Annotated in this window: 51 protein-coding genes (2 of these 51 cut by a window edge); 26 read left to right on the top strand and 25 right to left on the bottom strand. The window is 62.4% G+C overall.

From position 1 onward, the window contains the following. From ACNQP3_RS11330 to ACNQP3_RS11320, 3 genes are all read right to left on the bottom strand, one after another. On the bottom strand, positions 1-290 hold the beginning of the coding sequence (locus ACNQP3_RS11330; RefSeq protein ID WP_012271922.1) for an ABC transporter ATP-binding protein. Its footprint begins 532 nt before the window's first position; 290 of the gene's 822 nt are visible here — the first part of the coding sequence; the start codon lies at positions 288-290; its stop codon lies off the left edge, out of view. After that, the gene (locus ACNQP3_RS11325) at positions 287-1,351 is read right to left on the bottom strand and encodes an acyl-CoA dehydrogenase family protein (RefSeq protein ID WP_179026957.1); all 1,065 of its coding nucleotides are present in this window, start codon (positions 1,349-1,351) and stop codon (positions 287-289) included. The genes ACNQP3_RS11330 and ACNQP3_RS11325 overlap by 4 nt, the downstream gene beginning before the upstream one ends. Positions 1,352-1,450: 99 nt before the next feature. After that, positions 1,451-2,011, bottom strand: coding sequence for a carboxymuconolactone decarboxylase family protein (locus ACNQP3_RS11320; RefSeq protein ID WP_041166474.1), 561 nt, complete (start codon positions 2,009-2,011; stop codon positions 1,451-1,453). A 102-nt stretch (positions 2,012-2,113) separates the two neighbouring features. On the opposite strand from ACNQP3_RS11320, the gene ACNQP3_RS11315 reads away from it, so the two are divergent. Further along, a complete protein-coding gene (locus ACNQP3_RS11315) occupies positions 2,114-3,025 on the top strand; it encodes an AraC family transcriptional regulator (RefSeq protein ID WP_060493299.1) in 912 nt (303 codons plus the stop codon). A gap of 25 nt (positions 3,026-3,050) precedes the next feature. On the opposite strand, the gene ACNQP3_RS11310 is transcribed toward ACNQP3_RS11315, so the two are convergent. Further along, positions 3,051-3,590, bottom strand: coding sequence for an RrF2 family transcriptional regulator (locus ACNQP3_RS11310; protein ID WP_060493320.1), 540 nt, complete (start codon positions 3,588-3,590; stop codon positions 3,051-3,053). A gap of 117 nt (positions 3,591-3,707) precedes the next feature. After that, a complete protein-coding gene (locus tag ACNQP3_RS11305) occupies positions 3,708-5,087 on the bottom strand; it encodes an NAD(P)-binding domain-containing protein (RefSeq protein WP_264317035.1) in 1,380 nt (459 codons plus the stop codon). A 512-nt stretch (positions 5,088-5,599) separates the two neighbouring features. Between ACNQP3_RS11305 and ACNQP3_RS11300 the strand changes: the two genes are divergently transcribed. Together ACNQP3_RS11300 and ACNQP3_RS11295 are read left to right on the top strand one after the other, a co-directional pair. Further along, positions 5,600-6,796 carry an NAD(P)/FAD-dependent oxidoreductase gene (locus ACNQP3_RS11300; protein ID WP_264317034.1) on the top strand — a complete coding sequence of 399 codons (1,197 nt, stop codon included), beginning with the start codon at positions 5,600-5,602 and terminating at the stop codon, positions 6,794-6,796. Between the two features lie 232 nt (positions 6,797-7,028). Beyond that, entirely contained in the window at positions 7,029-8,654 is a 1,626-nt protein-coding gene (locus tag ACNQP3_RS11295) for a methyl-accepting chemotaxis protein (RefSeq protein ID WP_264317033.1), read from the top strand. A gap of 52 nt (positions 8,655-8,706) precedes the next feature. On the opposite strand, the gene ACNQP3_RS11290 is transcribed toward ACNQP3_RS11295, so the two are convergent. Then, positions 8,707-10,113, bottom strand: a complete 1,407-nt coding sequence (locus ACNQP3_RS11290; RefSeq protein WP_069943341.1) for a purine-cytosine permease family protein — start codon at positions 10,111-10,113, stop codon at positions 8,707-8,709. A 316-nt stretch (positions 10,114-10,429) separates the two neighbouring features. On the opposite strand from ACNQP3_RS11290, the gene ACNQP3_RS11285 reads away from it, so the two are divergent. From ACNQP3_RS11285 to ACNQP3_RS11235, 11 genes are all read left to right on the top strand, one after another. Beyond that, complete coding sequence (locus ACNQP3_RS11285) at positions 10,430-10,915, top strand: flavin reductase family protein (RefSeq protein WP_264317032.1); 486 nt, start codon at positions 10,430-10,432, stop codon at positions 10,913-10,915. Positions 10,916-10,990: 75 nt separating this feature from the next. Continuing rightward, on the top strand, positions 10,991-12,031 hold the full coding sequence (locus ACNQP3_RS11280; protein WP_264317031.1) for an LLM class flavin-dependent oxidoreductase: 1,041 nt from the start codon (positions 10,991-10,993) through the stop codon (positions 12,029-12,031). A 305-nt stretch (positions 12,032-12,336) separates the two neighbouring features. Then, positions 12,337-12,933, top strand: coding sequence for an amino acid synthesis family protein (locus tag ACNQP3_RS11275; RefSeq protein ID WP_003256068.1), 597 nt, complete (start codon positions 12,337-12,339; stop codon positions 12,931-12,933). Positions 12,934-13,001: 68 nt separating this feature from the next. After that, on the top strand, positions 13,002-13,835 hold the full coding sequence (locus ACNQP3_RS11270; RefSeq protein ID WP_012271911.1) for an alpha/beta fold hydrolase: 834 nt from the start codon (positions 13,002-13,004) through the stop codon (positions 13,833-13,835). Beyond that, positions 13,832-15,313 carry an aldehyde dehydrogenase gene (locus tag ACNQP3_RS11265; protein ID WP_264317030.1) on the top strand — a complete coding sequence of 494 codons (1,482 nt, stop codon included), beginning with the start codon at positions 13,832-13,834 and terminating at the stop codon, positions 15,311-15,313. The genes ACNQP3_RS11270 and ACNQP3_RS11265 overlap by 4 nt, the downstream gene beginning before the upstream one ends. A 13-nt stretch (positions 15,314-15,326) precedes the next feature. Next, positions 15,327-15,812 (top strand): flavin reductase family protein, encoded by a 486-nt coding sequence (locus ACNQP3_RS11260; RefSeq protein ID WP_012271909.1) that lies wholly within the window; start codon positions 15,327-15,329, stop codon positions 15,810-15,812. Between the two features lie 88 nt (positions 15,813-15,900). Further along, positions 15,901-16,290, top strand: a complete 390-nt coding sequence (locus tag ACNQP3_RS11255; protein WP_264317029.1) for a carboxymuconolactone decarboxylase family protein — start codon at positions 15,901-15,903, stop codon at positions 16,288-16,290. Between the two features lie 88 nt (positions 16,291-16,378). Continuing rightward, positions 16,379-17,131: a GntR family transcriptional regulator gene (locus ACNQP3_RS11250; RefSeq protein ID WP_003256074.1), complete on the top strand. Its 753-nt coding sequence runs from the start codon at positions 16,379-16,381 to the stop codon at positions 17,129-17,131. Between the two features lie 2 nt (positions 17,132-17,133). Next, positions 17,134-17,697 carry an NUDIX hydrolase gene (locus tag ACNQP3_RS11245; RefSeq protein ID WP_012271907.1) on the top strand — a complete coding sequence of 188 codons (564 nt, stop codon included), beginning with the start codon at positions 17,134-17,136 and terminating at the stop codon, positions 17,695-17,697. Between the two features lie 83 nt (positions 17,698-17,780). Further along, the gene (locus ACNQP3_RS11240; RefSeq protein ID WP_264317028.1) at positions 17,781-18,953 is read left to right on the top strand and encodes a zinc-dependent metalloprotease family protein; all 1,173 of its coding nucleotides are present in this window, start codon (positions 17,781-17,783) and stop codon (positions 18,951-18,953) included. A 100-nt stretch (positions 18,954-19,053) separates the two neighbouring features. Next, positions 19,054-21,237, top strand: a complete 2,184-nt coding sequence (locus ACNQP3_RS11235) for an ATP-binding protein (protein ID WP_012271905.1) — start codon at positions 19,054-19,056, stop codon at positions 21,235-21,237. A gap of 21 nt (positions 21,238-21,258) precedes the next feature. Here the strand turns inward: ACNQP3_RS11235 and ACNQP3_RS11230 are convergent, their stop codons facing one another. Continuing rightward, positions 21,259-21,891 (bottom strand): LysE family translocator, encoded by a 633-nt coding sequence (locus ACNQP3_RS11230; RefSeq protein WP_012271904.1) that lies wholly within the window; start codon positions 21,889-21,891, stop codon positions 21,259-21,261. Between the two features lie 66 nt (positions 21,892-21,957). Next, the gene (locus ACNQP3_RS11225; RefSeq protein ID WP_071984371.1) at positions 21,958-22,572 is read right to left on the bottom strand and encodes a LysE family translocator; all 615 of its coding nucleotides are present in this window, start codon (positions 22,570-22,572) and stop codon (positions 21,958-21,960) included. A gap of 110 nt (positions 22,573-22,682) precedes the next feature. Between ACNQP3_RS11225 and ACNQP3_RS11220 the strand changes: the two genes are divergently transcribed. Together ACNQP3_RS11220 and ACNQP3_RS11215 are read left to right on the top strand one after the other, a co-directional pair. Beyond that, positions 22,683-23,135 (top strand): Lrp/AsnC family transcriptional regulator, encoded by a 453-nt coding sequence (locus tag ACNQP3_RS11220; protein ID WP_012271902.1) that lies wholly within the window; start codon positions 22,683-22,685, stop codon positions 23,133-23,135. A gap of 351 nt (positions 23,136-23,486) precedes the next feature. After that, positions 23,487-24,899 carry a purine-cytosine permease family protein gene (locus tag ACNQP3_RS11215; protein ID WP_264317027.1) on the top strand — a complete coding sequence of 471 codons (1,413 nt, stop codon included), beginning with the start codon at positions 23,487-23,489 and terminating at the stop codon, positions 24,897-24,899. Between the two features lie 63 nt (positions 24,900-24,962). On the opposite strand, the gene ACNQP3_RS11210 is transcribed toward ACNQP3_RS11215, so the two are convergent. The 5 genes from ACNQP3_RS11210 to glnT all read right to left on the bottom strand — a co-directional run bounded on the left by ACNQP3_RS11210 (position 24,963) and on the right by glnT (position 30,756). Beyond that, complete coding sequence (locus tag ACNQP3_RS11210; RefSeq protein ID WP_264317026.1) at positions 24,963-26,267, bottom strand: ammonium transporter; 1,305 nt, start codon at positions 26,265-26,267, stop codon at positions 24,963-24,965. A 139-nt stretch (positions 26,268-26,406) separates the two neighbouring features. Further along, positions 26,407-27,732: an FMN-binding glutamate synthase family protein gene (locus ACNQP3_RS11205; RefSeq protein ID WP_016715698.1), complete on the bottom strand. Its 1,326-nt coding sequence runs from the start codon at positions 27,730-27,732 to the stop codon at positions 26,407-26,409. A gap of 15 nt (positions 27,733-27,747) precedes the next feature. After that, entirely contained in the window at positions 27,748-28,422 is a 675-nt protein-coding gene (locus ACNQP3_RS11200) for a protein glxC (protein ID WP_012271898.1), read from the bottom strand. A gap of 27 nt (positions 28,423-28,449) precedes the next feature. Beyond that, positions 28,450-29,355, bottom strand: a complete 906-nt coding sequence (locus ACNQP3_RS11195) for a class II glutamine amidotransferase (RefSeq protein ID WP_012271897.1) — start codon at positions 29,353-29,355, stop codon at positions 28,450-28,452. Positions 29,356-29,421: 66 nt separating this feature from the next. Continuing rightward, positions 29,422-30,756: a type III glutamate--ammonia ligase gene (gene glnT, locus ACNQP3_RS11190; protein ID WP_060515664.1), complete on the bottom strand. Its 1,335-nt coding sequence runs from the start codon at positions 30,754-30,756 to the stop codon at positions 29,422-29,424. Positions 30,757-31,034: 278 nt separating this feature from the next. Between glnT and ACNQP3_RS11185 the strand changes: the two genes are divergently transcribed. Beyond that, positions 31,035-31,628: a helix-turn-helix domain-containing protein gene (locus ACNQP3_RS11185; RefSeq protein ID WP_012271895.1), complete on the top strand. Its 594-nt coding sequence runs from the start codon at positions 31,035-31,037 to the stop codon at positions 31,626-31,628. Positions 31,629-31,923: 295 nt separating this feature from the next. Then, positions 31,924-32,853 (top strand): DMT family transporter, encoded by a 930-nt coding sequence (locus tag ACNQP3_RS11180; protein ID WP_264317025.1) that lies wholly within the window; start codon positions 31,924-31,926, stop codon positions 32,851-32,853. Positions 32,854-32,924: 71 nt separating this feature from the next. Here the strand turns inward: ACNQP3_RS11180 and ACNQP3_RS11175 are convergent, their stop codons facing one another. Together ACNQP3_RS11175 and ACNQP3_RS11170 are read right to left on the bottom strand one after the other, a co-directional pair. Beyond that, entirely contained in the window at positions 32,925-33,797 is an 873-nt protein-coding gene (locus ACNQP3_RS11175) for an RHS repeat-associated core domain-containing protein (protein ID WP_264317024.1), read from the bottom strand. Positions 33,798-33,970: 173 nt separating this feature from the next. Further along, on the bottom strand, positions 33,971-34,879 hold the full coding sequence (locus ACNQP3_RS11170) for a LysR family transcriptional regulator (protein ID WP_012271892.1): 909 nt from the start codon (positions 34,877-34,879) through the stop codon (positions 33,971-33,973). A gap of 110 nt (positions 34,880-34,989) precedes the next feature. Here ACNQP3_RS11170 and ACNQP3_RS11165 point away from each other — a divergent pair, with 110 nt between their 5' ends. From ACNQP3_RS11165 to ACNQP3_RS11155, 3 genes are all read left to right on the top strand, one after another. Further along, the gene (locus ACNQP3_RS11165; RefSeq protein WP_069943345.1) at positions 34,990-36,051 is read left to right on the top strand and encodes a YeiH family protein; all 1,062 of its coding nucleotides are present in this window, start codon (positions 34,990-34,992) and stop codon (positions 36,049-36,051) included. Positions 36,052-36,182: 131 nt separating this feature from the next. Beyond that, positions 36,183-37,556, top strand: a complete 1,374-nt coding sequence (gene ppnN / locus ACNQP3_RS11160; RefSeq protein WP_012271890.1) for a nucleotide 5'-monophosphate nucleosidase PpnN — start codon at positions 36,183-36,185, stop codon at positions 37,554-37,556. Positions 37,557-37,652: 96 nt separating this feature from the next. Then, on the top strand, positions 37,653-37,973 hold the full coding sequence (locus tag ACNQP3_RS11155) for a DUF2790 domain-containing protein (RefSeq protein WP_060493311.1): 321 nt from the start codon (positions 37,653-37,655) through the stop codon (positions 37,971-37,973). A 755-nt stretch (positions 37,974-38,728) separates the two neighbouring features. Here ACNQP3_RS11155 and ACNQP3_RS11150 read toward each other — a convergent pair. Further along, on the bottom strand, positions 38,729-39,874 hold the full coding sequence (locus ACNQP3_RS11150; RefSeq protein WP_041166473.1) for a GGDEF domain-containing protein: 1,146 nt from the start codon (positions 39,872-39,874) through the stop codon (positions 38,729-38,731). A gap of 305 nt (positions 39,875-40,179) precedes the next feature. Here ACNQP3_RS11150 and ACNQP3_RS11145 point away from each other — a divergent pair, with 305 nt between their 5' ends. Further along, positions 40,180-40,527, top strand: a complete 348-nt coding sequence (locus ACNQP3_RS11145; RefSeq protein ID WP_264317023.1) for a hypothetical protein — start codon at positions 40,180-40,182, stop codon at positions 40,525-40,527. On the opposite strand, the gene ACNQP3_RS11140 is transcribed toward ACNQP3_RS11145, so the two are convergent. Next, complete coding sequence (locus ACNQP3_RS11140; protein WP_012271886.1) at positions 40,472-41,413, bottom strand: LysR substrate-binding domain-containing protein; 942 nt, start codon at positions 41,411-41,413, stop codon at positions 40,472-40,474. The genes ACNQP3_RS11145 and ACNQP3_RS11140 overlap by 56 nt on opposite strands. Positions 41,414-41,514: 101 nt before the next feature. Between ACNQP3_RS11140 and ACNQP3_RS11135 the strand changes: the two genes are divergently transcribed. Next, on the top strand, positions 41,515-42,474 hold the full coding sequence (locus ACNQP3_RS11135) for a DMT family transporter (protein ID WP_012271885.1): 960 nt from the start codon (positions 41,515-41,517) through the stop codon (positions 42,472-42,474). A 9-nt stretch (positions 42,475-42,483) separates the two neighbouring features. On the opposite strand, the gene pssA is transcribed toward ACNQP3_RS11135, so the two are convergent. Further along, positions 42,484-43,812: a CDP-diacylglycerol--serine O-phosphatidyltransferase gene (gene pssA, locus ACNQP3_RS11130; RefSeq protein WP_012271884.1), complete on the bottom strand. Its 1,329-nt coding sequence runs from the start codon at positions 43,810-43,812 to the stop codon at positions 42,484-42,486. 180 nt (positions 43,813-43,992) lie between these two features. Between pssA and ACNQP3_RS11125 the strand changes: the two genes are divergently transcribed. Continuing rightward, a complete protein-coding gene (locus tag ACNQP3_RS11125; protein WP_060493313.1) occupies positions 43,993-45,000 on the top strand; it encodes a GlxA family transcriptional regulator in 1,008 nt (335 codons plus the stop codon). 68 nt (positions 45,001-45,068) lie between these two features. On the opposite strand, the gene ACNQP3_RS11120 is transcribed toward ACNQP3_RS11125, so the two are convergent. The 3 genes from ACNQP3_RS11120 to katG all read right to left on the bottom strand — a co-directional run bounded on the left by ACNQP3_RS11120 (position 45,069) and on the right by katG (position 50,251). After that, a complete protein-coding gene (locus tag ACNQP3_RS11120) occupies positions 45,069-46,403 on the bottom strand; it encodes an MFS transporter (RefSeq protein ID WP_012271882.1) in 1,335 nt (444 codons plus the stop codon). Between the two features lie 119 nt (positions 46,404-46,522). Continuing rightward, a complete protein-coding gene (locus ACNQP3_RS11115) occupies positions 46,523-47,734 on the bottom strand; it encodes a M24 family metallopeptidase (RefSeq protein WP_012271881.1) in 1,212 nt (403 codons plus the stop codon). Positions 47,735-47,995: 261 nt separating this feature from the next. Continuing rightward, the gene (gene katG / locus ACNQP3_RS11110) at positions 47,996-50,251 is read right to left on the bottom strand and encodes a catalase/peroxidase HPI (protein ID WP_069943409.1); all 2,256 of its coding nucleotides are present in this window, start codon (positions 50,249-50,251) and stop codon (positions 47,996-47,998) included. A 379-nt stretch (positions 50,252-50,630) separates the two neighbouring features. On the opposite strand from katG, the gene ACNQP3_RS11105 reads away from it, so the two are divergent. Then, on the top strand, positions 50,631-51,533 hold the full coding sequence (locus tag ACNQP3_RS11105) for a LysR family transcriptional regulator (protein ID WP_012271879.1): 903 nt from the start codon (positions 50,631-50,633) through the stop codon (positions 51,531-51,533). A gap of 11 nt (positions 51,534-51,544) precedes the next feature. On the opposite strand, the gene ACNQP3_RS11100 is transcribed toward ACNQP3_RS11105, so the two are convergent. Then, positions 51,545-52,423 (bottom strand): DMT family transporter, encoded by an 879-nt coding sequence (locus ACNQP3_RS11100; RefSeq protein WP_012271878.1) that lies wholly within the window; start codon positions 52,421-52,423, stop codon positions 51,545-51,547. A gap of 246 nt (positions 52,424-52,669) precedes the next feature. Here ACNQP3_RS11100 and ACNQP3_RS11095 point away from each other — a divergent pair, with 246 nt between their 5' ends. Further along, on the top strand, positions 52,670-53,494 hold the full coding sequence (locus ACNQP3_RS11095; protein WP_012271877.1) for an aldo/keto reductase: 825 nt from the start codon (positions 52,670-52,672) through the stop codon (positions 53,492-53,494). Positions 53,495-53,536: 42 nt separating this feature from the next. Here ACNQP3_RS11095 and ACNQP3_RS11090 read toward each other — a convergent pair whose 3' ends face one another. From ACNQP3_RS11090 to ACNQP3_RS11080, 3 genes are all read right to left on the bottom strand, one after another. Then, complete coding sequence (locus tag ACNQP3_RS11090; RefSeq protein ID WP_012271876.1) at positions 53,537-55,633, bottom strand: putative bifunctional diguanylate cyclase/phosphodiesterase; 2,097 nt, start codon at positions 55,631-55,633, stop codon at positions 53,537-53,539. Positions 55,634-55,769: 136 nt separating this feature from the next. Further along, positions 55,770-56,264 (bottom strand): GNAT family N-acetyltransferase, encoded by a 495-nt coding sequence (locus ACNQP3_RS11085; RefSeq protein ID WP_012271875.1) that lies wholly within the window; start codon positions 56,262-56,264, stop codon positions 55,770-55,772. A gap of 103 nt (positions 56,265-56,367) precedes the next feature. Beyond that, positions 56,368-56,477 carry the end of an aldehyde dehydrogenase family protein gene (locus ACNQP3_RS11080; protein ID WP_012271874.1) on the bottom strand. It continues 1,378 nt past the right edge of the window, so 110 of the gene's 1,488 nt are visible here — the last part of the coding sequence; its start codon lies beyond the right edge, outside the window; the stop codon is at positions 56,368-56,370.

The following is a 56,477-nucleotide window of genomic DNA, read 5'->3' as shown; positions in this document are numbered from 1 at the left end:
TTCTCCAGGCTAAGCCAAGGCAGCAGGCTCGGGTCCTGAAAAGCCACCGCCAGGCGCGGGTGCGGCCCCTGCAGCGGCTGACCGTGCAGGCTCACGCGACCGCCACGGGGCTGCTGCAAGCCTGCCAGCACCCGCAGCAGGCTCGACTTGCCGACGCCGCTGGGGCCAAGGATGCTCACGACTTCGCCCGGCGCCAGCTGCAGGTCGAACTGCGCCAGCACTTCCTGCCAGCCACCTTCGCGTGGGTAGCCCAGGCTGATGTCACGGGCCTCGAGCAACACTGCGCTCATGCGGCGCCCGCCTGGCGTTGCAGTTCGGCGCGCAGTTGCACCAAGCTGGGGGTGACGATCGGCACGAAGGCCGACTCACGCCAGCGACGGGCAAAGCCTTCGCCATACTCGCTGAGATAAGCCTTGCCACCACTGGCCTGCAACTCCAACTGCACGGCGTCGGCGGCACATTCAGCCAAGGTGATGCGCAGCTTGAACAAGGCCGCTGGGTGTTGCTGGAAGCGGCCTTCGAGCAGGCCCTGCTTGAGCTCGCTGACGGTATTTTCCAGGCGCTCGCTGAGCACCTGACGGGCTTCGTCGAGGAACGAGGTGCGCCCATGCAAGTGCGCCTGAACCTCTTCCAACGCCCGTCGCGCCAGGCCGATGGCCATGCCGCACTGCAGCGCCAGGAACGCCGGGCGTACCCGTGGCAAGAATTCGCGGGCATTTTCATGCAGCAGCCAATCACGCGCCAGCGGCACCTGGTGAAACGCCAGTGCTGCCGTGTTGCTCGACTGCAGCCCCATCAGTTGCAGGTCGTCAGAGCGCTCCAGGCCCTGGGCATTGGAAGGAATCGCCAGTACGAACGGCGCGCCACCGGCTTCATCTTCGATGGCCGCCGCCACCACGAAGCCGCTCTTGCGCAGGTTGGTCACCCAATGCAGGCGCCCTTCCAGCTGCCAGCCATCGGCTGCCGGGCGGCCACGCACCTGCAGCGCTTCGATGCCGGACAGAAACTTCATGGCGTTGGACAGCCCGGTGGCACCGGCCAGTTCGCCCGTCAACAAGCCCGGCAGCAGGCGCTCGCGCAGGGCGTGGTTGGGGCTGTGCAACAGGTATTCGATGAAGGCGCGCTGGCCCCAGCAGACGAACGCCGCCGCCAACGATCGGCTGGCAATAGCGGCGATTGCCTCGACAGCGTCGGTCACCCGCCCGCCTGTGCCACCCTGCGCCGGGTCGACACCTATGCGCAGCAACTGCGACTCGGCAATCTGCGCCAGCACCTGTTGCGGTTCGCACAGGCCCCGGTCGATGGCCTCGGCATTGGCATCCAGCCATTGTCGAAATGCACAATCTTGCATGGTCTTGCTCCTTTTGGAACGCCGGGGCCGCTTGGCGGCCCATTCGCGGCACAAGGCCGCTCCTACAGCGACCGCGTCTGGGTCGCTATCACACGTGGGCTATGCAGTTGGCTGCCAGCGGTACTTGCCAAGCTCGTCGTTGAGCGGGGTCTGGGCGAAAACATTAGCAAAGTTGCACAGGGTTGCGAGACTTACGCCAAGAATCACTTCCAGGGCGTTGCCTTCACTGAAGCCAGCTTCACGGAAGGCCTGGTAGGTGGCTTCGCCGACGTTGCCGCGGGTAGCGATCACTTCACGGGCGAAGGCAGCCAGGGTTTCGTATCGGGCATCGGGCAGTTCACCACGGGCACGCAGGGCATCCACTACCTCCTGCGGCAGCTTGGCCTTGTTCAGCGCCACAGCCGTATGGCCAGCCACGCAGAAATCACAACCATGCACAGTGGCGGCAATCAACTGCACCACTTCGCGCTCGGCCAGGCTCAAGTCGGATTTACCATTGAGTGCCGACACGGTCACGTAGGTTTCCAGCGCCGCCGGGGCGTTGGCCAGCACGCCGAGCAGGTTGGGGATGAAGCCAGAATTCTTCTGGGCGTTTTCGAGAAATGGACGCGCCGCTTCCGGGGCGCTCTGCAGGGTGTGTAAAGTAATGCGCGAGGACATGGAGTGGTCTCCTTTGATGGGGGTCACTACAGTCTGTTGGTTATAAGAATTACCCTCCATATTCATCAGTCGCCTTTCCTTGCTCCTGAGTCTTTGCATTAGATGATTTCGTCCAGCCACCTTGTCGATTGGTTATTAGAAAGCCTGGAGCTCGATGCCAGCCTGTTTCATGTGGGCCGCTACTGTGGCGGCTGGCATGCCAGCACCCAGGGCATGGGCCGCGCCAGCTTCCATCTGGTGGTGCAGGGGCACTGCTGGTTGCACATCGATGGCCAACCGCAACCGGTGCGGCTGGAAAAAGGCGACGCGGTGTTCCTGTTGCGCGACCTGGCCTATCGCTTGTCCAGCGACCAGGACCCGGTAGACGCCTGCGCCCAACCGCGCCAGGCCATGCAGGCGCTGGACAGCGAGGCCAGCGATGGCGTTGGGCTGGTCTGCGGCTTCTTCCATTTTCAGTCGGGCCTGACTTCGTTGATTGTCGAGGGCCTGGCTGACTGGATCTTGCTGCGCGCCGAAGACCCCGCTGGCAGCGCAGCGCGGGCGCTGTTCGGGCTGATTCTGGAAGAATGCCGGCGTGCCGCAGGCCCGTCGCAGGTATTGCTTGAGCGGCTGACGCACCTGTTGTTCCTGTACGTGCTGCGCCAGCAGGTAAATGCCGAGCAGTCACTGGGCGGGCTGATCGCCCTCGCCCGCCAGCCGGCATTTGCCGGGCTGCTGGAACAGTTGGTCGCGCAACCGGGGCAAGCCTGGACGCTGGAGAGCATGGCCGCCTGCACCGGTTTGTCGCGGTCGGCGTTTTTCAAGCGGTTCAGCGAACTGGCCGGGCAGTCGCCGGGGCAAGTACTGTTGGCGCTGCGCATGCGCCATGCCAGCCAGTTGCTGCGGGCAGGAAATACTGTTGAACAAGTGGGTGCGCAGGTGGGGTATCAGTCGGTGGCAGCGTTTACCCGCGCGTTTGCCAAAGCGGTGGGGGTGCAGCCGGGGGCGTACCGGCGCCAGCATGAAGGGCGCTGAAAGCGTTACTGCTGTAGCGGCCCATTCAGACTTGGCTGACCGGTATGTCCCCGCCTCCTTTACCTTCCCGCCGCTCACCCATCCAGCTATTGACCTGTTGACCGAACTCGGCCGGGGCCTTGCGCCCGAACCGTCGCGCCAAGTCCAGTATGGTCTGTTGCGCCAAGGCCTCTTCCATACGCTTCTGTGCCCCCAGCATCACCGCATGAATCGCACAGGTGCCTTCAGTCGCCCACCCCGGTGCAGCACCGTCGAACAGCGTGCAGCGTTCGCGGATTTCGCGACAGTCGAAGATCTTCTTCGGCCCATCGATGGCATTGACGATGTCCAGCACGGTGATTTCGTCCGAAGGCCGGGCCAGGCGGAAGCCGCCGCGCACACCTTCGGTGGCAACCACCAGCTTGGCGCGTGCCAGCTTGGTGAAGACCTTGGCCAGGTACTCCTGGGGCACACCTTGCAACTCCGCCAGATCGCGCACGCTGGACTCGCGCGAATCACCACGCTCGTCCACCAGGAACAACAGGCAATGGATGCCGTATTCGACGCCAGCACTGTAAAGCGACATTTCAATCTCCGACCAACTTTGTCGCAAATAATACGCGGGTAACGCCAGCACCGCAAAGCGGTCCTCTGCCTTGAAGTGCTGGAGCGCCAACCGCATCGCGCTGCAAAAGGCTGGCGTCTACCCGCGCAAAGCCTTCACTTCGCCTTTCTTGCCGTCCGTCTCGCGCAGGTATTCCTGCAGCGAGTCATCCATCGCCTGCATCCAGCGGGTATGGTGGGGCACTGCTTTGGTGCCGGTGAGCACCGAGCGGTACGATTTGTCCCGGTAGCCCATGATGTCGTGCTTCTTGTCCTGCTTCCATTGCAGGAAGATGCGGTTGACCGCATCGATATCGAAGCGTGGGTAATCGGTCTGCTCGATCAGGTGCTTGATGTATCGGCCCTGGAACTCGTACATCGAAGCCGTGGTTTCCAGCCCCTCTTCGTCCTCGCGCCAGCGCAGGCTGTCGGCTTGCATGCCGGCCCTGGACGGTAGCTTGATGCGGCCCATCATGTAGTCACGGGCAAACCATGCCTGTGCGTCGAACAGGTTGAAGCTGTACCAGAGGTCTTGCATGCCCAGGTACAGCAACTGCGGGTTCTGCTCCCATACCACACCCTGGTACAGGCCCGCAGGCCACAGGCGGTTGTTGGTCTTGAGGGTCAGCTCATCCGGCAGGAACGGGAAGTGATGCTGGTAGCCCGTGCACAGGATGATCGCATCCACGCGCTTGCTCGAGCCATCGGCGAAAAACGCCAGGTCGTTTTCGACCCGTACCAGTTGCGGGCGCTCTTCCCACCCCTTGGGCCATTTGTAGCCCATCGGCTGGGTACGGTAGGCCGTGGTGATCGAACGCGCGCCGTACTTGTAGCACTGCGAACCGATGTCTTCGGCGGAGTAGCTGCTGCCGACAATGAGCAGATCCTGCCCCTTGAATTCCACCGCTTCGCGAAAATCGTGGGCGTGCAGGATACGCCCGGTGAAACGCTCGAAGCCTTCGAACTCCGGCACGTGTGGCGTGGAGAAGTGCCCACTGGCCACCACCACGAAATCGAACACCTGCTCGATACCGACCCCTGCGCTGTAGTCATGGGCGCTTACGGTGAACTCGCGCGTGCGCTCATTGAAACTGACGTTCTTCACCACTGTATTGAAGCGAATGTAATCGCGCACCCCGGCCTTCTTCACGCGGCCCTGAATGTAGTCCCACAGCACCTCGCGCGGTGGGTACGAGGAAATCGGCCGCCCGAAGTGTTCATCGAAGCTGTAGTCGGCGAACTCCAGGCACTCCTTGGGGCCGTTGGACCACAAGTAGCGGTACATGCTGCCGTGCACCGGCTCGCCATGCTGGTCGAGACCGGTGCGCCAGGTGTAGTTCCACATACCGCCCCAGTCGGCTTGTTTCTCGAAGCAGACGATTTCCGGCATGGGTGCGCCCTGGGCATGGGCAGACTGGAACGCACGCAGTTGTGCAAGGCCGGACGGGCCGGCACCGATGATTGCTACACGAAGAGTCATAGTGATTCCTGAACAGTTGAACGCTGAAAAAAATGCAAAGGCTCCCCAACCCCGAACGGCAAAAAGCCGGGGGTAACGGAGTTCAGGCGTTACGGTGCAGGCGGAGGGACGGGGCGTTTGCGCATCTGGTGGAGCAGGATGTTGGCGGGAGGAATCGACAACACGTGAAACAGGCTTGAAAGCGGGGAAAGGATCATGGGGGTGGGCCCGTATCCATCAGCGCAGGGCGCAAAATGGGGGCCTGAGGGGCGCAAGATACGTGTGTTCTCGTACATGGGGGCTGCAATGGCCTCTTTTCTTTGTGGTTTCCTTTTTATCTATAACGGATGGGGCTGGGTATATCAAGGTTTGTGGCCCTGCTGTGCCACACCCGCAATCACCCCTGCCGAGCATTCGGCAGGGGCGACTGCGGTTTGGAAACGCTTGCACAAACAAACTACGACCACTATGGTCGGAGTTATTGAAGCAACACGACTCACGGGGCGAATCCCCCTTTTCCAGCGGAGCACAGCATGAAATCGAACATCCTCATCATCGGTGCCGGCTTTGCCGGTGTCTGGAGCGCCCTGAGCGCAGCACGCCTGCTCGACCAGGCGCAACGCGACGACCTGAGCATCAGCGTGCTGGCCCCGCAAGCGGAACTGCGCATTCGCCCGCGCTTTTACGAGGCCAACGCGCACACCTTGAAAGCCCCCGTGGGTGAACTGTTCGAGGCCGTTGGCGTGCGCTTCATTACCGGTAACGCCGAAGCCATCGACGCCGATGCACGCAACGTCAGCTACACCGACAGCCACGGCCAGCGCCAGCAGATCAGCTACGACCGCCTAATCCTTGCCGCTGGCAGCCAGGTTGCACGCCCAGCAGTCCCAGGCCTTGCCGAACATACCTTCGACGTCGACCAGATGGAGTCGGCCGTGCGCCTGGAGCAACACCTGGCGGGCCTGGCCGCCCTGCCCGCTTCGCCTGCACGCAATACCGTGGTGGTCTGCGGTGGTGGCTTCACCGGTATCGAAACGGCCACCGAAATGCCTGCGCGGCTGCGCGCCATCCTCGGTAACGATGTACGGGTGCTGCTGGTAGACCGTGGTGCCAGTGTCGGCGCGGCACTGGGCACGGGCATCAAGCCATCGATCGTTGCGGCCTCGCAGTTGGCCGGCGTCGAATGGCTGACCGGCACCTCGGTGGTGGCCGTGGATGCAGGCGGGGTCACCCTCGACAACGGCGACTACATCGCCAGCAACACCGTGATCTGGACCGTCGGCGTCAAGGCCAGCCCGCTGACCGCACAGGTTGCCGGCGAGCGCGACAACTTCGGCCGGCTCAAGGTCGACGATCACCTCAAGGTGATTGGCCAGCAGCACATCTATGCCACCGGGGATACCGCCTGGGCTGCCGTGGATGAAATCGGTAACCACGCGCTGATGACCTGCCAGCACGCCATCCCCATGGGCCGCCACAGTGGCAACAACGCCATGGCCGACCTGCTTGGGGTGACGCCCGTGGTGTACCGCCAGCCCAAGTACGTTACCTGCCTGGACCTGGGTGAATGGGGCGCGGCATACAGCGAAGGCTGGGAGCGCGAATTGAAACTGCAGGGCCAAGAAGGCAAGGACCTCAAGCGCCAGATCAACTCGGTGTGGATCTACCCGCCGGCAGCTGACCGCGCCCTGGCCCTGGCCGCCGCCGACCCGATGATCGCGATCGTTTGACGGCAAAAACCTGACAAAACCGTCAAAATACGACGGTTTTGTCAATTATTTCGTTACATTGAATGACTGTTCAACAATGATGGCCATATGGCATCATTCAAATCAAAAAGTATGCAAGAGGGTGAGGCACACAACACAATCCGCAGCGCATCAAGAGCCTGGCGCCTTACCGGTGTTCCGGCTTTTCCGTCCAAGCTCCTGAGGCCTGCACGCCACCGTCAAGGAGCATTCCATGCAGTTACGGAATATGAAGATCGGCATTCGCGCTGCCAGCGTATTCGCCCTGTTGGGCATCCTGGTCCTGTTCATGGGCCTTATCGCACTCTACGAAACCCGCCAGATGGACACGGCTACCGACGAGATCCGGGTCACCTGGATGCCCGCCGTGGTGGCGTTGGGTGACATCAGCAGCAACCTCGGGCGCGCTCGCGCCGTCACCCTGCGCGCCGCGCTGGACGACAACCCCGACGAACGCACACGCAACCTGCAGCTGCTCGATGGCATCAATGCCGAGCTCAAGGATGGGTTGAAAGCCTACGCCGATACCATCATCGCGGCCGACGACCGTGCCCTGTTCAACACGTTCAACGACGCCTACCAGCAGTATTTCGACCTGCAAGTGAGGGTGCTGCAGGACATTGCTGCTGGCCGCATGAGCGAGGCCAAGCAGCAGATCGGCGGCCCACTCACGCAGCGCGCCGACGGCATGATGAAGGCCTTGACCGCGTTGATCGCCTACAACAGCAAGGGTGCCGAAGATGCCTCGCAGCGCAGCAGCGATGTGGCCGACGAGGCATTCACTGCCATCATCGTCTCGTTGCTGGTGATCATGCTTGCGCTCGCCGCCATTGCCACCGTGCTTACCCGCAGTATCGTTGTGCCGCTGGCCGATGCCGTGGCTGTCGCCGAGCGTGTGGCCACCGGCGACCTCACCCGGGAAATCCGCGTGATCGGCCAGGACGAGCCAGCCTTGCTGCTGCGCGCCTTGGGCCGTATGCAAGACAGCCTTCGCGACACCTTGCGCAAGATCGCGGCTTCGTCGGACCAACTGGCCTCGGCCTCGGAAGAGCTGCACACGGTCACTGAGGACACCAGCCGTGGCCTGCACCAGCAGAGCGCAGAAATCGACCAGGCGGCGACGGCCGTCAACCAGATGACTGCAGCGGTCGAGGAAGTGGCGAACAATGCGGTCAGCACCGCCGACGCCTCGAAAGGCGCCGACCAGACTACCCGCGACGGCCGCGACCGGGTCAACCAGGCACTGGCGTCCATCCAGCACCTGGTGGCTGACGTGACCGGTACCTCGGCCGAGATCGAACAGCTGGCCACCAATGCCAACGAAATCAGCCGCGTGCTGGATGTGATTGGTGCGATTGCCGGGCAGACCAACTTGCTGGCGTTGAACGCCGCCATCGAAGCGGCTCGCGCTGGCGAGGCAGGCCGTGGCTTTGCCGTGGTGGCCGACGAGGTCCGCGCCCTCGCCCACCGCACCCAGCAGTCGACGGCAGAGATCGAGCAGATGATTGCCGGTATCCAGAACGGTACCGAACGCGCGGTGACGGCGATGCACAGCAGCCAGGGGCGTGCCACCGGCACGTTGGAGGTGGCGCAAGGCGCCGGGGTGGCGTTGGAAGTGATTGCCGAGGCGATTGCGTCGATCAATCAGCGCAACCTGGTGATTGCCAGTGCTTCGGAGGAGCAGGCACAGGTGGCGCGGGAGGTGGACCGTAACCTGGTGAACATTCGCGACCTGGCGATGCAGACGTCGGCAGGGGCGAACCAGACCAGTGCGGCGGCACAGGATTTGTCGCGGTTGGCGGTGGATCTGAACGGCATGGTGGCGCAGTTCAAGGTCTGATCTGAAACTGCCGGGGCCGCGTTGCGGCCCCGGCTACAGCAACGACGCTCCATCAGTCATTGACACTCACAACCCGCCCCGTCTTCTCGCCAGCCTTGCCCCGAGTCGCCAGGCAGTAATACAGCGGCACCGTGACAATCAGCCCGAACAGCCAGGACAAGTCCGCCCCTTCGACGATGTTGGAATACGGCCCCACATACAACGACGTATTGGCAAACGGCAACTGCACCAGGATGCCGCAAGCATAGGCAATGATCGCGTGGTGGTTGAAGCGGCCATAGATGCCACCGTCTGCACTGAAGATCGAGGCGATGTCGTACTGCCCCTTCTTGATCAGGTAGAAGTCGATCAGGTTGATCGAAGCCCACGGCACCAGCACCAGCAGCAGCGCCAGGATCAGGCCGATGAAGTGGCCGATGAAGTCCGCAGAAGCGTTCAGAGCAACCATCGCGCAGCCAACCAGAATCACCGACGCCAGGATCACCCGCACCTTGATGCTCGGCGTCCACTCGGCCATGAAGGTCTGGATCGCCGTGACGATCGACAGCACCGCGCCATACAGGTTAAGGGCGTTGTGGCTGATGATGTTGAGCAGGAACAGCACCATCAGGACCGGGCCCAGCCAGCCGGTGGCCTGCTTCACCGCGTCCATCGCGTCGGTACCTTGCGGCACGCACAGCACTGCCACCGCACCAAAGCTGAAGCACAGGATGGTGCCCAGGGTGGCGCCGAAATAGGTAGCCCAGAACGGCCTGGCAATACCCACTTCACGCGGCAGGTAGCGCGAGTAGTCGGAGGTGTAAGGCGAGAAACTGATCTGCCAGATGGTGCCCAGCGACACGGTGGCGATGAAACCGGACAGGTTGAACGCGCCGCGGCTGAAGAAGTCGGCCGGCAGGTCCTGGATGAACATCATGATGAAACCGGCCAGCAAGGCCGAACCCATCACCCAGGTACCGATACGGTTGAGGATGTGGATGAAGCGGTAACCGATCACACCAATGGCGGTGGCGCTCAGGGCGCCGATCACAATGGCGCCGGGCATCGGCACGCTCGGGGCGATGCCGTGGATGGTCTTGCCTGCCAGGACAATGTTGGAAATAAAGAAGCCGACATAGATCAACGCGGTGAAGAACACGATCAGCAACGCGCCGTAACGGCCAAACTGACCACGGCTCTGCACCATCTGTGGAATGCCCAGCTGCGGTCCCTGCGCAGAGGCCAGGGCGATGACCACGCCCCCAACCAGATGGCCCAGCACGATGGCGATCAACCCCCACAGCAGGTTCAGGTGGAACACCTGGACCACCATGGCGCCGGTGACGATGGGCAGTGGCGCAATGTTGGTGCTGAACCAGAGGGTGAACAGGTCGCGCGCCTTCCCGTGGCGCTCGGCAGGTGGAACGTAATCGACCGTGTGATTCTCGACAAACTGGTGTTGCGATGACGGTTGGGACATGGTTTTCAGCTCGAAAGGTCGTTTTTATCTTTGTAAGGAAACCGCATCTAGGCGGCCTCTCAGCTGCGGACCATATTATGGTATTCCAAACTTTTGACAACACTGATCCGCAGTAAAAAACGCCCGCTGATCCGCTTGCAAAAGCCCTGCGACAAACCACCTCACCGCTCAAGACCACGATATACGTGGCCTTGAGCCGTTCATCGTGAAAAACCAGGGCTGAAAATTCCGCTTGCAAAATAGGTATTACGGTATACCATCAGACACATCAATGATAAAAACCGCGGACCACCGCAGCCTTTTAGAGGTACTTCCGATGATCGACGCAACCGTCTACAAGAACGTCCTGGGCTCCTTCCCATCCGGCGTTACCGTCATCACCACCCTGGACGACGACGGCTCGGTCGTCGGCCTGACCGCCAGCGCCTTCTCTTCCCTGTCGATGGACCCGCCGCTGGTGCTGTTCTGCCCCAACTACACCTCCGACTCCTACCCGGTACTGATCAAGCAGAAGCGCTTCGCCATTCACCTGCTGTCCGGTGAACAGCAAGCCGAAGCCTATGCGTTCGCCAAGAAGGGCAAGGACAAGGCCAGCGGCATCGAGTGGACCCTGAGCGAACTGGGCAACCCGGTCCTGGCCGGCGCCACCGCAGTCATCGAATGTGAACTGTGGCGTGAGTATGAAGGTGGCGACCACGCCATCATGGTCGGCAAGGTGCACAACCTGATTGTCCCTGCGCAAGCGCCACGGCCGATGGTGTACTGCCGCGGCAGGATGGCCAGCCTGCCGGCCTTTGCCTGAAGCCTATTCTGAATCGACACCCCTGGCGCCTCCCCTGCCCGGCGCCAGACCCTTTCAAGCGTTGAGGAAAGCCCCATGAAATTTTCGTTGTTCGTGCACATGGAACGTTGGGATGAACAGGTCAGCCACCGCCAGCTGTTCGAAGACCTGACCGAACTGACCCTGATGGCCGAAAACGGCGGTTTCAGCACCGTGTGGATCGGCGAACACCACGCCATGGAGTACACCATTTCGCCAAGCCCGATGCCGCTGCTGGCCTACCTGGCCGCACGTACCGACAAGATCCGCCTGGGCGCCGGCACCATTATCGCGCCGTTCTGGAACCCGATCCGCGTTGCCGGTGAATGCGCCCTGCTGGACGTGATCAGCAACGGCCGCATGGAAGTGGGCCTGGCCCGTGGCGCCTACCAGTTCGAGTTCGACCGCATGGCCAATGGCATGCCGGCCACCGACGGCGGCAAGGCGCTGCGTGAGATGGTGCCTGTGGTACGCAAGCTGTGGGAAGGCGACTACGCCCATGACGGCGAAGTCTACAAGTTCCCCACCTCCACCAGCGTGCCGAAACCATTCAACGCGACGCCGCCGATGTGGATTGCCGCCCGCGACCCGGACTCGCATAACTTCGCAGTGGCAAACGGCTGCAACGTCATGGTCACCCCACTGATGAAGGGTGACGAAGAAGTCCTGGACCTGAAGAACAAGTTCCAGGCCGCCCTGGACAACAACCCGAACGTACCGCGCCCACAACTGATGGTGCTGCGCCACACCCACGTGCACAGCCCAGCCGAACCGGATGGCTGGAAGGTCGGTGCCCAGGCCATCTCGCGCTTCTACCGGACCTTCGACGCCTGGTTCGGCAACAAGACCACCCCGGTCAACGGCTTCCTCGAGCCAAGCCCGGAATCGAAGTTCGCCGAAGTGCCAGCGTTCCAGCTGGAGAACATCCGCAAGAACACCATGATCGGCACCCCAGAAGAAATCATCGCGCGCATCAAGTACTACCAGGAGCTCGGCGTCGACGAGTTCAGCTTCTGGTGCGACAACAGCCTGCCCCACGCCGAGAAGAAAAAGTCGCTGGAGCTGTTCATCAAGGAAGTGGTGCCCGCCTTCGCCTGAATTCCCATTGCCTGAACCATTGCGGGACGCGCCCGCTCCCGTGGGCCCCTTCGGCCTGCGTGAGCGGGCTTTTTTTTGAAACCTGCACTGGCCTCTTCGCGGGTAAACCCGCTCCCACAAGGGACCGCGTATTCCTGTGGGAGCGGGTTTACCCGCGAAGAGGCCAGTGCAGACACCACAAAAATCAAGGCATCAGGCCACCTTTCGTCCCCCGGCAAGAGAAATTTCCTGACACCTCTTGCACAACAAATATTATGGTATACCATCAGACAACAAGAGCTGATAACCCTCACCAGGAGCCACCCATGAGTTTCGAAATCCGCAAGATCGTCACCTACTCCGAAGAGACCCGCATCGAAGGCGGCAAGGCCACCGACAAACCGGTGACCATGGTCGGCCTGGCCGTCGTGATCAAGAACCCATGGGCCGGTCGCGGTTTCGTTGAAGATCTGAAGCCGGAAATTCGCGCCAACTGCTCGGAACTGGGTGCCCTGATGGTCGAGCGCCTGACCGCCGCCATCGGCGGTGCCGACAAGATCGAAGCCTACGGTAAGGCTGCTGTGGTCGGCGCCGACGGCGAAATCGAGCACGCCTCGGCCGTGATCCACACCCTGCGCTTCGGCAACCACTACCGCGAAGCGGTACAGGCCAAGAGCTACCTGAGCTTCACCAACAAGCGCGGCGGCCCAGGCACCTCGATCCAGATCCCGATGATGCAGAAGGACGACGAAGGCCTGCGCTCGCACTACATCACCCTGGAGATGCAGATCGAAGACGCCCCGCGCGCCGACGAAATCGTCGTGGTCCTGGGCGCAGCCGATGGTGGCCGCCTGCATCCGCGCATCGGCAACCGCTACATCGACCTGGAAGAACTGGCTGCCGAAAAAGCCAACGCTCAATAACAACAACCAAGACGGGCCGGGGCGTGGCGTGCTTACCCGCCGCGCCCGACCTTCAAGGAGCGCCCTCCATGATTCAGCCTGTCGCTGAACGCACACCTGCCGGCACCAGCTACCTGGCCGTCGGCCAGGGCCAACCCGTGGTTCTGATCCACGGCGTGGGCCTGAACAAGGAAATGTGGGGCGGTCAGTTCGTTGGCTTGGCCAACGACTACCGCGTCATCGCCTACGACATGCTCGGCCACGGTCAAAGCCGCGTACCGGCCGCCGACACACCGCTGGAAGGCTATGCCGACCAGCTCGCCGAACTGCTTGACCACCTGCAAATTGCCCAGGCCACCGTGATCGGCTTCTCCATGGGCGGCCTGGTTGCCCGAGCATTTGCCCTTAACCACCCGCAGCGCCTGACTGCCCTGGTGGTGCTCAACAGCGTGTTCAACCGCACCCCGGAGCAAAGCGCTGGCGTGATTGCCCGCGCGGCCCAGGCGGCGGAGCTGGGCCCCGATGCCAACGTCGATGCAGCCCTGGACCGCTGGTTCAGCCGTGAATACAAGGCAGCCAACCCGGCGCAGGTCGCCGCCATTCGCCAGGTACTGGCGAGTAACGACCCGCAGGGCTACCACACCACTTATTCGCTGTTCGCCACCCAGGACATGTATCGCGCCAATGACCTGGGCAGCATCCAGGTGCCGACGCTGATCGCCACCGGCGAACTCGACGCTGGCTCCACCCCGGCCATGACCCGCCAGCTCGCCGCCAGCATTCCAGGCGCACACAGTGTGGTCCTCGCCGAGCAACGGCATATGATGCCGGTGGAAGCACCCCGTGAAGTCAACAAGATGCTGCTGGACTTCCTTGCGCAAGCCCGCACCCTCACCGAATCCGCCAAGGGGATTGTTGCATGACCCTCGTTCGTTTCCAGATGTGCATCGACGGCCAATGGCGCGATGCCCAGAGCGGCAAGACCTTCGACAGCCTCAACCCGGCCACCGCCCAGGCCTGGGCGCAACTGCCCGACGCCGACGAAGCCGATGTGGAGCTGGCCGTACAGGCCGCCCAGCGTGCCTTCGACAGCAAAGAGTGGCGCAGCATCACCGCCACCGCACGCGGCAAGCTGCTGCGTCGCCTGGGCGACCTGATTGCCGAGAACAAGGAACACCTGGCCCAGCTGGAAAGCCGTGACAACGGCAAGCTGATCCGCGAAACCCGCGGCCAGGTTGGCTACCTGCCAGAGTTCTTCCACTACACCGCAGGCCTGGCCGACAAACTCGAAGGCGGCACCTTGCCGCTGGACAAGCCCGACCTGTTCGCCTACACCGTGCACGAGCCTATCGGCGTGGTGGCCGGGATCATCCCCTGGAACAGCCCGCTGTACCTCACCGCGATCAAGCTGGCCCCGGCCCTGGCCGCCGGCAACACCATCGTGCTCAAACCGTCCGAGCACGCCTCGGCGACCATCCTTGAGCTGGCCCGCCTGGCCCTCGAAGCCGGCTTCCCGGCCGGCGTGGTCAATGTGGTCACCGGTTACGGCCCAAGCACCGGCGCAGCGCTCACCCGCCACCCGCTGGTGCGCAAGATCGCCTTCACCGGCGGCGCTGCCACCGCCCGCCACGTGGTGCACAGCAGTGCCGAGAACTTCGCCAAGCTGTCGCTGGAGCTGGGCGGCAAGTCGCCGAACATCATCTTCGCCGACGCCGACCTGGACAGTGCCATCAACGGTGCCGTGGCCGGCATCTATGCAGCCTCCGGGCAAAGCTGCGTGGCCGGTTCGCGCCTGCTGGTGCAGGACGAAATCTTCGACGAATTCGTCGAGCGCCTGATTGCCCGCGCCAAGCGTATCCGCATCGGCAACCCGCAGGACGACGCCAGCGAAATGGGCCCAATGGCCACCGCACAGCAACTGGCCGTGGTCGAAGGCCTGGTGGCTGCGGCCAAGGCCGAGGGCGCCAAGCTGCACCTGGGCGGCAAGCGTGCCGAGGTTGAAGGTGACGGCTGGTTCTACGAACCGACCCTGTTCGAGTGCGACAGCAACTCGATGACCATCATGCAGGAGGAAGTCTTCGGCCCGGTCGCCGCGGTGATCCGCTTCAAGACCGAGGAAGAAGCCCTGGCCATCGCCAACGACTCCCAGTTCGGCCTGGCTGCCGGCATCTGGACCCGCGACCTGGGCCGTGCCCACCGCCTGGCCCGTGACGTGCGCTCGGGGATCATCTGGGTCAACACCTACCGCGCCGTGTCGGCCATGGCGCCGATCGGTGGCTTCAAAAACAGCGGCTACGGCCGCGAGAGCGGCATCGATTCGGTGCTGGCCTATACCGAGCTGAAGACCGTGTGGATCAACCTGTCCACCGCACCGATGCCCGACCCGTTTGTGATGCGTTAGGAGGTAGCACGAGATGATCGAACCCGGCATCTACAAAGACGTGATGGGCTCCTTCCCGTCCGGCGTCACGGTAGTCACCACCCTGGACGCCGACGGCGCCATCGTCGGCATCACCGCCAGCGCCTTCAGCGCGCTGTCGATCGACCCGGCACTGGTGCTGTTCTGCCCTAACTATGCCTCCGACACCTACCCGGTTTTGCGTGACAGCAAGCAGTTCGCGATACACCTGCTGTCCGCCGAGCAAACCGCCGAAGCCTATGCTTTCGCCGGCAAGGGCAAGGACAAGGCCAAGGGTGTCGAGTGGCACCTGAGCGAGCTTGGCAACCCGCTGCTGGCCAAGGCCACGGCGATCATCGAGTGCGAACTGTGGCGCGAGTATGACGGCGGTGACCACGCGATCATCGTCGGGGCGGTGAAGAACCTGGTGCTGCCCGAGCAGCCGGTAACGCCGATGGTTTACCACAAAGGCAAACTCGGCGCCCTGCCGCCCTTGGGTTGACGTACGCCAACAACGATCCCCTGTTTTAGGGGCCGCGCTATCGTCTCACCCTCGGTTGCGGCCCCTGTTTTATTCCGGAGTACTGCACATGAGCAATGAAACGTACGAAAGAGGCCTGAAGATCCGCACCCAGGTGCTGGGCGAGGACTACGTCAACCGCTCGATCCAGAACGCCGACGCGTTCACCCAGCCGTTGCAGCAGCTGGTCACCGAATACTGCTGGGGCCACGTCTGGGGCCGCGAAGGCCTCTCGCTCAAAGAGCGCAGCATGATAAACTTGGCCATGATTTCCGCGCTCAACCGGCCCCACGAGCTCAAGCTGCACATTCGCGGCGCATTGCGCAATGGCCTGAGCCGTGAACAGATTCGCGAGATCCTGCTCCAGGTCGGCATTTATTGCGGCGTACCCGCGGCGGTGGACAGTTTCCGCCTGGCCCGTGAAGCGTTTGCCGAAGCCGATGCGGAGTCAACCCGTTAACAACGGGCTGTTCGAACCACTGCATGGAAAGCCTCGGTTCGGGGCGTTCCGCGATGTTGGCGCAACAGCCTCATAAAGAGCGCACCTGATGAAACGCCAGCCACTCGACGACAGCTTCAAGGTCAACCGCAACCCCGTTACCCTGCGCGAAATCGTGCTCGACAAGCTGCGCGCCGCGATCATGAACTTTCACCTGCTGCCAGGCGACCGCCTGGTCGAGCGCGACCTCTGCGACCGCTTGGGCGTCAGCCGTACTTCGGTGCGTGAAGCCCTGCGCCACCTGGAGTCCGAAGGCCTGGTGGAATTCGCCGACGCCAAAGGCCCGCGCGTGGCCATCATTACCCTGGAAGACGCCCGCGACATCTACGAGCTGCGCTGTGTGCTCGAAGGCCTGATCGTGCAGCTGTTCACCCTCAACGCCAAGGCCAAGGACATCCGTGCTCTGGAGCGCGCGCTGGAGGTCAACCGCGAAGCACTGGAAGAAGGCGAGCTGCAACAGGTGCTGGATTCGGTACAAGGCTTTTACGATGTGCTGCTGGAAGGCTCCGGCAACCAGGTGGCGGCGCAGCAGCTGCGCCAGTTGCAGGCCCGCATCAGCTACCTGCGCGCCACCTCGGTGTCGCAGGAAAACCGCCGTGGTGCCAGCAACCGCGAAATGGAAAAGATCGTCGAGGCGATCAAGGGGGGCGACCCACTGGTGGCCCACCAGGCCTCGGTCGACCACGTCCGCGCCGCCGCCAAGGTGGCCCTGGACTACCTGCGCCAGAAGCAGGATGACAACGCCAAGGTGCGCGACATTGTCGAGCCCCTGGCCCTGAAGGAACCCCGCATAGGCCGCTGATCATGCCCAACGCCCCGCGCTACTGCCCGCACTGCACCACGGAACTGGCCCGGGGCGTTCCCACAGGCGACACCCATGAACGCCTGCACTGCACCGGCTGCGGCTACATCCATTACATCAACCCGAAGATCATCGCCGGCTGCATCATCGAGCGCGATGGCAAGTACCTGCTGTGTCAACGCGCCATCCCGCCGCGGCCGGGCACCTGGACTTTACCCGCCGGGTTCATGGAGGCTGGGGAAACCACCGAGCAGGCGGCATTGCGCGAAGTGTGGGAAGAAACCGGCGTTCGTGCGGACATCGTCTCACCCTATTCGATCTTCAGCGTGCCGAAAATCAGCGAGGTGTACATCATCTTCCGCGCCAGCGTCACCGAAGAGACCGGGCAGTACGGGCCGGAGACCCTGGCTTACAAGTTCTTCGAACCGGATGAAATCCCCTGGGATCAAATCTACTACCCGGCGATCCGGCAGATTCTCGAGCGCTATATCCTTGAACGCCAAGCCGGGGTGTATGGCATATACATGGGCAATGACGACACCGGCAAGGTGCACTTCATTCGCTGAAACCGGCGAACCACCTAGTAAAACTGCCAGGTTCCAGTTCCGCAACGGGTTGCTAGCGTATGCACTCCACTCGGAGTGTGCCCATGAAGATCTGGAATCGCCTCCTGTGCCTGCTGCTAACGACAACGCTAGCTGCCTGTTCGACCATCAACCCGCCAGTGCAGGCTACCAGGGCGGCGTGGATCCCCGAACAGTGGCAGGTGCGCATCAATCCACAGAGCATTGATACGGACACCCAGCGCCTGAGCCTTGTAATTCCCGGCGAGGGGCGTCTCCTGGCAGACCGGATAGCAGTCCATACGCTGCCAGACGGCACGATTGCCTGGCATGGCACTCTCATCGCTGAGAGTGCCGCCCCTGCAGCAAACGGTTCGCTCAAGGCCGCCCTGAACAGCATCATTCTGATCCGCTCCAGCAACCGAGTTAGCGGAATCATCCGCCGCGATGGCCAGGCTTACAGCCTCCTTCCCAGTGGGGATGCAACGGTACTGAGCAAGATCGACGCAGCGAAGCTGCCTCCCGACCACGATCCGTCAATACCAAGTGGGGCAATGCTCGGCCCCCGCCAACATGTCGCAATAGCGCCTTACCAGCCGGGCCATGCCACTATTCGGGTACTGGTTGTCGCTTCGCGTCAGGCTGACGAAGCCAGCGAAGACTTAAGAGCAATGGCTCATCTGGCCATCGAGGAGTCGAACCAGACCTTCGTCGAAAGCGGAATCGATCTTTCGCTGGAACTTGCAGACGTGTTCCCACTGGACTACGAGCAGTCATTCAGTCCGAACTGGGATTTGGACAGGCTCATGAAGATCGATGACGGTTACATGGACGAAGTCCATGATATGAGAGACACCTTGAAGGCCGACGTGGTGGTTTTGCTACGTGACAACGCCAACACGAGCTGTGGATTTGCCGGTGAGATCGGCGCCAGCGCCGAGACTGCATTCACCGTAGTAAACGTGCGCTGCATCGGGGTCGGGAGATTCACCTTTGCCCATGAAATCGGCCACCTTTTAGGGGGGGCACATGATAACGCAAGCGGTCCGTTTGCCTATGGCCATGGCTACGCTCATGAGCCAGCGGACGGACCAAAATTGTATACCGTCATGACCGCCTTCAGACTGGATACGGTCCGGCTACCTTACTGGTCAGACCCGCAGCGCGAGGTGGACGGTATCCGGTTGGGGGACAAGGACACCGCCGATAACCACCGTTTGCTCGAAGAGCGCAAAGGGATCGTGGCGGGTTTTCGCTAACAGCTCACCACTCGCCTGGCTGACCGCTACAAAACACTCGCAAATCACGCCATCTCAGTGCATCTTTTAGCTTCTCAAGCTAAAGGATCGGCATCAGGCCATGGCGAAATGGTTAGACGGCGGCGGCTTGATGGCCGAACGCATCCGCAACCACGACTGGACACGTACCAGCCTCGGCCCGCTCGAGGCCTGGCCGGATGCACTCAAGACCACCGTGGCGCTGTGCCTGGCCTCGCGCTTCCCACAGGCCGTGTTGTGGGGCCCCGACCTGCTTACCCTGCACAACGACGCCTTCTTGCCAATCCTCGGGCAGAAACCCTTGGCCCTGGGCGTCCCCTTCCGCGAGGTCTGGCAAGAAGCTTGGGCCGACATCAGCAGCATGGCCGACCGTGCATTGGCCGGTGAAGCGGTGTACATCGAAGACTTCCCGTTGGCGATCGTGCGTAACGGCTGCCCCGAGCGTGCCTATTTCACCTTCTGCTACAGCCCGATACGCGGCCATGACGGCAAGGTGCTGGGCATGCTCGACACGGTCACCGAAACCACCGCCAGCGTGGTCACCAACCAGCGCCTGAATTTTCTCGACAACCTTGGGCGCGCCGTGACCGAGGCCAACGACCCGGACCAGATCATGGCCATCACCACCCGCATGCTGGTCGAGCACCTTGGCCTGTCCAGCTGTGCCTATGCGGTGATGGAGCCGGACCAGGATGGCTTCACTATCTGCGGCGACGCGGTGGCACCCGGTTCACCACGCCTGGTGGGCCAGTACCACCTGCATGACTTCGGCCACATGGCGGTCAGCCGGCTGCGCAGCGGCCTGGCGTTGGTGATCAACGACAACCTCCGCGAGCTGGCGGCTGACGAGGCGGCAACCTTTCAGGCCATCGGCATTACGGCCACTATCTGCATACCGCTGATCAAGGGTGGCAGGTTGACGGCGCTGATGGCCATTCATGACCGCGTGCCAAGGGTATGGACCGACTACGAGCAAGCGCTGATCGGCGAAGTGACCGAACGTTGCTGGGCGCATATCCAGCGGGTGCAGGCCAATGCCGAAGTGCGCGAGGCCATGGCAGCGCTGGAGGCGCTCAACGCCACCCTGGAGCACCGCGTCGAAGAACGTACTACCCAGTTGCTGCACACCGAAGCCGTACTGCGCCAGGCACAAAAGCTGGAAGCCATCGGCCAGCTGACAGGTGGTGTCGCCCATGACTTCAACAACCTGCTGACCATCATCCGGTCCTCGCTGCACTTTCTGCAGCGCCCCGACCTGGACGAGAAACGCCGCGAACGCTACATCAAGACCATGTCCGACACCGTGGACCGCGGCGCCAAGCTGACCGGCCAACTGCTTGCCTTTGCCCGCCGCCAGGCCCTCAGCCCGCAAGTGTTCGAGGCCGGCCCTCGGTTGGAAGCCATGGCCGAAATGCTCGACACCGCCACCGGCGCACGCATCCAGGTCGCACTGAAGCTGCCGCAGGCGCCCTGCCATATCCGCGCCGACCTCAGCCAGCTGGAAACGGCGGTGATCAACCTGATGCTCAACGGACGCGACGCCATGGCCGGCGAAGGTACGTTGCTGCTGCGTCTGCAGGCCGACCAGAGCCTGCCTGCCCTGCGCGGCCAGGCGCCACAGCCTGGCCCGTTTGCGGCCATCTCGGTGAGCGACAGTGGTGTCGGTATTGCCAGCGAGCTGCTGGAGCGCATTTTCGACCCGTTCTTCACCACCAAGGCGCCGGGTGAAGGCACTGGGCTGGGGTTGTCGCAGGTGTTCGGGTTTGCCAAGCAGTCTGGCGGTGACGTGCAGGTGCACAGCGTTCAGGGCCAGGGCACCACCTTTACCCTGTACCTGCCACAGGAGACACCGCCCGCAGCCTTGCCGGCGGATGCCCCAAGCAGCAGCCAGGCGCAGGCGCAGGGCGAACGACGGCGAATACTGGTGGTGGAGGACAACCCTGATCTTGGCAACTTCACCGCTCAAATCCTAGAAGACCACGGCTATCGGATCAGCTATGCGCGCTCGGCGGAAGAGGCCCTGACGCAGCTGGAGGGACCGGCAGGTGACTTTGATGCGGTGTTTTCCGATGTGGTCATGCCCGGCATGGGCGGCCTGGCGCTGGCCCGTGAGCTGCGCCGCCTGCACCCACGGTTGCCGGTGATCCTCACGTCGGGTTACAGCGAGGCGATTGCCGAAGGCGGGCACCAGGGGTTCACCTTCCTGGCCAAGCCCTATTCGGCAGAACAGGTGTGCCGCCTGCTCGGGAAAGTGCTGGGCAACTGAACCCACGCTTGTGATGGGCGATCAGCGGCGCCCTTCCGCCAGCATGCGCACGGCAAGGCCAGCCAGTACCGTACCCATCAACCAGCGCTGAACCTGCTGCCACAATGGGCGACCGGCAAGGAACACGGCGATGGATCCGGCCATGATCGCGATCATGGCATTGACCGTGACGCTGATGGCGATCTGCGTCGAACCCAGTACCAGCGATTGCAACAGCACACTGCCGTGCCCCGGTTCGATGAACTGCGGCATCAGCGACAGGTACATGACGGCGATCTTCGGGTTCAGCAGGCTGGTGGCAAAGCCCATGGTGAACAACCGCCTCGGGCTGTCGGCAGGCAGGTCACGCACCTGGAACGGCGAACGACCACCGGGGCGCAGCGCCTGCCAGGCCAGGTACAACAGGTACAGCGCACCACCGATGCGCAACGCATCGTAGGCAAAGGGTACGGCCATCACCAGGGCAGTGATGCCCAACGCGGCGCAGAACATATAGATAACGAAGCCCAGGGCCACACCGCCGAGGGAAATCAACCCGGCCTTGCGGCCCTGACAGATCGAGCGGGAGATCAGGTAGATCATGTTCGGCCCTGGGGTAAGGACCATGCCAAGGCAGATCAGGGCGAAGGTGAGCAGTTGGGTGATATCGGGCATGGGGCACATCCTGGTTGTGCATTGGGCTGCAGCGAGTTTATCCGAAGCCATCGCATACAGGTGAGTTCAGTTGATTTGCCCTGCAATCAGTCCCAAGGCTACTGCAATCATTGCCACCCCCGACACCCGCCCGACCAGTTTCGCCGCCCCTGGCCGTGTGCTCAGTACCGCCTTGGCGCCGTAACCCACCAGCGAATAGATCACCAGTGAACTGCACAGGTGCACCAGCCCCAGCAACAAGATCTGCAACGGCACCGGCCAGCTCGACTGCGGGTCGGTGAACTGCGGCAACAAGGCCAGGAACAGCAGGAACACTTTCGGGTTCAGGCCACTGACGCAAAACCCCTTGAACGCCCAGCGCGAACCCGACTCCCCCGCACCGCCCTGCCCGGCCGCCGGCAATGCCGGGCTCAGCAACAGGTTGCCGCCCAGCCATAGCAGGTAGCTGCAACCCGCCAGGGTCAGCAAGGTCAGCGCCAAGGGGTGGCCTGCCAGCAGGCTGCCGACCCCGGCCGCCACCACCAGCGTGGCCAGAAAATGCCCCGACAACATCCCCACCACCGCCGGCATCACCCAGCGCCCGCGCATGCCCGCCGAGATGGCGTAGGCCCAGTCTGCACCCGGGGTTATCACGAACAGCATCGACACGGCCCAAAACGCCGTCAGCACACTGATAGCCACTTGAATCTTCCTTATCTACTGCGTTGGATGTCGAAAGATTACGGATTCCGCCCGGGGATTTTCTTTCGTATATTCCCCCTCTTCATTTATTTACTGGAAGATTCTCCCCCATGGACCGAACAGATCGAAAAATCCTTGCCGAACTGCAAAAGGATGGGCGGCTGTCGGTAACCGAGCTGGCCGACCGCGTAGGGCTCAGCCTGTCGCCCTGCCATCGGCGCTTGAAGGCGCTGGAAGAGTCCGGAGCGATTCTGGGCTATCACGCCCGCTTGGCGCCGAGCGCCCTGGGGCTGAACTTTGCCGCGTTGGTGTTCGTTACCCTGCGCGAGGTAACCCGCCAACCGGTGGCGGACTTTGAAGCGGCACTGGCGGAGATCCCGCAGATCGTCGAGGCGCAGCGGCTGTTCGGCGACCCGGATTATTTGCTGCATGTGGTGGCCAAGGACCTGCCGGCGTTTCAGAAGCTGTATGACGAGAAACTGACCAGCATTCCCAATGTGAAGCGCCTGAGTTCGACCTTGGTGATGAAAGAGGTGATCCAAGACCGGTTGTTGCCGATGTAGCCGTTTGCTCCTGTGCTGGCCCTTTCGCGGACAACCCCGCGAAAGGGCCATTACTGGCAACCATTCAGCTGCCCTGAAAATGGGCATGGTGCACCAGCAAAGCCCACCACTTGCTACGGGCAAAGGGCTCACCCCCTCTATCCCAAGCCTTCCCGCCTGCTGGCACCCTCCTTGCTACCGTCCCCCGCTTAAGCTTTTGTCAGCCTTAGGTTTTTTAAGGTTTATGGGTACATATTTACTAATTTCTCGTTATCCCCGCGCCCCGCATCATCGCTCCAACAAGAACGCGTCGCCCATCGCCGGCACGCCCCCGGGCAGCTCCCGATGCCCTACCTTGCCTTGGAGTCAGTCATGACCAGTGCAGCCAATTCGGCACCCCTGATAGAAAAACACACGATCGGCTATGTGCCCCCGCAAGACCGCCATGGAAAGGTAAGGGATCTGTTCACACTGTGGTTCGGCGGCAACATCGCGCCGCTACCCATCGTCACCGGCGCGCTGGGCGTGCAGTTGTTCCACCTGAACCTGGTATGGGGCATCGTCGCCATCCTGGTCGGCCACCTGGTCGGCGGTGTGCTGATGGCGCTGCACTCGGCCCAGGGCCCGCAAATGGGCATCCCGCAGATGATCCAGAGCCGCGCCCAGTTCGGCACCCTCGGTGCGCTGCTGGTGGTAGTGATCGCCGGCGTCATGTACATCGGCTTCTTCGCGTCCAACATCGTGCTTGCCGGCAAGTCACTGCATGGCGTGGTCGACGCCGTACCGGTACCGGTCGGCATCGTCATCGGTGCATTGGGCTCGGGCGTCATCGGCATCATCGGCTACCGCTTCATTCACGTGCTCAACCGCATCGGCACCTGGGTGCTGGGCATCGGCATCGTGGTCGGCTTCGGCTACATCTTCACCCATGTACAAAGCGACGACTTCCTCACCCGCGGCGGCTTCAACCTGGCTGGCTGGCTGGCCACCGTGTCGCTGGCGGCGCTGTGGCAAATCGCCTTTGCGCCCTATGTGTCGGACTATTCACGCTACCTGCCGGCAGATGTGAAAGTCAGCTCGACGTTCTGGACCACCTACCTGGGCTCAGCCCTGGGTTCGAGCCTGTCGTTCATTTTCGGCGCCGTGGCCGTGCTGGCGATCCCGGCCGGCATGGACACCATGGACGCGGTCAAACTGGCCACTGGCACCCTCGGCCCGATCATGCTGGTGCTGTTTCTGCTCAGCGTCATCAGCCACAATGCCCTCAACCTGTATGGTGCGGTGCTGTCGATCATCACCCTGATCCAGACCTTCGCCTACCGTTGGATCCCTACCGCCAAGAGCCGCGCCGTGCTGTCGTTGATCGTGCTGGCAGCCTGCAGCGTGGTAGCGGTGTTCGCTTCGGCGGACTTCATCGGCCACTTCGTCGACATGGTGCTGGTGCTGCTGGTGGTGCTGGTGCCGTGGACGGCGATCAACCTGATCGACTTTTATGCCATTCACAAGGGCGACTACGACATCCAGTCGATCTTCCAGGTCGATGGCGGTATCTACGGCCGTTACAACCCACAGGCGCTGATCGCCTATACAGTGGGTATCGTGGTGCAGATCCCGTTCATGAACACACCGCTGTATGTCGGGCCGATTTCCGAGCACATCAACGGGGCTGACCTGTCGTGGCTGGTAGGGCTGGCGATTACTTCACCGCTGTACTGGTGGCTGGCCAGCCGTGACAGTGCCTACCGTCGCCGGCAGATGAGTGCCAAGTTGGCCATGGGGCACTGATTCAAACTGCACCGGCCCCTTCGCGGGTAAAACCACGAAGAGGCCGGCAGGCACAACGTGTTGTCAAAGGTTATAAGCGCGCTCATTGTGCTCCGCCAGGTCCAGCCCTTGCTCTTCTTCCTCTCGGCTGGCCCGCAACCCGATGGTCAGCTTGATGGCCGCGAGAATTACCCAGCTCACTACGAAGCAGTAAACGAAGGTGAACGCCACACCCTTCAACTGCACCAGTGCTTGCCCAATGGGCGATGCGCCTTCCACATAGCCACCCAGTGCCGGCGCGGCAAACACACCGGTCAGAATCGCCCCGACCATCCCACCCACACCATGCAGCCCGAACACATCAAGGCTGTCGTCATACCCTAGCGCCTGCTTGAGCCGGGTCACGGCAAAGAAGCAGATGGCCCCGGTCAACACACCGATCACCAGTGCCCCCAGCGGCCCGACGAATGCGCAGGCCGGTGTAATACCCACCAGCCCCGCCAGTGCCCCCGACGCAGCACCCAAGGCAGTCGGTCGACCATGCATCACCTTCTCGGTCAGCAACCAACCGACAATCCCCGCGCAGGCCGCCACCATGGTCGCCAGCATCACCACCCCTGCCCTCTGGTTCGCGGCAAGCCCCGACCCAACGTTGAAGCCGAACCAGCCCACCCACAACAACCCCGCGCCCACCAGAGTAAAACCCAGGTTATGCGGCGGCATGGCCACCTGCGGGTAGCCCTTGCGCTTGCCCAGCATCAACGCCGCCGCCAAGGCCGCCACGCCGGAATTGATGTGCACCGCAGTGCCGCCGGCGAAGTCCAGCACCCCCCAGTTGACCATCAGTGCCCCCGGCCCGCCCCATACCATATGGGCAATAGGTGCATACACCAGCACGAACCACGCCGCCATGAACAGCAACGAGGCAGTGAACTTCATGCGCTCTGCAAAACCACCGGCAATCAGCGCTGGGGTGATGATGGCGAACGTCAGCTGAAACACCGCAAACACACCTTCGGGGATGGTGCCGACCAGGCTGTCATGGCCGATATCCAGCATCAGCGCCTTGTCCAACCCGCCGATGAAACTGTTGAAGGTGAGCTGGCCCTCGACCATGCCGGTGGTATCGACCACCAGACTGTAGCCGAACAGCACCCAGATAATGCCGATAACGCCGGCCACGGCGAACAGCTGGGTGAACACCGAAAGAAAGTTCTTGGCCCGCACCATGCCGCCGTAAAACATCGCCAGGCCGGGGATGCACATCATCAGCACGAACATCGCGGCGCAGATCATCCAGGCGGTGTTGCCGGTGTCCAGGGTGGTTTCGGCGGCAGTGGCCTGGGTGGCCAGGGCTAACAACATTACAGCGAGGGTGAGGTGCTTCATGACGTCACTCCTGTGGGAATGGTGGGTGGCTTTGGGGCTGCTGTGCAGCCCATCGCGACACAAGGCCGCTCCTACAAGGGACCGTGTAGGAGCGGCCTTGTGTCGCGAATGGGCCGCAAAGCGGCCCCCGATGCTCAACTCAATACTGCGCCTGCCCTGGCACCCAGGCAGTCCCCGCCAACGGCACCCGCGCCATCGCCGCAGCCTCCACGGTCAACGCCACCAGGTCCTCCGGGTCTAGGTTGTGCAGGTGCGACTTGCCACACGCCCGCGCCATGGTCTGCGCCTCCAGCACCAGCACCCGCAGGTAGTTCGCCAGCCGGCGCCCCGCCTCTTCCGGGTTCAGGCGCTTGGCCAGCTCGGGGTCCTGGGTGGTGATGCCGGCCGGGTCGCGGCCGTTCTGCCAGTCGTCATAGAAGCCGGCGGCCGAGCCAATCTTCTTCAGCTCACTGTCCAGACGCGGATGGTTGTCACCCAAGGCGATCAATGCCGCCGTGCCAATAGCCACCGCATCGGCCCCCAAAGCCATGGCCTTGGCCACGTCGGCACCGTTGCGAATGCCCCCCGAGACAATCAGCTGTACCTTGCGGTGCATGCCCATTTCCTGCAGCGCCTGCACCGCCTGCGGGATGGCCGGCAGAATCGGGATGCCGACATGCTCGATGAACACTTCCTGAGTCGCTGCGGTACCGCCCTGCATGCCATCGAGCACGATCACATCAGCACCCGCCTTAACCGCCAGCTTGACGTCGTAGTACGGGCGGCTGGCGCCGATCTTCACGTAGATCGGCTTTTCCCAGTCGGTGATCTCGCGGATCTCGGCAATCTTGATCGCCAGGTCGTCCGGGCCGGTCCAGTCCGGATGGCGGCAGGCACTGCGCTGGTCGACACCGATCGGCAAGGTGCGCATGCCAGCCACACGCTCGGTCACCTTCATGCCCAGCAGCATGCCGCCACCGCCCGGCTTGGCGCCCTGGCCGAGGACGATCTCGATGGCGTCGGCCTTGCGCAGGTCGTCGGGGTTCATGCCGTAGCGCGATGGCAGGTACTGATACACCAGGTGCTGCGACTGGCCGCGCTCTTCCGGGGTCATGCCACCGTCGCCGGTGGTGGTGCTGGTGCCGGCGATGGTCGCACCACGGCCCAGCGCTTCCTTGGCGTTGGCCGACAGCGCGCCGAAACTCATGCCGGCGATGGTCACTGGGATTTTCAGGTGAATCGGTTTTTTCGCAAAGCGGTTGCCCAGCACCACATCAGTGCCGCACTTCTCGCGGTAGCCTTCCAGCGGGTAGCGCGACACGCTGGCCCCCAGCAGCAGCAGGTCGTCGAAGTGGGGCACGCGGCGCTTGGTACCACCGCCGCGGATGTCGTAGATGCCGGTTTCGGCAGCACGCTGGATTTCCTGGATGGTCAGGCGATCGAAAGTGGCCGACTCACGCAGTACCGGGGGAAATTGCTCGCTCATTGGAATGCTCCTGGATCAATATGCGCTGGCGTTGTCGACTTTGAAGTTGTACAGCTGGCGGGCCGAGCCGTAGCGTTTGAAATCGGCAGCCTTATGGTCCAGGCCGGCCTTGTTCAGCAGTTCCTGCAGCTCTTGCAGGTGTTCGGCGCGCATCTCTTTTTCAATGCAGTCCGAGCCCAGCGACTGCACCGCGCCCTTGACGTAGATACGTACCTCGTACAGCGAATCGCCCAGTGCATCGCCGGCATCGCCGCAGACCACCAGGCGCCCGGCCTGGCCCATGAAGCAGCTCATGTGGCCGATGCTGCCGCCCACCACGATGTCCACGCCCTTCATGGAAATGCCGCAACGGGCACCGGCGTCACCCTCGATCACCAGCAACCCACCATGGGCGGTAGCACCGGCGGCCTGGGAAGCACTACCTTTGACCCGCACCGAGCCAGACATCATGTTCTCGGCCACCCCCACACCGACATTGCCATGCACGGTGACGCTGGCCTGCTGGTTCATGCCGGCGCAGTAGTAGCCAGCGTGGCCTTCGATATCCACGGCCACGGCAGCGTTGATGCCCACGGCCAGGTTGTGTTTGCCGTCCGGGTGGGTAACCCGCCATTCCTGGTCTTGCACCTCGCCATGCAGGGACTGGTTGAGCACGCGCACCGCAGTGTTGGAAAGGTCGATCGTTTTCATGAGGTTCTCCAGGGGTTCGATGGCAAGTCAGGCGCTTTCGCGCTCCCAGACGTACAAAGTGGCCGGCGCCGGCTCCCAGACCTTTGCGTGCTCGATGCCAGGCAAGCTGGCCAGCGCCTGGTATTCCGAAGCCATGGCCACGTAATCGTCGGTCTCGGCCAGCACCGCAGGCTTGCAGGCAATCGGGTCGCGGATCACGGCAAAGCCGTTGCGGGTGCCGATGGCGAACGTGAAGAAGCCGTCCAGGTCTTCCAGCGCGCCATCCAGGGCCTGGGCCAGGCTGTCCCCCTGTTGCAGGCGCCAGGTCAGGTAGCCGGCGGCCACTTCGGTGTCGTTGTCGGTCTCGAAGCTGATGCCTTCGCGCTTGAGTTTCTGGCGCAGGCGAAAGTGGTTGGACAACGAACCGTTGTGCACCAGGCACAGGTCGGCACCGGTAGAGAATGGGTGGCTGCCTTCCATGGTCACGGCGCTTTCGGTGGCCATGCGGGTATGGCCGATGATGTGGCTGCCCTTCATCGCGGCCAGGCCGAAGCGGCTGGAAATTTCTGCCGGCAACCCCATGCCCTTGAGAATTTCGATGCTCTGCCCGGCGCTCATGATGCGCACGTCGGGCGCCAGCTCGGCCAACGCGGCACGGGCGGTGGCTTCATCGGTGTGCACTTTGAGCACAGCAGCGCTGGCGTTCTGGAACCCGTTCAGCGAGCAGCCCAGGCGGCCTTCCAACTGGCCCATCAGGGTTGCCCAGGGGTAGTCGATGTCAGCGGCCTGCAGGGTCAACTTGACCCAGCCATCGGCCACCTCGTCGCCATAGATGGCAAAGCCGGCGCTGTCCGGGCCACGGTCGGTCATGGCTTCGAGCATGGGCTCGAAGAGCTTGCCAAGCTGGGCGTGCAGCTCGGGCTTTTTCAGGTACAGACCTACGATTCCACACATGGTGATGCTCCTTACTAGGCAGTGGGCGACCGCTTTGCTGCTGGCCGCCCAAGGGATTGGGGGCGGTCAGAAGAATTCGGTGTAGCGCTGGATTTCCCAGTCGGAAACGTGCCGGCAGTACTCCACCCACTCCATGCGCTTGAGCTTGATGAACTCGTCGACGATCTCGGCGCCCAGCACCTCGCGGAACAGCGGGTCGGCTTGAAGTGCGTCAACGGCTTCCTTCAGCGATTGCGGCAGGGTTTTGATGCCGCGCGCGGCAATGTCTTCAAGGCTCAGGTTGTAGAGGTTTTCATTGCACATCTCGCCTGGCTCCAACTGGCGGTCGATGCCATCGAGGCCGGCGGCAATGATTGCGGCGGTGACCAGGTACGGGTTGCAACCGGCGTCCGGCAAGCGGAATTCCAGGCGACCATAAGGAATGCGCACCATCGCCGAGCGGTTGTTGGCCCCCCAGGCTACGAAGGCCGGGGCCCACGTCGAACCCGACAACGAGCGCCCCACCACCAGACGCTTGTAGGAGTTGACCGTCGGCGCCGCGAAGGCACACAACGCCGGGCCGTGGGCCAGCAGCCCTGCAGCAAAGTGGTAGGCCAGCTTCGACAGGCCCATGCCGCTGCTGTCGGACGGGTCGTGGAACAGGTTCTTGTTGGTGCTGCTGGCCAGCGACAGATGAAAGTGCATGCCATTGCCGGCACGCTTGGGGTCGGGCTTGGGCATGAACGAGCAGATCATCCCCAGGTCGTTGGCGATCTCGCCGGCGGCCATGCGGAAGAAGGTGAAACGGTCGGCCGACTCCATGGCGTCACTGTAGGTGTAGTTGATCTCGAACTGGCCGTTGGCGTCTTCGTGGTCGATCTGGTAGATGTCGAAACCCACCGGTTGCAACGCCTCGGTCAGGCGCTCGAGGAACAGCCGCGAGCGTGACAGGCCCTTGTAGTCGTAACACGGCTTGTCGAGGTTGTCGGAGGCATCCACCAGTTGCAGCTTGCCACCCTCGTCGCGGCGAAACAGGCTGAACTCGGGCTCAAGGCCGGTGTTCAGCGTCCACCCCTTTTCGGCCAGGCGCTGCACCTGCTGTTGCAACACGTGACGGCTGTCGTAGGGCCACGGCTGGCCGTTTACATGGCCCACGCATACCACGCGGCCATAACCCGGCTGCCATGGCACCGGAATCAAGGTCGTCAGGTCGCCGCGGGCCATGAAGTCCGGTCCGTGTGGCTCCATGCCCATGCCGCAGATGGCGAAGCCGGCAAAACCGGCGCCCTCTTCGGCGACCATCTTCAGGCCCGAGACCGGCACCGATTTGGTCTTCGCCGAGCCATGAATATCGACGAACTGCGCCAGCACGTACTTGATGCCGTGTTGGTCGAGCGTGCGCTGGGTTTCTGCTGGCAACATGGGTTGAACACTCCTGGGTAAGGGGCAATGATTCCGCACGAGAAAATTACTTTCCTCACAGGAATGCAACGAGCTTGCCAACTTATCCAAAGCGTTCTTTATCCAGGCCTGTACCCGCCAAGACGCCAGTACAGGCTGGGCAAAACCCAGGCAGCTTTTTATGCTCTATTTATGGGAAACTCGTTTTCCTCTGAGGAAAGAAGCGGCCACGCCGCTGCATTTCGCACTTTCCAAGTGCGAAAATATTATTCTTGAACTGAAACCGTGCAGGGCATTAGATGTCGACCGAAACCCAACCGCGCCTTCGCCTGGAGCAATACCTGGGCCTGCAGATCAAGCGCCAGCGCCAGGCCCAGTCCCTCAAGCTCGCCGACGTGGCGCGCATCGCCGGCATCAGCCAGGGCATGCTGAGCAAGATCGAGAATGCTCAGGTATCCACCAGCCTCGACACCCTAAGCCGCCTGTGCGACGTGCTGGGTATGCCGATGGCCAAGCTGTTCAGCCAATATGATCAGCCCGACGGCAATGCCCTGCTGGTAAAAGCCGGTGAAGGGCTGGAGGTGGTGCGCCGTGGCACCGAGAAGGGCCACACCTACCATTTGCTCAATCACGCCAGAGGGCCGAAGAAGCACTTCGAGGCTTACATGGTGAGCATGGACGACGCCAGCGAAGAGTTCCCGACCTTCGCCCACCCAGGCACCGAGTTCCTCCATTTGCTGGAGGGCGAACTGGTGTACCGCCACGGCAACCAGCTCTACCACATGCACGCTGGCGACAGCCTGACCTTCGACGGCGAAACCCCGCACGGCCCGGAGCAACTGGTGCAAGTGCCGATTCGCCTGCTGTCGATCATGAACTACGGCGACGAGTAGGACGGCGCTGCAAGGCAACCATCGATGTCGCGATCAGACAAGCACACGTCGCCCGCAATCGGCTGCAAAACCCTGTATACAAAAATAATACACACATCGACCAGCCCCGCGCCGTGGGCTGGACGACGTGGTAACCGCGAGTAAAACAGCCTCGCTTCACAATTCCAACGCTGTGGCGCCTTTTTGCACCGGGCAATTCGTCCGGGCTCATAACGATAAAACTCCCAGTATTAGAGACCCGCGCCGCGCCAGCCGGGAGTGTTTGCGCGCGCCACATTGTGAAGACTTGACTGCCATGATCGCGACTTCAATCCCCGTAGCCGGTGCTGCCACCGGCCACCGCAACGCCCTGTGCGTTGCCCATATTGCCGCTGTGTTGTTCGGCCTGACCGGCATTCTCGGTCACCTGATAGAAGCCGATGCCAGCATCATCACCTTCGGCCGCGCCACCTTCGCCTTCATTGCCTTGGGCTTCGTCGCCGGGCTCAAGGGGACACGCCTGCTCGATGCGCTGACCCTGCGCAACCTGCCAGTGCTGGGCCTGACCGGCGCCCTGCTGGCGACCCACTGGGTGACCTTCTTCATTGCCGTGAAAGTCGGTGGCGTAGCGGTTGCCACCCTGGGCTTCGCCAGCTTCCCGGCGTTCATCGCCATGGTCGAGCGTGGCGTGTTCGGCCAACGCATCGGTGCGGTACAAGGTGTGCTGTTGCTGATGGTCACGGCCGGCCTGGTGCTGGTAGTACCCACCTTCGACCTGCTCGACAAAGGCACCCTCGGCCTGTTTTGGGGGTTGGGCTCGGGCCTGGCGTTCGCCTTGCTGACCGTAGCCAACCGCCGCAATGCATCGAGCATGAATGCCATGCAGGTCGCCTTCTGGCAAAACGTGGTGGTGGCCGTACTGGTGGCGCCGTTTGCCTTCACTCACCTGAGCAGCACCAGCCTGGGCGGCAGCGACTGGGTCAACCTGGCATTGCTGGGGGTGTTCTGCACCGGCCTGTCGCAATTCCTGTTCGTCAGGAGCCTGAAAGGGCTGGAAGCGCGCACGGCGGGCATGATCATCGCGCTGGAGCCGGTTTACGCGATCATGGGTGCCTGGTGGTTGTTTGGTGACCAGCCGAGCCTGCGTATGGCGGCGGGTGCCGCGTTGATCGTGCTGGCTACCCTTCTGGCGGCAGCGCGAAAGGCGCCAGCGGCGCAAGGCGATACCAGTCGCTGCGCGCATTGAATGTGTGTCCTGGGCGTGGCTCAACGCATGCCGTGCCTGCTTAACGAAAGCGAGAAGGCTTATTTCTGGAGTTAGCGTCGCCTAGGGGGTGGAGAAGGGGGCGCTTCTGGTGGTCCATAGCGCTCAAGCATCTCATCAAACCGGTCAATCTCCCTTTGGAAACGCACATCCCACATTGCTTTAGCAACTTCAGGCCACGCTGCCCCTGCAAGCTGCGGTCTCTCGTGCTGAGCAGCAGGAAGAGAGAAACCCTTAAGATCTCTTTTACGGACTTCGTAAGATTTAGAATTTCCGAGCCCTCGTGCAGGTTTGAAAGGTCCCACGCCCAAGACAAAAATATTCAGCTTCGCCTCATAGCGACCAACCGGCAAATGAAAAATGGGGCTACCAGCCACAAAATCCGCTGCAAACTCATTGGTTGCAAAATTGTATTTTAGGTCCCATCGAGTGTACGCATAGTGCGGAGCGTCATGCTTATATAACCGTGCAACTACGACATTCTTTTCCATCGGCCCTCGATGTATTCCCTTCGCCACTTTCCGGAAATGCAAAAGCTGTGGGTGCAAGCTTGATGGAAAACCCTCCTTTTGCAAAATATTGATATCCAAGGTCGTTTGAGGGTTCACGTGCCCCCTGGACGTATTCCTGGAAGACCCAGAAGGATCGACATAATTCATAGGATCACCAGAGCAATAGGCATACGCATTTATCCCCCCGCCACCAAACGGGCTTAAAAAATCAGGACGGGTAAAACGGCAGATTGAAGGGCTGTACAGACGCCGACCATTTCCTAGCGGACACAAGCCACTTATCGTGTCAAACCACTGGCCGGCGAATCCGACAATGGGCGAATATTGTGATTTACCGGAAAAGCCGTAAGGTGTATAGGATTGACCATAAGTCGGGCGATTCTGGATACCAGCATTTCGAAGGTTGCATCTCATCTAGACTACTCCAGATTTCAAGCATCGAATGCCTTCACCTTAAATAGATACGGGGGCTTTGAACACTGGCGTTTTTGACAGGTTACTTGGTTATATCGACCCTCGTGCTGGCGCTATCAGGTAGCAGACTTCGGCAACTGGCCGCACGTCTCCCACCGGCTACAGAAACATCTTCAAGGTGAATGGACTTCACCCGCTCCTGCCCCTTGCATATCAACACACAATTCAAGGAACCGCGAAGCCGCCCGCGACGGTGTAGCCGCATGCGGCACCAGTATGGAAAACCGCCGCACCAGTGCCTGGGGCGCCACCTGCAACCTGTGCAGCGCCCCATCCTCATGGCGGATGGACATCGCCGACACAAAACCAACGCCCATCCCCGCACGCACCGCCTCCTTCACCCCTTCCACCCCGGCAATCTCCAGCGCTACGCGCATCGCTACACCATCACGGGCAAATGCCCGCTCGACGATCTGCCGCACCCCCGAGCCGCTCTCGCGCAGCACCAACGGGTAGGCACCCAGCGACGCCAAGGCCTGCTGGTCACTGCCAGCCAGCGGATGACCACTGGGCACGATGGCAACGATCTCGTCCTCCCGCCAGGCCGTCACTGCCGTGCCCAAGGGCAACTCCTGCCCGGGCGGCCCTTCGATCAGGGCGATGTCGACACTGTCCAGCGCAGCGACGATTTCCGCCGTGTTGCCGTGCGATGTCGTCACCAGCACCTCCGGGTGGCGGGCATGGAAGTCGGCAATCAGGTAAGGCAGCAGGTAGCTGGCGGGTGTGGTACTGGCACCGATACGCAAGGTACCGCGCTCCAGGCCACGCATGGCCTCGCGCAATGCCTGGGCCTGGCGGAAGGTCTCGCGCAGGCGCTCGGCATGGGCCAGCAACTGCTCGCCGGCTGCCGTCAACCGCACACCACGGCCGGCACGCTGATACAGCGGCTCGCCAAACGCCTCCTGCAACAGCTTGAGCTGGCCGGACACCGCCGGCTGCGACAAGTGCAAGGCCTGGGCTGCATGGCTGATGTTGCCGTGCTCGGCAACGGTGGCGAACGTTATCAGCTGTTCTGGGGTCATGAATTAAAAATATCAGCTATTCGGATATTTGCCATCCTAAATTACGATTTTTTATAAGCTTATAACCAGATTAACGTAGGCCTTGTCGAAACACTTTCCGGAGGACTCACATGGCCACGGTTCCGTCCAACCCTGCTTTTGCCCCTACCCTCTCTACCCGAGGGCGGCTCAATGGCATCCTGTTCGTCGCGCTGTTCGCGCTTGCAGTCACTCAACTGGCTGCCCTGCCCGCCATCGCCAACCTGGGCATCAGCCCATTGATCGTCGGTATCGTCGCCGGTGCACTGTATGGCAACGCGCTGCGAGACGGTGTACCGGCAAGCTGGGCGGCTGGTATCAACTTTTCCGCTCGCGGCCTGTTGCGCATCGCCGTGGCATTCTTCGGCCTGCGGGTAAGCCTGCAGGAAATTGCCGAGGTCGGCTGGTCGGGGCTCATCGTGTCGGTGCTGGTGGTGTCCAGCACCCTGCTGATCGGCCTGTGGTGCGGCATGAAAGTATTCAAGCTGGACCGCGATACTGCCTTGCTGACCGCCGCCGGCAGCGCCATCTGCGGCGCTGCCGCCGTGCTGGCATTCGAATCGGCGCTGCGCAGCGCCCCGCATAAAAGCGCCATGGCGGTCGGTAGCGTGGTGCTGTTCGGTACCTTGTCGATGTTCCTTTACCCACTGGCGATCAACGCCGGCTGGCTGCACCTTGACACCATGGGCGCCGGGCTTTTGCTGGGCGGCACCATCCACGAAGTGGCGCAGGTGGTCGGCGCGGCCAGCAACGTCAGCCCCGAGGCCACGCACATCGCCACCATCGTCAAGATGACCCGGGTCATGCTGCTGGTGCCGGTGCTGTTGGTGGTGGGCCTGTGGATCAGCCGGTCGCGCCAGGCCGGCCTGGCGCAGGGTAACGGCCGCATCGCCATGCCTTGGTTCGCCTTCGGCTTCCTTGCCCTGGTGCTGGTGAATTCGCTGCAGGTGCTGCCCGGCAGCGTGACCCAGACGGTCAACAGCCTGGACACCTTTGCCTTGACCATGGCCATGACCGCGCTGGGGATGGAGACGCGCTTCAGCCAGATCCGCCAGGCCGGGCCAAAGGCGCTGGCTACCGGGGCGATTCTTAACCTGTGGCTGGTCGGGGGTGGTTTGGCGATTACCCTCGGTGTGCAGAAGCTGTTGGGATGATTCAAGACCGAGTCGCCCGCTTTGCAGGCGACTCGGTTTCAAGCTTTTTCCACGCCCCCCTCGTTGCCGTCCACATTTCTCGGTATGGTGTTGTCAAAGAAGGATGTTTTACCCGCACAGGAAAGACTTAGATGCCTCAACGCAATGTCATCAATGCATCCGTCAGCCCCAAAGGCAGCCTGGAAACGCTGTCACAACGTGAAGTGCAGCAACTGAGTGAAGTCGGTACCGGTAGCCTTTACACCCTGTTCCGCCAGTGCGCCCTGGCCATCCTCAACACCGGCGCCCATGTCGACAATGCCAAGACCATCCTTGAGGCCTACAAGGACTTCGAGGTCAGGATCCACCAACAAGACCGTGGCGTGCGCCTGGAGCTGCTCAATGCGCCGGCCGATGCCTTCGTCGATGGCGAAATGATCGCCAGCACCCGCGAAATGCTGTTCAGCGCCCTGCGCGACATCGTCTACACCGAAAGCGAACTGGCCAGCCAGCGCATCGATCTGGAAAGCTCCCAGGGCATCACCGATTACGTGTTCCACCTGCTGCGCAACGCGCGCACCCTGCGCCCGGGCGTGGAGCCGAAGATGGTGGTGTGCTGGGGCGGCCACTCGATCAGCACCGAGGAATACCAGTACACCAAGAAGGTCGGCCACGAGCTGGGCCTGCGCAAGCTGGATGTGTGCACCGGCTGCGGCCCTGGCGTGATGAAGGGGCCGATGAAAGGCGCCACCATCGCCCACGCCAAGCAACGCATGCACGGCAGCCGCTACCTGGGCCTGACCGAGCCAGGCATCATCGCCGCCGAGGCACCCAACCCGATCGTAAACGAACTGGTGATCCTGCCGGACATCGAGAAGCGCCTGGAAGCCTTCGTGCGTGTCGGCCATGGCATCATCATCTTCCCCGGCGGTGCCGGTACGGCAGAGGAGTTCCTCTACCTGCTGGGCATCCTCATGCACCCGGACAACCAAGGCCTGCCCTTCCCTGTGGTTCTCACCGGCCCGCGCAGTGCCGAGCCGTACCTGCAACAGCTGCACGCCTTCGTCGGCGCCACCCTGGGTGAAGCAGCGCACCGCCTGTACGAGATCATCATCGACGACCCGGCGGAAGTCTCCCGGCACATGGTCGAAGGGCTCAAGGCGGTGAAGCAGTTCCGCCGCGAGCGCAACGATGCCTTCCACTTCAACTGGTTGCTGAAGATCGAGGAGAGCTTCCAGCGCCCGTTCGATCCGACCCACCAAGCCATGGCCGAACTGGACCTACGCCGCGCGCTACCGCCCCATGAGCTGGCAGCCAACCTGCGTCGGGCGTTTTCCGGCATCGTCGCCGGCAACGTCAAGGACAAAGGCATCCGCCTGATCGAGGAACACGGGCCCTATCAGATTCACGGCGACAGTGCCGTGCTGGACCCACTGGGCCGGCTGCTGCAGGCGTTCGTCGACCAGCACCGCATGAAATTGCCCGGCGGCGCGGCGTACGTACCGTGCTACCAGGTGGCGACCTGAGCGTCCCTTTCTGAAATGTAAGTTTGCCGTCATGCCCCTGTGGGTTGGCCATCGATAGCCTGAGTGCCGAGATGACTGACCTACAGAGGTTCGAGGATGAAAGCCTTACTTTCTGGCGGCGCATTGCTGCTAGTGCTGACTGGCCAGGCGCTGGCCTTTTCCGATGACCGTACCGAGCAGTTGCTGGCTGAACACCAGCAGGCGGTTTTGGCGTATGCGGCCAAGGCGGGCAAGCCGATGCCGACGGTTGAGGACTATCGCTACGGCATGAAACTGGATATCGCCAGTGTCGTGCGACAGTCCGGTGACCCACGAACCTGCACCGTAACGCCGAAGCTGATGACTTTCGAAGACAGCCAGGGGCGCTTGCAGACCATTCGCTACAGCGCGCAGTCGCAGTGCATCAACAACAAGTAAATACAACCGCCGCATCGTACATGTTTTGATCTTGATCTTGATCTTGATCTTGATCTTGATCTTGATCTTGATCTTCGCGACTTCAGGAGGCCGAGCGCAGGCCTTGCGGAGGGAGGTGACGGGCATGGATGCCCGTCAAGCGCTGGGCCCCAGGATGGGGCCTGCAGCGCGGTCCTCCCGGGAGCAAGGCCGGAGTGAGGGGACCCCGGAGCGCAGCGTAGGGGCCGGATGATGGGAGCGCAGCGTTTTTTGGTTACTTTTTGTCGCGTTTGACAAAAAGTGACTCGCCGTAAGGGCGAAAAGGTGAGTCAGTGTCGCCATCGCAAACGGACTGTTCGCTGAGTCAAAACAGACAAATTCTGCTTCTTGCTTCTTGCTTCTTGCTTCTTGGATGTGGGCCTTCACACCAAGTAAACATTCATTCACGCAGGTGGCGCAAAGTCACCTTTCCGCCCTTACGGCGGGTCCCTTTTTGTCGTGGCAAAAAGGAACCAAAAACCGTCCGCTCCCATCATCCGGCCCCTGCGCTGCGCTCCGGGGTCCCCTCGCTCCGGGCTTGCTCCCGGGAGGACCGCGCTGCAGGCCCCATCCTGGGGCCCAGCGCTTGACGGGCATCCATGCCCGTCACCTCCCTCCGCAAGCCCTGCGCTCGGCCTCCCGAAGTCGCAACCTGCGTCGCCTGAACTACCGCGCGCTAAAAAGCAAAAGCAAAAGCAAAAGCAAAAGCAAAAGCAAAAGCAAAAGCAAAAAACAGACTAGTGGCTAATGTCTGCCATGGGCCGCTCGACAAACCGAATGCTGTCGCGCCCTCCACGCTTGGACTGGTACAGCGCCACATCCCCCTGCTCGATCAACGCCGCCAGGCTCGCCGGTGGCTGGTCGAACAGGTTGGCACCGATGCTCAAGGTAACCGCCTGCGGCGTTGGCACGGTCTTGCAGGCGTACTGCTGGAACTGCTCACGCAGCATCCCACCCAGCTCCATGACCCGTTCACTACTCGCCCCACTCAGCAAGATGACAAACTCATCGCCCCCCAACCGCGCCGCCAGCGAGCGCTCGGGCAGCGCCGTGCGAATCATCTCGCTCAAGGCAATCAGCAAGCGGTCCCCGGCTATATGCCCGTGCAGGTCGTTGACCAGCTTGAAATTGTCGATGTCGATCAGCAGTAACGCCCCAGGTTGCGCAGGGCTCACGTCCTTGAAGAAATGCCCAGCCCGCACCTCCAGCGCTCGCCGGTTGTACAGCGCGGTCAGCGGATCACGGGCCGCCAGCCGGGCAATCCGTTCCTCACGCCGGTAACGCACGGTTCCCGTCATCGACAAGGCAATCAGCATGATCGCCATCGCCCCCTCGACCAGGGAAACCTGAATGATCAGCCCGCCAAAGGTGGCCAGGTCAATCAACGTACCCGGCGTAATCGCAATGATCGCCTTGGCTACATAGAATGCCCCATGAATCAGCAGCACATAGCGCAACTGCACCGCGCCAACACTCAGCGATCTGCCATGCGGCCGCAACAGGAAACTGGCCTTGAGCGTCAACGCCGCCACCAGCAACGAGTTGACCATCAGCATCACCTTCGACCACTGCGGCCCCACAGGCAACAGCAGCAAGGCGAACCAGACCACCACGATCATCAGCCAGGCACGCGACAAGCGCTCCTGGGTAAATCGCAGCACGCCCATCAGAAAAAAACCGTGCGCGACCACCAGCAAGCCATTGGCGAACCAGATGCCGATGAACAACAAACCGATCCCGCGCAGCAAAGCCAGGATGCAACCGACAGTAATGGTGGCGAAACCGGCGCTCCAGAACAGCAGAGAGGTTTCGCGGACACTGCGCCATTCAATTGCCAGGTACAAGGCAGCGGCAGCAGCCAAGGCAACCGAAATGGTCAACATCGTGGGTGGATCTAGCGCCATATACGCATTGGCCTATCTGGTTAACGAAGAAAGGCCCGATTGTATGCGCTCGTGATGACTTTTCAGAGGGGCCTTGCACGGTTGCCTGCAAATGATAGCCCAGCCCTTGCAGATGCCCGTGCGAGCGACATGTCATATTGACATCATCGTGTCATTCGCACCACAAGAACCGCGGTCGTAATGACCACACTTGGTCGGATAGTGCCGTACCGGAAGGGCTGGCCAACTGGCACGAAAGCTGAAGCGTGACCTTTCGCCAAACACTGCCTTGCGGACCAAAAACCATGAAAAATCCTCTGCTCCCTCTGGCGATGACCCTGACCATCGCCCTGCCCGCCTGCGCCGACCAGGTGCTCTCGGAAAGCGCCGACAATACCGTCGGCTATGGCGCTGGTGGCGTCAGCGGCCTGATGATCGGCGCCGCGCTTGGCGGCCCGTTCGGCGCCATCGCAGGTGCCGCCCTGGGCGCCTTTGGTGGTGCCGCCGTGCAACAAGGCAGCGGGCACAGCGACGCGGCCTATATGGTGCGCCACGACGACGGCAGCACCCAGCGCTACCGTTCGCCGAATGCCCACTTCAAGCCCGGTGATCAGGTGCAGGTGAGCGGTATTCGCCTGGCCCCGGCGCAGTAAGCCGCTGCCCGGACAAGTAACTCACCAGTTGCCGCCCGTGCGAACTCAGGCGCTCCCAGTCACGGAAACACAGGCGTAGCTCCAGGGTGGCCCAGCTTTCCGCCAGGGCCACCCGGCGTACCGGCAGCTCCTGCTCCGCACGCACAGCGGCGGTTTCAGGCAGCATGGCCACGCCTGCGCGCTGTGCCACCAACTGTGCGATTGCCTCAAAGCTGGGCGCTCGCACGCGCACCTTCAGCGGCATGGCCAAGTTCATCGCCAGCTCTTCGACAAAGCGCTGCATCGGCCGCCCACCCGGCAGGCAAATGAACGCGTAGCCCAGGGCATCGACCAGGCGCAGCTGTTCGCGCCCAGCCAGGGGATGGTCGGCGGGCACCAGCATGACCAAGCGCTCGGTGCGAAACGGCAGCGATACCACCCCCTCGCTGGGCAAAATGCCATCGTACACACCGATCTCGCACTCGTTGGCCACCACCACCCGCAGCACGTCCACACTCTTGTGCTCCATCAGTTGCAGGTCGACCTCCGGGTAGTCCGCCAGAAACGGCCCCAACACTGCCGGCAGCAATGTGCTGTTGGACACCGTAGAGGCCGCCAGGCGCAAGGTGGTGCGGTGCTCGCCAGACAGTTGCTGCAAGGTCTCCTGCAGTTTTTGCGCCTCACCCAGCACGCTGCGTGCGCCCTCCAGCACCAGGCGCCCGGAAGGCGTCAACTGCATGCCATCTGCCTTGCGGGTGAACAGCACCAAGCCACAACGTTCTTCCAGCAAGCGCAGACGATTGCTTGCCGCCGACACCGCCACCGGAAAGGTCGCAGCCGCCTTGCTCAGGCTGCCCGTGGCGGCAATGGCCAGCAGCAGGCGCAGGTCAGTCAGGTCGAATTGCATGCCATTCTCCAAATACGAATGCCCTGTTCTATAAAAAGCGATTCTAGCGTGACAGCCTTCTGTTCAGAATAAGCCTCGCCTTTCTTCCACGTAGGTAACGCATGAACGCATTCCGCAGCTTGATACAGCGCCAACTGCAAAGCGGCGCCCTGTACGCCGTACTGGCGGCCCTGGGCTTCAGCTTCAAGGCAATTTTCGTCAAGCTGGCTTACGCCGCCGGGCCGGTGGATGCCATCAGCCTGCTGGCCATGCGCATGGGCCTGTCGCTGCCGCTGTTCGCCTGGCTGGTATGGGCCAGCCGTGGTCAGGGCAGTGCCCCGCTCAACCTGGGTGACGGGTTGCGCGTCGCCCTGCTTGGCCTGTTTGGCTACTACCTGGCCAGCCTGTTCGACTTCTATGGCCTGCAGTACATCAGTGCTGGGCTGGAGCGGCTGATCCTGTTCACCTACCCGACGCTGGTGCTGGTGTTTCAGGCCATTGCCCTGCGTGAACGGCCGAGCCTGCGCACTTTGTCGGCCATGGGCCTGTGCTATCTGGGGCTGGGCATTGCCTTTGTCCACGACATCAGTGTCGCCGGGGTTGGCCAGCAGGTGGTGCTGGGCTCGCTGTGGGTGTTCGCCAGCGCGGTGACCTACGCGCTGTATTACGCCGGCACCGGCATGATGCTCAAACGCATGGGCTCGATGCGCCTGGCCGGGTTGTGCGGTACTGCCTCCTCGCTGATGGTGCTGGCGCATTACCTGATGGTGGCGCCGGTCGGGCAGTTGTGGCAGTTACCGAGCGCAGTGTGGGTGAATGCCGGGCTGATGGCCGTGTTTTCCACGGTGCTGCCGATCTACTGGGTAGCGTTGGCGATCCAGCGCCTGGGGCCGACCCATACAGCGGCGGTGGGTAACCTGGGGCCGGTACTGACGGTATTGGCCTCATGGGCGATCTTGAATGAAGAGATTTCGCTGTACCAGGTAGTGGGGCTGGCGGTGGTGCTGTTTGCCGTATCGCGGCTCAAGCCCCGAGCCAAGAAGGACATCGGGGCCGCGCCAGGCAAAGGTGCCACTGCCTGACGCAAGGCCTCAGAGCACTCGCTTGATCAACGGTTCCAACCGGCTAAAACGCAACCGCCGCAGAAGTTTGCGTACTTCCTTGGGATGTTCGGCCTTCACCCCCAGCGCCTCTGCCGAGCCAATCTTCGGCGCATGCCGGCGCAGTGCGTTCAGCTCCGCTTCCCGTGGTACCAGCCACTGCCCTTGCGGGTCATCGATCAGCAGGCCGTTTTCCAGGTCCAGGTTGAACCCGCGCGGGTTCAGGTTGTTACCGGTCAGCAGCGAATAGCGCTGGTCGACCCACACGCCCTTGGCATGAAAGGTATGCCCCGGATCGTTCCAGATCCGCACTTGCAACTGGCCGCTGGCAATCGCGGCATGGCGGCGCCTGGCGAAGGCACGCAGGTTGTCTTCGTACAGATAAGGCAAGGCGCCACTGGCACTGAACGGCTCACCGGGGGCGATGTAGAAGTCATTGGCCGTGCGGTGACCGACCATCAGCTCAACTTGCACGCCCCGCTCAAGCGCATGGTCAAGCTCGCGCATCACCACCCGTGGCGGGTTGAAATACGGCGTGCTGATGATGATCTGCGTGCGCGCCGCAGCCAGCAACGCGCACAGCGCCCGGTTCAGCGGGTTGCCACGGCCCACACCCAGCAGCGGGATCACCCGTAGCCCCTGCCCCGCAGCGCTGGCCGGCGCCTCGTAGGCCATGCGCCGCAGCCGCGCGCGCAAACGCCGAATGTCGCCGCGCAAGTTGCGGGTAGAGGGCGGCGCCGGCAGGTCGAGACGCGGTGTGGCGGTGGGGTGCAGCAGACGCTGCACCAGGCCGACCATGGCATCGGCCAGCTCAGGTGACTGGAACAGGTGATAGCGGTCCAGGCGATAACGGTCGAAGCGGTGCAGGTAGACGTTGTTCAGGCTGGCGCCGGTGTAGATCACGCAATCGTCGATGATGCTGCCCTTCAGGTGCAACACCCCGAACAGCTCGCGAGTCTGCACGGGCACACCATGAATGGCGATATCCAGCCCGCGCAGCTGGCGCTGAGCCTGGTACCAGGCAGCGTTGCCCGGTTGACGCCCACCACCAAGCAACCCGCGACGGGCGCGAAACCAGTCGACCACAATGGTGATTTCCAGGTTAGGGCGCGCGGCCTTGGCCTGGTACAAGGCATCCAGCACTTCCTGGCCGGCCTCGTCTTCCTGCAGGTACAGCGCGACGATGACGATGCGCCGGGTTGCCGTGCGGATGCGGTCGAACAGGCAGGTGCGATAGGCCTTGGCATCAGGCAGCACCTGGATCGACTCGGGCGCCAGGGCGTAGCCTGGCAACGCCGCCAGCATGGATTCGGGGTTCACGAACGATCACCTTCTGTGTGCAATCACTGTCGGCCCTGCCAGTTGGCGGAGCCATTCCTGGCCGCTGCGCACGGGGTGTAAGATCAACCCGGCAACGACCCATAACAACAAGAACCACGCGAGGCTGTATTTCTCACTGCCCCTGACGAACAATGCCTCAGCTTGCACAGGAACAGCGCAATGGTCCACCCCGCTTCTGCAAACCTCCCGCCGTCTATTGTAAAGAGTTGTTCCGTAAAGACCTTCGGCTTTCTGATTTTGCCCAATTTCACCACCATCGGCCTGGCGTCGGCGGTAGAAACCTTGCGCATGGCCAACTTGGCCGCGCGCAAGCCGCTGTTTCGCAGCGTGCTGATCGCGGCAGACGATATGCCGGTAGTGGCCAGTAACGGCATGCGCGTATTGCCCGACTACAGCATCGCCAATGCCCCCGCACTGGATGCCCTGCTGGTGGTCGGCGCCAACCCGATCGACCGCAGCCGTGGCAACCGCCCGCTGATCGACTGGTTGCGCCAACTGGCCCGCCAACGCTTGCCACTGGGCGGCATCTGCACCGGCAGCTACCTGTTGGCCAAGGCCGAATTGCTCAAGGGTTACCGCTGCACTATCCACTGGGAAGACCTGCCGACGTTGCAGGCCCACTTCCCCGGTATCGTGATCTCCAGCCAGCTGTTCGAATTGGACCGCGACCGTTATACCTGCTCGGGCGGCGTGGCGGCCATGGACATGATGCTGCAACTGGTTGCCCGCGAACCCGGTGGCCAGGACATCGCGGCCAAGGCCGCTGAGCTGTTGCTGTGCGACCGCGTGCGCGGGGAGCGTGAGCGCCAGCGGGTACCGCTGCGCACCCTGCTGGGTAGCGCTCAGCCCAAGCTGAGCCAGGTGGTGGCGATCATGGAGGCCAACCTGGAGGAACCGTTGGGGCTGGAGGAGTTGGCCAGCCTCAACGAGGTAACCGTGCGTCAGCTGGAGCGGCTGTTCCACAAGTACCTGCAACGCACGCCCAGCCAGTATTACCTGGAGCTGCGGCTGTCTCGGGCACGGGAGTTGCTGCTGCGCAGTGACGTGCAGGTGCGCGAGGTGGCGCTGGCCTGCGGGTTCAGCTCGCCGGCGCATTTTTCCAAGAGTTACAGCCGGTTCTTTGGTTTGTCGCCGTTGGGGGAGCGGCGGCAAGCTTCGTTGCATTGATTCAGCATTTGCAATGGCTTTACCGGCCTCTTTGCAGGCGTGCCCGCGAAGAGGCCGGTGCAGGTTGGTCAATCCTCCAGGGCCGTGTGGGCCGTCTCCCGGCACATCAGCATGGCCACCAGAGCAACCAACGCTGCCGCCAGCAAATACCCCGCCGGTGCCAGCTTGCTGCCGGTCACCTGTATCAACCAGGTGGCAATGAACGGCGCTGTCCCGCCAAACAGCGCATTGGCCACATTGAAACTCAGGGCAAAGCCACTGAAACGCACACGGGTGGGGAAGATTTCCGCCAGCAGGCACGGCAAGGTCCCGTCATTCATTGCCAACATCGCCCCGAAAACAATCTGGATCGTCAGAATCACCAGCAACGGCTGCCCGTCGAGCAGGCGGAACAACGGCACGGTCAACCCCAGAAACAACAGCGAAGCCACCACCAGCATGGTCTTGCGACCAAACTGGTCGGACAGCCGCCCCATCAGGAAAATCAAGCCGATGTACGTGGCCAGCGACACCGTCGAAGCGATGAACGAATCCCGCTCGCTCATGCCCATTTCACTGGACAGGTAGGTCGGCATGTAGCTGAGCAGCAGGTAGAACGCCACCGCGTTCAGGCAGGTGACACCAATACCGATGGCCAGGCTGCGCCGGTGCTGGCCCAGCAGTTCGCGCAGCGGTGTCGGGGCCATGCCGGCCTTGTGCTCCAGGCGCTGCTCCATCTCCAGGAACTTGGGCGTGTCTTGCAGGCTCATGCGGATGTAGCGCCCCACCAGGCCGAACGGCGCGGCCAACAGAAACGGCAAGCGCCAGCCCCACTCGTGCAGAGCCTCATTGCTGAGCAGCTCGTGCAGCACCGCGACGAACGCCGCCCCGAACAGCAGCCCCGCCGCCGTGCTGGCCGGCACGATGCTGGTGTACAAGCCCCGCCGGCCAGGTGGCGCGTATTCCGCCAGGAACGCCGCAGCACCGGCGTACTCGCCCGAGGCGGAAAAGCCCTGCACCAGGCGTATCAACAGCAACAAGCCCGGCGCCCACAGGCCGATTTGCGCATAACCGGGCAACAGGCCGATGCAGAAGGTGGACACCGACATGATCAGGATCGACCACGACAACGCATTGCGCCGGCCATGGCGGTCACCGAAATGCCCCCAGACAATGCCGCCCAGCGGGCGTACCAGGAACGACAGGGCAAATACCGCAAAGGTCGCCAGCAGGCCGGTGGTCTTGTCGGTCTGCGGGAAGAACGTGGCGGCGATGATGGTGGCCAGATAGCCGTAGGCAGCGTAGTCGAACCACTCGACGAAATTGCCCATGAAGCTGGCCCGTGCGGCCTTGCGCAAGGCCTGGCGTTCGGTGTTGTGCGCAGGGCCTTCGAAGGTGGAGGGATTCAGGGTGGTGCTGGACATGACGGGGTACCCTCTGGTTCTTTTAATTGGAGGCAGGGTCTTGTGGTCATACAGTGTTTTTTGTTGTCTGGGGCTGGCCTTCTTCACGGGAAGGCCCGCGAAGAAGGCGCCACCTTTCGTTATTTGCGAATGATGTTGTGCTCCGGCCCATATGGGAACTTGGTGATGTTCTCGGCGCCATTGTCGTTGACGATCAGGATGTCATGCTCGCGATAGCCCCCCGCCCCCGGCCGCCCTTCGGGCAGCATGATCATCGGCTCGATCGACACCACCATGCCTGGTTCCAGCACCGTGTCGATGTCCTCGCGCAGCTCCAGCCCCGCTTCGCGGCCATAGTAGTGGCTCAAGGTGCCGAACGAGTGGCCGTAGCCGAAGGTGCGGTACTGCAGCAGGTCGTGGCGCAGGAAGATCTCGTTCAGTTCCCGAGCGATATCGCTGCAGCGCATGCCAGGGCGCACCAGTTTCAGCCCGGCTTCGTGCACTTCGACGTTGGCCTGCCACAGGCGTAGGTACTCGTCCGGGCAGTGGTCGAGGAACAGCGTGCGCTCCAGCGCGGTGTAATAGCCGGCGATCATCGGGAAGCAATTGAGGCTGAGGATCTCGCCCTTGCCCACCCGGCGGCTGGTCACCGGGTTATGCGCGCCATCGGTGTTGAGCCCGGACTGGAACCAGGTCCAGGTGTCCATCAGCTCGGCCTCCGGGAAGCGTTTGGCAATTTCCCGCACCATCGCCTGGGTGGCATGCAGCGCCACCTCGTACTCGGGCACGTGCTCACGCAGGGCCTCGACCACCGCCGCCCCACCGATATCGGCCACCTGTGCACCATGGCGGATAAGCGCCTGCTCCTCGGCCGACTTGATCATGCGCATGCGCATGCACGGCGCACCGATGTCCACCAGCTCGGCTTTGGGGTAGCAGGCAGCGAGTTTGCCGTGGTTCTGCAGGTTGAGGTGATCATGCTCCACGCCGATACGCGAGGCCAGCGGCAGTGCTTGCTGGATGGCGACGAAGTAGTTGTCGCGCTGCCAGTCGGTGTAGACGATGTTGTCGGTGCCGACCGTACGCCGCCAGGGCTGCCCGCCATCGATGTTGGCGCTGATCGAAACCACCTTGTGCTGGGTGATCACCAGCGCATAGGGGCGACCGAACGAGCAGTAGAGAAAATCGCTGTAGTAGTTGACGTTGTGGTACGAGGTGAAAATTGCCGCCTCGATGTCCTGCTCGGCCATGTAGGCCCGCAGCCGGGCGTGGCGGGCCGCATATTCCTGGGCGGAGAAGGTTGGCTGCACCTTGTCGCCATTACGGATTTTCAGGGTCTTGGGCATTTGCATGGTCGGGGTTCCTTGTCGTTGTGAGCACGCTGTTCAGGCCGGCCGCCTGAGAAGCATTGCAACAGAACCGACGAGGACGTTTTTGTATCTATCCGACCTGGAATTGGCGGGATCGCCACTGGCCCTGGGGGCTGCTTTGCAGCCCCTTCACGGCACAAGGCCGCTCCCACGGGTACCGCACAACCTTCTGGATTGCGCAGTACCTGCAGGAGCGGCCTTGCGCCGCGAAAGGGGCGCAAAGCGCCCCCGCTTCAAATAACACTATTTCAGGTCAAAACGATCCAGCTCCATGACCTTCTGCCAAGCCGCGACAAAGTCCCGCACGAACTTGTCAGCACCATCACTACTGCCATACACCTCGCTCAACGCCCGCAACTGGGCATGCGAACCAAACACCAGATCGACCCGGCTACCGCTCCACTTCACCTGCCCTGTCTTGCGGTCACGACCTTCAAAGGTTTCATTGTCCGCCGAGGTAGGCTTCCACTCCACGCTCATGTCCAGCAGGTTGCGGAAGAAGTCGTTGCTCAGGGTGCCCGGCTTGTCGGTGAACACACCGAGCTTGCTGCCGCCATGGTTGGCGCCGAGCACACGCAGGCCACCCACCAGCACGGTGAGTTCCGGCGCGGTCAGGGTCAGCAACTGGGCCTTGTCCAGCAGCAGCTTCTCGGCCTTGACGCTGTAGCGGGCCTTGCTGAAGTTACGGAACCCATCGGCCAGCGGTTCCAGCACGGCGAACGACTCGACGTCGGTCTGCGCCTCAGACGCATCGACCCGGCCTGGGCGGAAGCCCACGCTGCCACTGTAACCGGCATCCTTGGCGGCCTTTTCAACCGCTGCGGTACCCGCCAGTACAATCAGGTCGGCCAGGGAGATTTTCTTGCCGCCGTTGTTGAACTCGCCTTGGATTTTCTCCAGTGCCGCCAGCACCTTGTCCACACCCTGGTTTGCAGCCCAGCCCTTCTGCGGCGCAAGGCGCAAGCGGGCGCCATTGGCACCACCACGTTTGTCGGAGCCACGGAAGGTTGACGCGGAGGCCCAGGCGGTGGAGACCAGCTCACCCACACTCAAGCCCGAGGCCAGCACCTTGGCTTTGAGGGCCGCGATGTCTTGCTCGCCGATCGTGGATGGGTCGGCTTTGGGCAGCGGGTCTTGCCACAGCAGCTCTTCATTGGGCATTTCCGGGCCCAGGTAGCGTGCCAGCGGGCCCATGTCGCGGTGAATCAGCTTGTACCAGGCGCGGGCAAAGGCGTCCGCCAACTGGTCAGGGTTGTCCTTGAAGCGGCGGGCGATCGGCTCGTAGATCGGGTCGAAGCGCAGCGCCAGGTCGGAGGTCAGCATCGACGGTGCATGCTTTTTGCCCGGATCGTGCGCGTCGGGCACCGTTCCCGCCCCTTTGCCCTCTTTCGGCCGCCACTGGTGTGCGCCCGCCGGGCTCTTGGTCAGTTCCCACTCAAAGTTGAACAGGTTATTCAGGTATTCGTTGCTCCACTTCGTCGGGGTGGAGGTCCAGATCACTTCCAAGCCACTGGTGATGGCATCGCCGCCCTTGCCAGTGCCAAACTTGTTGGCCCAACCCAGCCCTTGCAGCTCAAGGCCTGCCGCTTCGGGCTCGGGGCCCACGTTGTCGGCGGGGCCGGCACCATGGGTTTTGCCGAAGGCGTGGCCGCCGGCGATCAGCGCCACGGTTTCTTCATCGTTCATGGCCATGCGGCCAAAGGTTTCACGGATGTCCCTGCCCGAGGCTACCGGGTCGGGGTTACCTTCCGGGCCTTCCGGGTTCACGTAGATCAGGCCCATCTGCACGGCGGCCAGCGGGTTCTCCAGGTTCCGCTCGGCCGACAGGTCGCGGTTCTGTTCCTCGCCATGCTTGGCAGGCTCGGCCACCAGGTCACCCTGGCCTGGCGCCTGCGCCTTGAGCTGATCCTTGCCGTAGCGGGTGTCGCCGCCTAGCCAAACCTTTTCCGAACCCCAGTACACATCTTCGTCCGGCTCCCACACATCGGCGCGCCCGCCAGAGAAGCCAAACGTCTTGAAGCCCATGGACTCCAGGGCAACGTTGCCGGTGAGCACGATCAAGTCGGCCCAGGAAATCTTGTTGCCGTACTTCTGCTTGATCGGCCACAGCAAGCGCCGCGCCTTGTCCAGGCTGACGTTGTCGGGCCAGCTGTTGAGCGGGGCGAAACGTTGCTGGCCAGAGCCCGCGCCACCGCGGCCATCGCCAATGCGGTAGGTGCCGGCGCTGTGCCAGGCCATGCGAATGAACAGCGGGCCGTAGTGGCCGAAGTCAGCGGGCCACCAGTCTTGCGAGTCGGTCATCAAGGCGGTGAGGTCTTTTTTCAGGGCCTGGAAGTCGAGGCTCTTGAATGCCTTGGCATAGTCGAAGTCCGGGTCGGGGCTGGACTTCGAGGAATGCTGGTGAAGAATTCTCAGGTTGAGCTGGTCAGGCCACCAGTCACGGTTGGTGGTGCCGCCACCTGCGGTTTGATGGAACGGGCATTTCGATTCGTTCGACATCTGCGGGTACCTTTGGGTCGGTTATCCAGATTTCCGGTCTATGCCAGGTGTTCTTTCAGCCGAGCATGTGGGCTCGTGCCACCCCTCATCAGGTCTACACGGGGCTTGCGAAGCTGTCACGACGGGTTGGCGCGGCGTTGCACACAGGTGCTGTCACGCCGCCCGGTCGCGGAAGTCGCGGGGCCACGGGAAAGACTAGCCGAGCTTGGGCAGAGTTCTAATAGAGTGGCTGTTGGAGCTTGATAGGCTGGCTCTGTCAGGTGAGCCTGAACAGCGGCGCGACCAGCCCACCAAGAGGCCGGCACATTCGTACGATGCAAGCCGGCCTCCCGCATGCTTCAATTCACCGCCAGCCCTCTATTCCCGGAACCTGAAGCCAATGAACCGCAACGACCTCCGCCGCGTCGACATGAACCTGCTGGTGCTGTTCGAAGCCCTGATGATCGAGCGCAACCTGACCCGCGTCGGCGAAAAGCTGTTCATCACTCAATCCACTGTCAGCGCCGCCCTCGCCCGCCTGCGCGAACTGTTCGACGACCCGTTGCTGATCCGCAGTGGCCGCGCCATGGAACCCACACCACGGGCCATGCAGATTTTCGCCGAGCTGGGCCCGGCCATGGACGTGATATCCGCCGCCATCAGCCGCGCCCGTGAGTTCGACCCCACCAACAGCAGCAACGTGTTCCGCCTGGGCCTGTCGGACGATGCCGAGTTCGGCCTGTTTCCGGCCCTGCTGCAAGCCCTGCGCGAAGAGGCCCCAGACATCAGCGTCGTGGTACGGCGAGCCAACTTCCTGCTGATGCCTGGCCTGCTGGCCAGTGGCGAAATCTCGGTAGGCGTAAGCTACACCACCGACCTGCCGGCCACGGCCAAGCGCCGCAAGCTGCGCGACATCGGCGTGCGGGTGCTACGCGCCGATGACCGCCCCGGCCCGTTGACCCTCGACGAGTACTGCGCCCGCCCGCATGTGATGGTGTCGTTTTCCGGCGACATGAGCGGCAACATAGACCTGGACCTTGCGCGCATTGGCCGTTGCCGCAAGGTGGTGCTGGCGGTACCGCAATTCGGTAGCCTGCGCGCCTTGCTGCGCAACACCGAGATGATCGCCACGGTCCCGGACTATGCCGCCTGCGCCTTGGCCGACGACGGCAGCCTGCGCGCCGACCCGGCGCCGTTCGATATCACCGAAGCCGAGCTGTCGATGGTCTGGAGCGGCGCCCAGGACAACGACCCAGCCGAGCGCTGGCTACGCGAGCGCATTCTGCAGTTCATGGCCCGGTAGCTGAAGCAGCCTTACTTGCCCCGCTGCATCCACGCCGCGCCCAACCCACTGAGGCAGATCACCGAAATACCCACCAGGCTCAAGGTATCCGGCACCTGGCTATAGACGACAAACCCAAGCAACCCGGCAAACACGATCTGGCAATAGCTGAACGGCGCCAGCAACGCCGGCGCCGCATGGCGGAAGGCTTGGGTCAGCAGCAGGTGCGCGGTCATGCCGAAGCCGCCCAGTGCCAGCATCAGCAGGGCATGGTCCCAACGCGGCACCTCCCAGAAGAACGGCACCAGTGCACTCATAGCCAAGGTGTTGCACAGCCCTGCATAGAAGTTGCTGGTGGTCGGGCTGTCATGCGCGGCAAGGATGCGCGTCAGCAATTGGTAGAAGCAAAAACCCAACGCCGAACCGAACGGGTACAGAATGGCCGGGGTAAACATCGCCCCACCCGGGTGCACCACCACCAGTACGCCAATGAAACCCAGTACCACCGCCACCCACTGCCCCACCGTCACCCGCTCTTTGAGCAGCGGCGCCGACAGCGCGGTGACCAGCACCGGGGCAAGGAAGTTGACCGCCGTCGCCTCGGCCAGCGGCAAATACTGAAGGCCGGTGGTAAACAGCAGGCTGGTACTCAACAGGCTCAGGGCCCGCAAGGTTTGCAGTAGCGGCCGACGGGTGCGCAATACGTTCAGGCCAGACTTGGGCAGGAAGATGCCGGCCATCAGCAGCGTATGCACCACATAACGCGCCCACACCACCATGACGATCGGGTACAGGCCGCCGAGGAATTTGGACAAGGCATCGTGGCTGGCGAACAGGAACGTCGCCACCACCACCAAGGCTATGCCGCGCAGGGGTTGGTTGACGCCGGACAGCGGTGTGCTGGAACTCATGGCTCTCTCGATGACGGCGCGGCGCCATGCCACGCCCAGGGAAGGCCGCGCAGGCCTGGCCTGGCGGATGCAACAGCTCGAATTCTAGAAGAGATGCCGCAGCATAAGGAAGTTGATTTACCGCTTGTCCAGGCTGAGTGCGATTTCTGTTCGCTGATCGACCACTTTCCACCTTGCACGCATGGCCCGTGTGCTGTTGATCACCGACCATCGACCCACCTCCTGCACCCTCTACAAGGAATTTACATGCAAAGGCTCACCACCCGTAACGGCCTGGACCTGCCTGCAATCGGCCTGGGCACCTGGCCGATGACCGGCAGTGAATGCACCCAGGCCGTGCACCAGGCACTGGACGTGGGTTACCGGCACATCGACACCGCCACTGCCTACGAAAACGAAGCGGCCGTTGGCCAGGCGCTGCGCGACAGCGATGTGCCACGCGAGCAAATCCATCTGACCACCAAGGTTTGGTGGGACCGCCTGGAGCCCAAAGCCATGCGCCAGTCGCTGGAAGACAGCCTGCGCGCGCTGGGTACCGAACAGGTTGACCTGTTTCACATCCACTGGCCCGGCAAGGACTGGGACCTGGCCCGCAGCATCGACACCCTGGTAGCCCTGCGTGACGAGGGCAAGACGCGCCACATCGGTGTGGCCAACTTCCCGCTGGGGCTGCTGCGCCAGGTGGTGGAAACGCTGGGTGCGCCATTGTCGGCCATTCAGGTGGAGTACCACGTGCTGCTCGGCCAGCAACCGCTGCTCGACTACGCCCGCAGCCATGACCTGTTGCTCACTGCCTATACGCCGCTGGCACGTGGCCAGGCAGCCGCGCAGCCGGTGATCCAGGCGATTGCCCGCAAGCATGGCGTGCTGCCCAGCCAGGTGGCGCTGAAATGGCTGCTGGACCAGGACGGCGTGGCGGCGATCCCCAAGGCTAGCAGCCGGGAAAACCAGCTGGCCAACCTGGCAGCGTTGAATGTGCAGCTGGATGAAGACGACCGCGCGGCGATTGCCGGGCTGCCGAAAGATCAGCGCGTGGTGAGCCCGGCGTTTGCGCCGGACTGGAACAGTTAACCTTGAAAGCTGGCGCGGTCCCTTGCACGACCGCGCATCGGGTTAGCTCAGGGTTACCACCTGCTTCAACCGCTCGCTCGCCGGCGCTGGCCGCCCGTACAGGTAGCCCTGAAAGTGCGAGCAGCCCTCCGCCGCCAGCCGGCGCATCTGTTCCTCCGACTCCACACCTTCGGCCGTGGTCTTGATCATCAAACTGTTGGACAGGTCGGTAATGGCGCGGATGATCGACATCGCTTCGCGGCTGTCGCACATGTCATGCACGAACGACTTGTCGATCTTGATCCGGTCGAACGGGAACGAACGCAGGTAACCCAACGATGAGTAACCGGTGCCAAAGTCGTCCAGCGAAATGGACACACCCAGGTCTTTCAACGCACGCAGGGTACGCACGTTTTCCTCGCTGTTGCCCAGCAATACCGACTCGGTAATTTCCAGCTCCAGTCGCTGCGCCGGCAGGCCCGAGTCGGCCAGCGCCAAGGCCACGGTGTGCACCAGGTTGGCGTTCTTGAACTGCACCGCCGACAGGTTGACCGACACCGTCTGCTCACTGTCCCAACTGGCGGCCTCCTGGCAGGCCAGGTTGAGTGCGCGGTTGCCCAGTTCATGGATCAGTCCGGTTTCTTCGGCAATGGGGATGAAGTCCATGGGCATGACCATGCCGCGAGTCGGGTGCTCCCAACGCAGCAGCGCCTCATAACCGGTAACGCTGCTGGTCTGCTGGTCGACCACCGGCTGGTAATGCAACTGCAACTGGCCCAGGTGCAACGCGGTGCGCAAGTCGGTTTCCACCAGGCGGCGCTGGCGGGCGGCAACGTCCAATTCGACGTCGAAGCACTCGTAGCGGTTTCGCCCATTGCGCTTGGCTTCGTACAACGCCATGTCGGCGTAGCCCAGCAACTGCTCGGCCTGGTCGTTGTCATCCGGGGCGATGGCAATGCCGATGCTCACCCCCACGCTGAACTGGTGGCCTTCGATCTGGAACGGCGGGCTGATGGCGTTGATCAGGCGATGCGCGGTGTTGCACGCGGCATCCCGCCCCTCCAGGCCCGTCAGCACCACGGCAAACTCGTCACCGCCCAAGCGGGCCAAGGTGTCGTGTTCACGCAACTCGCGGCGCAGGCGCTTGCCCAACTCGCGCAGCAGTTTGTCGCCAAAGGCATGACCGAGGGAGTCGTTGATGTTCTTGAAGTTGTCCAAGTCCAGGCACAGTGCGGCGGTCAGCTTGGCGTTTTCGCTACCACGCACCAGTGCCTGGCGAAGGCGCTCATTGAACAGCGTGCGATTGGGTAACCCGGTGAGCGCGTCGTGGTGCGCCATGTGGTGGATCTGCGCATGGGCGGCCAGCTCTTCGGTGGCATCTTCGGCTACGAACAACACGTAGTCGGCCTGGCCCTCGCGGTTCTGGCTGAGCAAGGTGCGGCTGCGCAAGGTGCGTGGGCCACGGGCGGTATCGACACGCGTTTCAGCGGCATGCCCCTTGGGGCTGCGGGCACCGCGCGCCAGCTGCTGTTCCAGATAATCGGCAGCGGCCGGTGCCAAGCATTCGCCGGGCAACTGGCCAATCATGCTGCGCCCTGGCCCGCCAAACAGGCGCTCGGCCTGCTGGTTGGCCAGCAAGATGCGCTGGCTTTCCAGGTCCTGGACAATGACGCTGGCGGGGATGTTGGCGATCACCGAATCAAGAAACTGCGAGAGCTTGGCCATTTCCTGGCTGTATTGCTCGGCCAGCTCCTTGGCCTGCAACAACTCCTGTTCCTGGCGATGACGCTCGGAAACATCGCGGGTGACCTTGGCGAAACCCACCAGTTGCCCGGCATCGTCGTACACCGCTTCAATCACCACATGGGCAAGAAAGGCCGAGCCATCTTTACGCAGGCGCGAACCCATTTCTTCAAAACGCCCCGTGCTGCGCGCCTGCTCCAGGTTAAGCGCTGGCAACCCGGCTGCGCGCTCGGCATCGGTGTAGAACAGCGAGTAATGCTGGCCGACGATTTCATCGGCATGGTAGCCCTTGGCGCGCTGGGCACCGGGGTTCCAGTTGGCGACGATACCCTCGGGGGTGAGCAGGTAGATGGCGTAATCCACCACGCTCTGGATCAACAGCCGGTACATGATGTCGGGGTTTGCAGCTAGCGACATGAACTTTACCTGAACCTTCGAAGCGCATGAAAGGGACCCCGGCTTGCGGCGGCCGGGTTTTGGAAAGCGTTGATGGCATTATGCCGCTCATGACGATTTTGTGAAGTGGCTCACAAAAATGTCGCTTTCTCACCCTTCAGTGGCGGGCACCGCTCACCAGGAAATTGAGCAAGTCCGGTTCATCGTCCAGGGCGATTGCCTGTGCCGGGCGCGACAGGTTCGCCAGCACGGCCTTGCAGAACGCCACGGCGGGCGGGTCCTGGGCGTAGCAGCGCAGCAGCCAGTCACCCTCGCCGCCCAGCAACTGCAACGCCACCGCTTGGCCAATGCCCTGACGGCGGTACTTTTTCAGGATGAACAGATCGGCCAGCTCCCGTGCATCGATACCTCGCAGTTCGCTGCGCTCCACCAGCACGAAGCCGGCGATGAAACCGTCCGCCAGCACCAGGTACGCGGCCCAGCCGTCGTCCTGCCAGTAGCGTTGCAGGTGCTCGTCGTGGATGTAGAAGCGGCCATCCACCTCGACATCTTCCTGCTCCCAGTCGGACGACTCATAGGAATAGTACTGGTAGAGGTTGCGGATCAGCGGGGCCTGGTCGGCGGTGGTTGGCAGCAGCGCGATGGGCAGCATGATGGGGCAAGGCTCGGGTAAAACCTGAATTCTACGCCATGACTCACCGCCACTGCATGGAACCGGGCGCGCCCCACCTTACAGGCGCGCGCCAGTAGGCAGGTCAGTACCTGATCATCACCGACTTCAGTTCGGTGTAATCCTCGATGAACGCACTGCCGAACTCACGCCCTACCCCCGATGCCTTGGTCCCGCCAAACGGTACCGCCGGGT

Origin of the sequence: Pseudomonas sp. LFS074, assembly GCF_047978165.1 — a bacterium.
GTDB classification, from domain to species: Bacteria; Pseudomonadota; Gammaproteobacteria; order Pseudomonadales; family Pseudomonadaceae; genus Aquipseudomonas; species Aquipseudomonas putida_P.
The sequence above is the reverse complement of the archived record's forward strand: the minus strand, read 5'-3'. Positions and strand labels throughout refer to the sequence as shown.

Excerpts from the sequence above, each read along its gene's own strand:
- ACNQP3_RS11325 (WP_179026957.1), bottom strand. The coding sequence starts at position 1,351 with ATGCAAGATTGTGCATTTCGACAATGGCTGGATGCCAATGCCGAGGCC.
- ACNQP3_RS11320 (WP_041166474.1), bottom strand. The coding sequence starts at position 2,011 with ATGTCCTCGCGCATTACTTTACACACCCTGCAGAGCGCCCCGGAAGCG.
- ACNQP3_RS11315 (WP_060493299.1), top strand. The coding sequence starts at position 2,114 with ATGATTTCGTCCAGCCACCTTGTCGATTGGTTATTAGAAAGCCTGGAG.
- ACNQP3_RS11310 (WP_060493320.1), bottom strand. The coding sequence starts at position 3,590 with ATGTCGCTTTACAGTGCTGGCGTCGAATACGGCATCCATTGCCTGTTG.
- ACNQP3_RS11305 (WP_264317035.1), bottom strand. The coding sequence starts at position 5,087 with ATGACTCTTCGTGTAGCAATCATCGGTGCCGGCCCGTCCGGCCTTGCA.
- ACNQP3_RS11300 (WP_264317034.1), top strand. The coding sequence starts at position 5,600 with ATGAAATCGAACATCCTCATCATCGGTGCCGGCTTTGCCGGTGTCTGG.
- ACNQP3_RS11295 (WP_264317033.1), top strand. The coding sequence starts at position 7,029 with ATGCAGTTACGGAATATGAAGATCGGCATTCGCGCTGCCAGCGTATTC.
- ACNQP3_RS11290 (WP_069943341.1), bottom strand. The coding sequence starts at position 10,113 with ATGTCCCAACCGTCATCGCAACACCAGTTTGTCGAGAATCACACGGTC.
- ACNQP3_RS11285 (WP_264317032.1), top strand. The coding sequence starts at position 10,430 with ATGATCGACGCAACCGTCTACAAGAACGTCCTGGGCTCCTTCCCATCC.
- ACNQP3_RS11280 (WP_264317031.1), top strand. The coding sequence starts at position 10,991 with ATGAAATTTTCGTTGTTCGTGCACATGGAACGTTGGGATGAACAGGTC.
- ACNQP3_RS11275 (WP_003256068.1), top strand. The coding sequence starts at position 12,337 with ATGAGTTTCGAAATCCGCAAGATCGTCACCTACTCCGAAGAGACCCGC.
- ACNQP3_RS11270 (WP_012271911.1), top strand. The coding sequence starts at position 13,002 with ATGATTCAGCCTGTCGCTGAACGCACACCTGCCGGCACCAGCTACCTG.
- ACNQP3_RS11265 (WP_264317030.1), top strand. The coding sequence starts at position 13,832 with ATGACCCTCGTTCGTTTCCAGATGTGCATCGACGGCCAATGGCGCGAT.
- ACNQP3_RS11260 (WP_012271909.1), top strand. The coding sequence starts at position 15,327 with ATGATCGAACCCGGCATCTACAAAGACGTGATGGGCTCCTTCCCGTCC.
- ACNQP3_RS11255 (WP_264317029.1), top strand. The coding sequence starts at position 15,901 with ATGAGCAATGAAACGTACGAAAGAGGCCTGAAGATCCGCACCCAGGTG.
- ACNQP3_RS11250 (WP_003256074.1), top strand. The coding sequence starts at position 16,379 with ATGAAACGCCAGCCACTCGACGACAGCTTCAAGGTCAACCGCAACCCC.
- ACNQP3_RS11245 (WP_012271907.1), top strand. The coding sequence starts at position 17,134 with ATGCCCAACGCCCCGCGCTACTGCCCGCACTGCACCACGGAACTGGCC.
- ACNQP3_RS11240 (WP_264317028.1), top strand. The coding sequence starts at position 17,781 with ATGAAGATCTGGAATCGCCTCCTGTGCCTGCTGCTAACGACAACGCTA.
- ACNQP3_RS11235 (WP_012271905.1), top strand. The coding sequence starts at position 19,054 with ATGGCGAAATGGTTAGACGGCGGCGGCTTGATGGCCGAACGCATCCGC.
- ACNQP3_RS11230 (WP_012271904.1), bottom strand. The coding sequence starts at position 21,891 with ATGCCCGATATCACCCAACTGCTCACCTTCGCCCTGATCTGCCTTGGC.
- ACNQP3_RS11220 (WP_012271902.1), top strand. The coding sequence starts at position 22,683 with ATGGACCGAACAGATCGAAAAATCCTTGCCGAACTGCAAAAGGATGGG.
- ACNQP3_RS11215 (WP_264317027.1), top strand. The coding sequence starts at position 23,487 with ATGACCAGTGCAGCCAATTCGGCACCCCTGATAGAAAAACACACGATC.
- ACNQP3_RS11210 (WP_264317026.1), bottom strand. The coding sequence starts at position 26,267 with ATGAAGCACCTCACCCTCGCTGTAATGTTGTTAGCCCTGGCCACCCAG.
- ACNQP3_RS11205 (WP_016715698.1), bottom strand. The coding sequence starts at position 27,732 with ATGAGCGAGCAATTTCCCCCGGTACTGCGTGAGTCGGCCACTTTCGAT.
- ACNQP3_RS11200 (WP_012271898.1), bottom strand. The coding sequence starts at position 28,422 with ATGAAAACGATCGACCTTTCCAACACTGCGGTGCGCGTGCTCAACCAG.
- ACNQP3_RS11195 (WP_012271897.1), bottom strand. The coding sequence starts at position 29,355 with ATGTGTGGAATCGTAGGTCTGTACCTGAAAAAGCCCGAGCTGCACGCC.
- glnT (WP_060515664.1), bottom strand. The coding sequence starts at position 30,756 with ATGTTGCCAGCAGAAACCCAGCGCACGCTCGACCAACACGGCATCAAG.
- ACNQP3_RS11185 (WP_012271895.1), top strand. The coding sequence starts at position 31,035 with ATGTCGACCGAAACCCAACCGCGCCTTCGCCTGGAGCAATACCTGGGC.
- ACNQP3_RS11180 (WP_264317025.1), top strand. The coding sequence starts at position 31,924 with ATGATCGCGACTTCAATCCCCGTAGCCGGTGCTGCCACCGGCCACCGC.
- ACNQP3_RS11175 (WP_264317024.1), bottom strand. The coding sequence starts at position 33,797 with ATGAGATGCAACCTTCGAAATGCTGGTATCCAGAATCGCCCGACTTAT.
- ACNQP3_RS11170 (WP_012271892.1), bottom strand. The coding sequence starts at position 34,879 with ATGACCCCAGAACAGCTGATAACGTTCGCCACCGTTGCCGAGCACGGC.
- ACNQP3_RS11165 (WP_069943345.1), top strand. The coding sequence starts at position 34,990 with ATGGCCACGGTTCCGTCCAACCCTGCTTTTGCCCCTACCCTCTCTACC.
- ppnN (WP_012271890.1), top strand. The coding sequence starts at position 36,183 with ATGCCTCAACGCAATGTCATCAATGCATCCGTCAGCCCCAAAGGCAGC.
- ACNQP3_RS11155 (WP_060493311.1), top strand. The coding sequence starts at position 37,653 with ATGAAAGCCTTACTTTCTGGCGGCGCATTGCTGCTAGTGCTGACTGGC.
- ACNQP3_RS11150 (WP_041166473.1), bottom strand. The coding sequence starts at position 39,874 with ATGTTGACCATTTCGGTTGCCTTGGCTGCTGCCGCTGCCTTGTACCTG.
- ACNQP3_RS11145 (WP_264317023.1), top strand. The coding sequence starts at position 40,180 with ATGAAAAATCCTCTGCTCCCTCTGGCGATGACCCTGACCATCGCCCTG.
- ACNQP3_RS11140 (WP_012271886.1), bottom strand. The coding sequence starts at position 41,413 with ATGCAATTCGACCTGACTGACCTGCGCCTGCTGCTGGCCATTGCCGCC.
- ACNQP3_RS11135 (WP_012271885.1), top strand. The coding sequence starts at position 41,515 with ATGAACGCATTCCGCAGCTTGATACAGCGCCAACTGCAAAGCGGCGCC.
- ACNQP3_RS11125 (WP_060493313.1), top strand. The coding sequence starts at position 43,993 with ATGGTCCACCCCGCTTCTGCAAACCTCCCGCCGTCTATTGTAAAGAGT.
- ACNQP3_RS11120 (WP_012271882.1), bottom strand. The coding sequence starts at position 46,403 with ATGTCCAGCACCACCCTGAATCCCTCCACCTTCGAAGGCCCTGCGCAC.
- ACNQP3_RS11115 (WP_012271881.1), bottom strand. The coding sequence starts at position 47,734 with ATGCAAATGCCCAAGACCCTGAAAATCCGTAATGGCGACAAGGTGCAG.
- katG (WP_069943409.1), bottom strand. The coding sequence starts at position 50,251 with ATGTCGAACGAATCGAAATGCCCGTTCCATCAAACCGCAGGTGGCGGC.
- ACNQP3_RS11105 (WP_012271879.1), top strand. The coding sequence starts at position 50,631 with ATGAACCGCAACGACCTCCGCCGCGTCGACATGAACCTGCTGGTGCTG.
- ACNQP3_RS11100 (WP_012271878.1), bottom strand. The coding sequence starts at position 52,423 with ATGAGTTCCAGCACACCGCTGTCCGGCGTCAACCAACCCCTGCGCGGC.
- ACNQP3_RS11095 (WP_012271877.1), top strand. The coding sequence starts at position 52,670 with ATGCAAAGGCTCACCACCCGTAACGGCCTGGACCTGCCTGCAATCGGC.
- ACNQP3_RS11090 (WP_012271876.1), bottom strand. The coding sequence starts at position 55,633 with ATGTCGCTAGCTGCAAACCCCGACATCATGTACCGGCTGTTGATCCAG.
- ACNQP3_RS11085 (WP_012271875.1), bottom strand. The coding sequence starts at position 56,264 with ATGCTGCCCATCGCGCTGCTGCCAACCACCGCCGACCAGGCCCCGCTG.